Here is a 57,671-nt window from a genome sequence, read left to right on the forward strand (position 1 = left end):
TTGTCATCCAGGGCGAGACCCTGGGTATCCGTTCAGGACGATTGGAAAAGATGGGGGCGATCACACTCTAGCTCGGCCCTTCAGACGGCCTGCACATCCACGATCCATCCCCCATCGCCGGACGAGGGTGGCAGCCCTCTCCGGCGCTTCTTTCTCTCACAAGAAGCGCGGACAGTCATAAGACAAGCAAGTTTTGTCTACTTGGAGCCGGTTCTGCTCTCCCGATGGCGCGACTTGCTCTAGTGCTGAGTGACTTCGGCAGTGGCAAGCGCAGCCTGTGCCTCGTTGCGGATGCGGCCGATCATGGCGCGCAGACCATTGGACCGCTGCGGAGTGAGGTGTTCGTCGAGACCGAGCGTCTTGAGGATGGCTTCGGGGTTGATCGCCAGGATCTGGGAAGCCCTTTTGCCAGAATAGAGTACCATCATGATGGCGACGAGACCGCGCACGATATGCGCATCGGAATCGCCGACGAATTCGATGACCGGATCAGCATCGCCGTTGAGCGTGCTTTTCAACCATACCTGGCTGACGCAACCCCTGACCTTGTGGGCGGCATCGCGTGCAGATTCCGGATAGGGCTTGAGGTCGCGTCCAAGGTCAATGACATAGCGATAGCGATCTTCCCAATCATCGAGAAAATCGAAATCAGCAACAATGTCGTCAATTGTCTGTGCCATGCAAAATGTCCTGTTCATGGCATATATAGTGATTAGAGTGGCAAACGTCACCGTTTTAATCGAAGAACGGGATTACTTCTTCACGACGGTGCCGGTCTGGGTCTTGTCGTCCACATTCGTCTGTTCGCGCTGGCGGACGGCAGCTTCCAGGATTTCGCGCAGAGCCACTTCGCGCAGCTTTGCCTTGATGGCGTCAATCTGATTGCTCTGTGCAGGAATGCCGCCATGGGCCGCTGCCACCGCTGCGTCGGCCTTGCCGGGGCTCCTGCCGAGTTGCGTGTCGAGATAGTCATAGCCGACCTTGGCAACTTCGCCGGCGCGGACGCCGGCGCTTGAAAGCGCGGCCTTGCCGGTTTCGCAAGCCTGCGGCTTGCGTGTGCAGAAATCGCTGAGGTCGCTGATTGTCTCGCGCGCGGCGAAGAAGGCTTCGATGGGGCCAGGCTGGGTGGCGCCCTGCGGATCTTGCTTCGAATCCACGGGGATGAACAGGGAGATCAGCATCATCCAGAAGCAGAACTTGATCGCAAACTTGATCAGAAAAAACATTACCCGTTCCCTTGCCGCTCCAACTGCCGCCAACGCAGAGGCGGTTCATGAGGAGACATTGACACAGATCCGGCAAAAACCCGTTGAAACGCATTTCTGCATTTGAGCGATCATAGAAACGAAGGATTAAGAATTTTCGAGGGGAAAAGCGGTGTTTGGCGATTCGCACGGGACAGCGCTGCCGAAGGGGAAACCCTTCATTTACCATGCCCGTCACAATCGTTCGAAACGCGATATGAGCGGCTTGGACAAGCCCGGTTTTATCCTTTCCTTAAAGCCTCGTCTGCAAAAGTTAACGGCGACAGGAATGTTGCAAAATAACATTCTGGAAATGACCGCGAACGATCTGGCAGTTGCCGAATTTTGCGGAAAGCAGGAAAAACTGGTGCCGATCTATTCCGTCACACGATCCAGAATTGCCGAGTCCTTCGGGCGTTTGTGCAGGCGCTGGGTAAACCCATCCGTAGCGGGCGCCGCCCAGCGCGACCGCGATGCGCGCATGGCCGGCTCCATCCTTGCCATGCCGGTCATGCTCGCCGTTGCAATGGTTACGAGCCACTTCATGCTGGGTGAACTGGCGGGCATCATCAGCCTCGTCGTAGGCGTCCTTGCCCTTCCGATGATTTTCTGCGGTGCACTTTCGCTCTCTAAAGACAGCACAGCGGTCGGCATGAGCGCGCTTGGCGCTTACGGTCTCTCCATAGCGTCGATCGGCGCTGCTGCGGCGCCGGCCAATCTGTTGCTGTGGATCATGGCCGCCGCCATTCCTCTCGAAGCCTGGTTTGTCTACCGGTCTGAAAGGTCGCTTCGCATTTCGGGTCGTATAGCCGCTGTCGTGCTGGCAGGGCTGCTCATCGTGTCACTGCGTGCGGATGGCAGTGTGGCGCTGTCGCCGCTGACACTACTGGCCTCGTTCTGTTATCTGGCGACATTGGTGACAAGGACCGCAAGCGCGCTTGCCGCCCGCGCCATGGCAGCGCGCCGCGATGACCGCGTGGCCGATCTCGAAAGCGCCGTTGAGGGCGTTGTGTTCAGCCTCGGAACCAATGGATTGATCGGCTCGCTGTCATCCAAGGCGCAGGATCAGTTCGGTATTGCTCGCAATCTTCTCATCGGCACGCCCCTGCTCGACCGCGTACACGTGTCCGACCGGGTGCAATTTCTCGGCTTTCTGGCCGACATGAAGAATGGCGCACCGAGTGCCGTGGTCGAAGTGAAACTGCGGTGTGTTGCGCCGGGCGAAACATTGAAACACGCCCACAGCGTGCGCTTCGTCAGTTATCGCCTGAGCGCAGTGCCGCACAGCCAGGGCGAGGGGTTTGTTGTCGTCGCGACTGATATTTCGCAAGCGGTGGCCGATCGCAACGCACTGGCAATTGCACGGCGCGAAGTGGAAACGGCGGAAATCACCAAGGGCAGGTTCCTGGCTTCAGTCAGCCACGAATTGCGCACACCGCTCAATTCGATCATCGGCTTCTCCGATATCCTGTTGCAGGAAATCTGCGGCAAGCTTCCGGACGGGCGCCAGCGCGAATATGTCGAACTCGTGCATCGTTCGGGAAACCACCTCCTTTCTGTGGTCAACGCAATCCTCGACGTCTCGAAAATCGAGGCAGGGACCTATCCGATCGTCGCGGAGAGCTTTGCCTTCAAGGAGGCCGTGACAATGGTGCATGACATGATGGCGCATCAGGCCGCGCAGAAAGGTGTGACGCTGTGCGACCGTGTCAGCCCGCGTATCGGCAATGTCGTTGCCGATAGCCGGGCGATCCATCAGGTGTTGATCAATCTCGTCTCGAATGCCGTCAAGTTCACCGAAGCCGGAGGCGTTGTAACGATCGACGCATTGATCGAAGATGACATGCTGGCCTTCTCCGTCAGTGATACGGGTATTGGCATTGCCGAAGCCGATCTCCTGACGCTCGGCCAACCGTTCCGCCAGGTGCAAAACGATTACACGCGAAGCCACGAAGGTACGGGTTTGGGCTTGGCCACGGTCAAGGGGCTCGTTGGGCTGCATGACGGCGATCTCAGGATAAAGAGCGTTCCGGGGCAGGGCACGGTGGTGGATGTGCGCATCCCGCTGAATGGCCCGGCATCGGAGTGCGTTCAGGAAGAACCCGCGAATATTGTCGAATTCAACGCGACCAGCGAAATGAAGGGAGGTTCCCATGGGGAAGCCCGTAAATCGGCCTAAGCGCCGTGCTCCCAAAAGGGGACGGATCGCCGTGGCCATCATGGCAACAGGCGCGTTGATCGCCAGCAATCCCGCGATCGCCGGCGGCACAACAGCGTTTCTCGTGACGATGGGGTTCATATCCGCCAACGCCCTCTGGTATCAGCCGCACGTGCATGATGGTGTGTTCTTCCGCACCCGTCCGGACCTCGTATTCAAGCCCATCAAGCCTGAGAACGGTGTGCTTGGAAACTCTTCGAATAACCAGCCGGAGGCGGACGCCCCCATCCGCAAGGTGAAATCGGTTCCGATCCCGCAGAGCCCGGATCCCATCGCCGCCGCCATCAATGGTGATCCCGTCCTCGCGCCCGGTGGTGATCCGGAAGTTGCCAAGCTCCAGCAGAAACTGCTGGCGCTCGGCTTCTATTCAGGCACCGTCGACGGCATTTCAGGCAAGGGCACACGCGCCGCAATCGACGCCTACCGCAAGGCGACTGCCGACATGGGCATCGAGGCAGAACCCGCCGTGGATAGCGCGGACGAAACGACGGCCAGCATCGCTGTACCGGCGAAAAAACCCGAACAGACCCAGGAGAAGGCTGCCGTACAGAAGATTTCGACAAACTCTGCGCAAAACGCTGCAGCCAATGCGCCCCAGGGTGGTCTGTCACCGGCCGAAATCGTGCGGATCCAGGCCGGGCTGAGGGCCTTTGGCAATGACATGGTCGAGATCGACGGCAAGGTAGGCACGTCCACCAAGAATGCAGTAAGCGAGTTCCAGAAGTTGTTCCGCCTGCCGGTCACCGGCGAGCCCGACGCAAAGTTGTTGGCGAAAATGCAGGAAATCGGGTTGGTGAACTAAATTCGCGCCATGATGGCCTGCAAATGGCGTTTTTCTGCGCTCTGGTGCTCACGTACCGAAATGTACTGCGCTCCGGTGCTCGAAAACCACCATTTTCGGCTCACCACGACCCGAATTTCTGCCACCAAGGATTTGCTCCAATGCGTCTGACATCTGAATTCTGGGTTTCTGCGCTGGTGCGCCGCATTAATGGCAGCGGCGCGTTCGCGGCGCTCAGCCACAGGGGCGCTGCTGAAGCCGGAGCCATTTTCATCAAGTTCCGCAATGCGGACGGTAGCTACGATCTGTTCGGTCCCGCGCCGCAAATGGTCTATGACGAGACCAAGCCGGACGAGCGCCTGTTCACGCCGCTGAAAGCCGGTAGCGCCGAAATGGAAATCAACCATGATCTCGAAAAGCAGAAGCGCTGGGATCGCGACCTGTGGATTGTCGAGATCGAGGACTATCGCGGCGATCGATCGGAACTGTTTCCGGTGACGCAAATATGACCGGCAGCCCGGGCAAACCCGTTCTGTTGGTTTGATCTTACCGCAATTAGAACCGCACCGTCAGATCCGCCTTCACCGCATTGTCGCTGGCCCGGGATGAGAACTGACCGGTGTAGCTTAGGCCGAGGGTGGTGGCGGGACCAATGCCGACGTCAAACCCCGCCTCGACGATGGCTGTGTCTTCCGCAATAGGCAAACCTTCAATTGTAAAGGCTTGGCCGCCGGAAAAAGCAAGGCGCTGCTGCGGTGTCAGGTCACCCAAGGCGTGGCTCCAGCCGAGCATGCCGCGCGCCGTGAGCGTGGTTGCCTCTGACAGGACAACGGCATGCGAGGCGCGCAAGCCGAGCGTCGTGGTTATCAGATCGGTCGTGCCGGTCAGGCCGGTGAGATTGCTGATCTCCCCGTCTTCCTGGAAGCGGCCGGTCCTGAGGTGCACATAACTCGCGCCGGCAAAGGGTTCAAAATCGGCATGGGCGGTATTGAGTTCATAGCCGATCTCGCCGAACACCTGCGCGGTTTGGGCCGCGTAGGTAGCGCTGTGGTGCCGGGCGAAGCCCTCGAAGACAGCGCTGCGGCCGGTGTCGATTTCGTTTTGGCCAAGCGCCGTACCGAGGCTCAGGCCGAGCTTTCCCCATTCGGTTCCGCCATAAAGTCCAATCTGGTAACTATCGACCGAGGCGGTTGTGCCATGACCGTTGAGCGTCGTATCGCCATAACCGGCAAGCACGCCCATGCGCCATGTATCGGCCACGACACCGTCAAGACCCGTAACAATACCTCCGATGTTGCGGCCGTAGCCGGAGGCATTGCCGTTTGCTTCCGCATGGCTCCAACTGCCATAGGCCTCTCCCCACCAGGCGGTGGTTGAAGCCGCAGGTGCGATCGCGGTGAAGGGTGCGCCATTTCTGGCACGTATTTCGGCAATTTCCCGGGATGTGTCGGGTCCGAAAGCCTGCGCTCCAATGACCGGCTGCGGTTTCGCCGCGACGCGGCCAAAGGCCGCGCGCAGCCGGCCGGTTGTGGCCCCGCTGACAAAACCGGCGTCCTGGGCAAGCACGCCATTCAGCGTCGCCGGAACGTCGTCGACAAGCGGCGCGGCGATGGCGTCGATGTCATCGCCGATCTGTGCGACGGCGATCCGGTCATGAATCGGCCCCGAAATTTGCGACTCCAGCCCGTCCAGTGTTGCTTTCCCATTGGGTGTTCGCCCGAACGTATTGAAGGCGAGGCTGTTGCGATCAAGTGTCAGGCTTACGGCGTTGGCCTCGTAGCCAAGCGATGCGCCGATGAAGAGATAGCTGGGCTCGACGCTGTCAAACCGTCCGCTGATACCGGCGGAAGCAGTGATGAAGCGATAGCTTTGTCCAAGCGAGGCCAGAACCTGATGGGGCGAAAGTAGCGAGACGGATTCTTCCGGCGTCACAACGACGGTGCCGCCAAGAAGGTTGAGTTTGCCGCCGACATCAAGGACGTCGCTCTTGCCGCCGTCCACTTCGATGTCAAGACGGCTGCCCGGTGTGAACGTCGCATCGCCGGTAACCGTCAGCTTACCGATGGAATTGCCGGGCGCAACGATACCGCCGTTATTGGCGACAAGCGCGCCAATTGAGCCGGTGCCCTGCAAGAGCGCCTGGACATCGACCGTCCCGCCGAGCCGGCCATCGACGCGCAAAGTGCCCGCGTCGGCCGAGGTACTGCCGGCAAAGCTTGCAAAATCACCATCGATGGAGAGCTGGCCAAGGCCAAGCTTGCTCAGACGTCCCGTGCCGGAAAGTCCGGTTTTCAACGACAATGTATTGTCCGGGTCCTCGATATCGAGACCGCCGCCACCTGTCTCGATCACAAGTTCGCGGCCAAGTTCGCCCATGCCGGTCCCGGCAACGCGCAAGGTCCCGTCATCGAGACGCAGCTTGGCATGCGGACCGCCGAGCGCCGCATCTTCGGTCACGACCACCGTGCCTTTGTCGCTCACGAGCGTCTCGCCGATGAAACTGTGATCGTCGATGCAATAGTCCTTGATCGCCTGGGCAAAGCGCGGGTCGCTGCTGCCGCAATCGAGCAGGGTTTTCTTTTCTTCGTCGGTGAGATTGGCGAGGATCGGCTGGCCGAGTGCGTTGTCCAGCTGGATATCGGACAGATGAAGGGTCATTCCCGACGCATGCAGGATGGGTATCAGCCGTTGCGTCGTATCGACAGTCAATGCCGCCTTGTCGAGGTCAGCTTGCGCTTTGGCATCCAGGACTATTGTTGAGGCGGCCGCGTCTTCCATGGGCACATTTTTCACAGCCTTAACGCTGCGATAAAGCACCACCCCAGGGGTTTTCTCCCATTCGGCCCTAAGTATTGGATCGCTGGGTCGTGGTGTTCCGACAATACTGAGCCCGGCCAGTGCTATGGAGTCCTTCAAACCTTTAAGGCCGTCGAAGGCTTCTTTCTGTTTGCCGGGCGTCAGCAGGTCGGACCTCAGTGCTATCAATTTGTCTCTGGCGGCAGCAAGCTCGTCGGAAGAGAGAGCATCTGCCGGTATCAGCGCCAATATAGCGTCCGCCGCCTTGACGGCAGCCTCGAAAGCAATCGCCTCGAGCCTTGCGGTCTCGTCATCTGTTATTTCCCCCAGCCTGCCATCTATTGCTCGAATTGCGTCCGCCTTTTCGGACTGGAGCTTGTCAAGATTGGCCTTGGCCAGCGCCGGCCCGGAAGCTTGCACGCGCGAGACCAGTCGATTGAACAGGGCATCATTGTCCAGTGGATTGTCACTTTTCTGCACTGTGTATTGGGTATCGGCCGATAGGGACATATCGGCTATCTGGCCGAGATAGAGATCATTTCGCATATTGTTGCGGGAAAGGTGAAAAACACCTCCATTTCCAGCAAATGTGGAAGCATTGCTGTTCCACACCATCCGCACCTTGTATTGCTCGGGATTGGTTGTATCCGCATCGTATTTTTGCAGGACCGGTCCTACCCAGCGGAATGTATGGGCGACCAGTGCATGGTCAGAAATAGGTTTTGTTTCCCCCGCAGCATCCGTATAGGTCGCCACAGCGTCCATGATCCCGGTATATTTGTCATTCGGATCATCCTGGATGACATACCATTTGCCGAAGGGCCGGGAGACGAGGAAATGGTCGATCTTGTCGCGCTGCCATGCCGGCCATTCATCCTTCGATCGATCGTCGGGTACAGAAGGCCAGGTGTAGCGGCCATCGCCGAGATCATGCGCTTCAAAAAGCTCCCGTTCGCTCTCCGTTTGCAGCAATTGATACTGGTGTTTCAATATGTTGAGCGTCACTGGCATATTGCCTGCGGCGGGATAGGTCTCACCCGGCTGAAGCCCGCGTTCCGACACATCGCCGGCGTTGAAATCACCGGCAAGAATGGTCGGTAAATCACGCGATGCCGCCCAATCGTTGAAGATTTTGGCTTCTTCTACGCGAGACAGACGAGAATATCGATCGCGACTACTCTCATACGAACCATCGTTGTAATTGGTATGTACGGATGTAATGGCGGTTTCCGGGCGGCTTTGTGTTGCATCCGCCAGAAAATAATCATTGCCTGGCCAGTAGTTGACGGGTCGCTTGAGAAATTCACCATCGAGGCGGCTGATCATGCTTTGATTTCCCGGCACGTTTTGCTTGTCGGGGTCTTCAATCTGGTAGATGCCGATACCTTTTGTCGTCAGATAATCGGCCAGCTCCCATCCGTATGTCTCTCTGGGCCCGCCCGGATGTGTTTCCTGGAAGGCAATAATGTCGAAATTGCCATACTTGAAGAAGGGAAAGACCTGCTCAGGAGATACGCTGCTTATATAGTCGACATTATACGTCAAAATCTTCAGTGAATCGTCCGGCGATACGCTCTGCGCCTGTGCCGTGGCAACCGGCAAGAACAGCGCCGTCGTACACAAAAGCATGGCCAGACGGCGGGGAGATTTTGGATAAAAAACGGATATGGGACGGCAAGGGCGCTGAACCATGAAAATTCCTTATGAAAATTGGCCAGGCGGCCCTGAAAAATCGTGCCGAAAAAAATCTGTATCGAAATAAAACGCCGACGCGACCCGACAGCAAAATCTGCGGGTTCATCTCATCAGACTGTTTCAGGAATATGACAACCTTGCTATCGCAGAACTTCCATCATCAAGGGCAGTGAGTTGCAGCAAACCCTTAATGGTACCGATCAGCAGACGCAGACCTGGTATGTCAAGAAACCCTGCGTGTCCCGCTTTCGTAATCCTGCGCCATCTCGCGCAGTTTCTGCCGCAATTTTTGCGAATTCTCTTCTGTTTTCCAGCGCTCTACCGTCATCTGCGCCTTGTCCTTGTCGATCTGGCGATAGGATTGAACGAAGAGCCGCAAGGAATGCAGGTCCTTGTGGACGAGCCCGAAGAGCCCGGTGAGTATTAGATGCGCGGCCTCGGCGGACAGACCTAGCGATGCAAGCGCGATGGTCAATTCGGCATTGAGCCCTCGGCCGATGATGCGCCCGGCGCTATCCTGATCGAGGCCTAGCGCCTTGGCGAATTCCTGTTGAAATATTGTGGTCTGATCGAGAAGCGCCGCATCAATCAGGTGATTGGCAAGATGCTGGTCACTGGAGAAACCGGCGTCGCTCTCGCGCATAAGGGCCTTCAACGCCTCGCGCGTTTCGCGCAGGCGCGGCGAGTCTGGTGCTGCGGGAGCTGCGGCCAAGAGGACGCCATCGCCAAGGTCAAATTGCGACTGGATTTCAAGCGCGCGTTCTATGGCCGGATCGTTGAAGCCGTGCAGGACGCGCAGGAGTTCTGGATCGGCGATCCGCCGCCGTGCAATGGCGCGTGCGTGGCTGATGCCCTTGTGAGTGACGATATCGATAAGGTCAGACGGCTGCAGCAGCGGAGAGCGCAATAGCAGTGGCGCAGAGATGTCGACTTCATCCTCAGCAAGCGCCAGGATGAGGCGTTTCGGTGCATGAGGCAGCTCGGACAAGGCCGCAGCGGCATGGCGGCGCACACGCGGCGAGGCGAGGACAAGGAGAGGAACTGCGAGATCCTCGAGCTGCTGCGCGTCGCTCTTTGCCGGTCTGGCGACGCAGCAGAAGGCGGTAATCGATGCGGTCAGGAGATCGTCAGCCTTGCTGCCGCCATTGCGGTCTTCAAGCGCCCGAAACTCAGGATACTTCACGAACACACTCCACTCGACGCATGACGCAGTTAAACAATGGCTAAAACTAGCCGCGAAGCGTTAGCAACCCGTTAACCATCGGCATGCCTAAATGAAATTATGGCGCAAATCGTGCGCGCGTATGCATCTGAGTATCGAGGAGATTCAACGAACCAAAACGGATGGGCGATATGGGGTTTGTCATCACATTTCCAGGCAGCGCAACGAAACGCCGCTATGACCCTGATACCACACGGCGCACGACAGCCGAGATCATGATTTTCCCGGGCGTGCGCTACGAGCGCTACACGCCGGAAGCGCCAAAGCGCAGCAAGCCAAAACCACCGCGCAGGTTTTTCGATACGATGCCCCAGCCGGGATAGGCCGGGGCAGGGTCACGTGTTCTACTGCTGTAGCCCGGGATATGCCCAGGCGCCGGACACACGCATCAGGTCGCGGTAGATCACCAGGCGTTCATCAGGCGATACTTTGGCTGCTTCTTCGACCGAAGGCGCATCGAGCGCCACGACCGGCAACACGTTTGCGGAGATGCCGTATTGTTTGAGCGCGTCCTCAAGCACCGTCCGTGCCCTGCGCATGTGGCTGGAACTGGTGACAAGAATGACGCTGTCTGCGGTATGGCGCTTGAGCAGGTTCGCGACATTGAGTACATTGCCGACCGTATCCTTTGATTTGTCCTCGATGAGAATGCGGTCGCGGTCAACGCCGTGCTCGACCAGCCATTTCATCATCACATCACCCTCGGTGACACCGGCCTGCGGCTGGCCGCCGGTCACCATGACTCGCGCCGTTGGATTCGCCTGAGCGGCTTTGAGCGCCACGTCGAGCCGGTCGAGCAACGGCTTTTCGGCAGTACCGTCCTTGGCCAGCGCATAGCCGAGGGCGACGATCATCACCTTGCCGGGTACGGCCGGCACTTCTGTATTCGGCTTTTCGGCCATGATTTGCTCGGCGCGAACAAAGCGCTGGCGGTAGGCTTCCGCCCGCTCGCGGTCGAGCCCGGAGAGGCCCTGATGAGCCAGCGCAGCCCCGGTCTCATCATTGCCGACCCGGGCCAGAGCCTCGAGCCATGCCTGCGCCTCGAACGAAGTCTGATCCTTGGCGAGAATGTCTTCATAGGTTGCGCGTGCGCCATCGACATTCTTCTGGAGGATTTGCGACGAAGCGACAGCAAAGCGGAAATCAAGCCGCTCAGGTGCCAGTTTCGAAGCTTCGGCGAAGGATTGTTCGACCACGTCGTAGCGGCCATGGAGGGTAATGCCCTTGAAAATTTCAGCTTCCGCCTTTTTGACGTCGCCGCCGGACCAGTAATATTGCATGCCGGTATCAACCAGCGTTTTGATCCTTTCGGCATTTTGCTGATCGAAGGCAAAGGCGGAAAGTGAGGTGGTGATGGAGAGCAGCGCGACAGTTCCGGCGATAGCAAGCTTTTTCATGGGGTCTCCCGGTTTCGTAATGATCATGGTCCGGACAGGCGAAGAAAACATGGCCGGAGCGCCACGTTAAACCCGCAATCACGTTTTGCAACGCCGAAGGAAGGGGACTTTTCCATGCGGGGCAAAATGCCTATCTGAAGCAACGAATAATGATCATCTGGAGTAGAGCGGATGTTTATCGTTTCCTTGACCTATGTGGTTCCGCTGGATGAGGTGGATGCGGCCATTCCATTGCATGTCGCGTTCCTTGAAAAGCATTACGCCGCCGGCACATTTCTCGCATCAGGCGCCAAGGTGCCGCGGACAGGCGGGATTATTCTCGCCAAGGCCAGCAGCGAAGAGGCGTTGCAGGAAATACTTGCCGAAGATCCGTTTCATCAGAAGAAACTTGCCTATTACGATGTGCAGGAGTTCGTGCCCTCAAGAACACTGAAGGGCCTTGAGCCTCTGTTGTGCTGACATCGGGCCGTTCTGGCTCTAAAGCAGCGGGGTGCAGTTCGCGCTTTTCAGGAACGCGTCGACCTGGGATCGCCAGGATTCATCCGGCACGAAGCTGCGCACAACCACGAACCCTTCATCCATATCGGCTTCGATCAGCACTGAGTTTTCCGCGGCTGCTGGCTTGGTCTTGTTGAGCTCGATCATCTGCAGGGGCGTGGCAACCACGAGATCCAGCTGATCGGCAATCGCTGTCCGGTCATTGATCGAATAGATGTTTGCTCCCTGGCGGTTATATACGGAAATTGACCAGTAAGGCGTGGTGCCGACGCCTGTGATGTGAGCGGGAAGATCGGTTATGTCAAAGCGGCACGCGACGGCCTGAAACAGCGGATCAAAGGCGAGGGGAACCATGCCGGCGATGCCCTCGCGCGTCACGGTGTGGAACTGCCAGTCATCACCATAGGCTGAGATGCGCGACCAGGTATTGCGGTCGGAGTAATAGGGCACGAGCAGGACCACGGCGATGTGGATCAAACCAGCGCCAACAAGACCAATGAACAGGGTGCGGAGGACCTTAACCATCGCAGCCAGTCCTCGTGACAGACGGGAACTTCATATCGACGAGACCGGAATTGCCGCCAACAGGGGTGTCGTAGAGCGTCATGACGAGGACCATGCGGCCGCGCCCCGTGATGGCCAGCCAGTTGCCCGGTTGCGCTTTGGCAGAGACATTGACAATAAATTGCCCGTCCTGCTTGCGGAAGATCTGGCGGGAATGAATCGCCGGAAGACGGTTTTGGCCGGGATCCAGCGCAACCAGCGTACGATCGGCCGCGTACAGGGTCCAGAAGCGCGAATTGGGGCTGTTGCCCTCGACCTTGTAGGAGCAGCGCCGGTCCAGCGTTTTACCTTGACCATCGCTATAGGCGTAGAAGGCGAGGCCCTCGGTACTGCCAAGCGGAAATGCCCCCTCGCGTGCCGCGCGCGCCTTGGCGTAGGGATCGGAAAGGGGGGTGCCAGCTTCGGGATGCGCAGTCCACCGGCCGATGGTGAGCGCCCCGAAACCATCGAAACGGTTCACCGCATACCATGCGCTCATCGTGCCGCCACCGACGGCAATGACAAGCGCAATGAGGGCAAGGAAGACATTTCGAAGCATGAACGATGACTACACGGGAGAGATCACGCACGCAATCAAAGCGCGGAGACTTTTGCGGGCAGGATTGGCAGTTTCAACTGTGGAGCAGCTTTCAACGCTTGTCCGATTTCACGGATGGTTGCGGCCGTGGCGCCCGAGAGGACACGCGGCCGCTCCTCTGCCTTCAACACGTCGCTTTCCTCTTCGTTTTCCTCAGCCTTCGCCGCTGCGACTTTCTCCTGTTTGGGCAAGGTTGGATCGATACCGGGGATGGCTTTGAGTTCGATATTTTGATGAGCGTAGTTCATGAACCGCTGCCAAGTCATCGCCGGAAGAATGCCCCCCGTCAATTCCTTGGTTGGTGTGAAGTTGTCGTTGCCAAACCAGACGGCGGCTGTGTAATTGCCGGTAAAGCCGACAAACCATGCGTCGCGATAGCTTTGCGTGGTACCGGTCTTGCCTGCCGCGCGGGTCATCGGCAACGCGGCGCGCCGCCCCGTCCCCCACTCCGGCACCTGCGCCAGCATTATGTTCATATTATTCGTTGCGGTTTCGGAGAGAACCCGGTGCGGCTTGGCCCCATCTCTCTTCCAGTCCCACAGCACGTCACCGTTCTGGCTCAAAATTTGCGTGAAGGGATGCCGCAGGCCGGCCATGCCGCCCGTAGCGAAGACATTGTATCCGGTTGCCTGATCCATGACCGTCATGCCTGACGTGCCAAGCACCATGGTCTTATGCGAACTGATCGGCGATTCAACACCCATGGCTTTCGTCAGCGCAACGATTGGCGCTGTCGTCAGGTAGTCCTTCGCGAGGCGCACCGGAACGGTATTGATGGATTTGACGAGGGCCGTCGTGAGGTCGATCTTCCCAAGATACTGGCGCGAATAGTTCTGCGGCGACCAGCTGCCCCATGAAACCGCACCGCCCGAGACCAGCGTTTTGGGGGTCATGCCCTTTTCCATGGCAGCCGCGTAGACATAGGGCTTGAACGACGAGCCGGCCTGGCGCAGTGCTGCCGTGGCGCGGTTAAACTGGCTTTCGCCATAGTCGCGTCCGCCGACGATCGCCCGTACGGCGCCATTGTTCTCCAGAACGACGATGGCCGCCTGGGTCACGTTATACTCCTTGCCGAACTGGCGCAGGTGAAACTCGGCCGACTCCTCGGCGGCCTTCTGAATGCCCATGTCGAGCGTAGTGCGAACGACAAGCGTATGGGTCGGCAGCTTCTGCGCGACCTTTCGCACTTCGTCGAAGGTCCAGTCGAGGAAGTAGTCCGGGCTTTCCGATCGGCCGCGATCGACCACGGTCGCCGGATTGCGGCGGGCGCCGACAACCTGCCCCTCTGTCATCAATCCGCCCTGCACCAAGTTGCTGAGCACAACATTGGCCCGGGCGCGGGCAGCGGGCAGATTGACGTGCGGAGCATATTTGGCCGGCGCCTTGAACAGGCCAGCGAGCATGGCCGCTTCAGCGAGACTGACGTCTTTTACGCTCTTGCCGAAATAAAACTGCGAGGCGGCCGCAATGCCGAACGTGCCGCCGCCCATATAGGCCCGGTCGAGATAGGTCTGCAGGATTTCTTTCTTGCTCAAATTGGACTCGAGCCAGACGGCGAGAAAAGCCTCCTTGATCTTGCGATCAAGGCTGCGCTCGTTGGTGAGGAACAGGTTCTTCGCAAGCTGCTGGGTGATCGTCGAGCCGCCCTGAACCACTGAGTTGGCCCGCAGGTTTTCCGTCATCGCGCGCGAAAGTCCGAGGAAATCGATGCCGAAATGGTCAAAGAATCGTCTGTCCTCGGTGGCGAGGACCGCCTTGATGACATGATCCGGCAGCTCATCGATCGGCACGGCGCTGCGATGCAGGATGCCGCGCTGACCAATTTCGTTGCCATAGCGATCAAGGAAGGTCACTGCGAAATCGTCGCGTGTCCGCCAGTTCTTTTCTGTCTCGTGGAAGGCGGGGATGGCCAGTGTCAGCATGACGACGGAACCGACAGTGCCCCAGGTAAATGCCTCGCCGAGAACTTCGAAAATCGCTCGCCGCCAGCCGGTGACATGGAACCGGCGGAAGAAAATGGTAGTATCTTCCCAGAATTCAGCGAGGCGAAATCGCAACTCGTAAAGGGTCGAATCGATCCAGGCATCAAGTCCGAGCAGCGGCGAGACCTTGAATCGCTTTCGTTCCTTGCCTGGCCTGGGCTCTTCCATCTAAATTCTTGCCTGCCCTATACTCAGCCATAACTTCCCTGAAGGACTATGGTGTAGCCGATATCACTTAACAGCTTCTTGAGGTGGCTGTTGAGGCTCTTATATGGTCGTTTCTTCCGTAAAAAAGAATACCGCCTTTTTGCTTGGCGGGACAAGGGTTGGCACACTCGACACCGAGATTTGATACAGTACTGTTGCGTAAAAGTTTCCACTTGCAATTGAACAAAACCGATGGATTGGTGTGATTTTTCGCGTGGGAGCTAAAACATGTCCATTGAGCATTGGCTGGCATTCGTTGCAGCATCGGCAATTCTTCTCGCAATTCCGGGGCCGACCATCCTCTTGGTCATCTCCTATGCGCTGGGCCATGGCCGCCGCTTCGCAGCTGCAACGGTGGCGGGTGTGGCGCTCGGCGATTTTACCGCGATGACCGCTTCCATGCTTGGTCTCGGCGCGTTGCTTGCCGCTTCCGCAACAATCTTCACGGCACTGAAGTGGATCGGCGCCGCCTACCTGATCTATCTCGGCATCAAATTGTGGCGCGCACCGGTCGCCAATCGCGAAACGGGCGAGATGCCGGCGAAGAATGAAAAAGCGACGCGCATTTTCCTGCATGCCTATGTGGTAACGGCACTGAACCCCAAGAGCATCATCTTTTTTGTCGCCTTTCTTCCGCAGTTCCTGGACACGACACGTCCAGTATTCATGCAGATGGTAATTTTCGAGACGACATTCCTTGTGCTCGCAACACTGAACGCCGGGAGCTACGCCCTGATGGCATCCATGGCACGTCAGACCATCCGCAAACCGACGGTCCAGCGCATCGTCAATCGAACCGGCGGATCATTGATGATCGGCGCAGGGTTGCTGGCACTGGGCTGGAAGAAGGCATAGAGAACTTTGATACCTTCACCCTGATGGACATCAGATGCGATTTTCTGCGCTTCCAGTGCTCACGGACCAAAACGTCCGCTGCGCTCTGGTTGTCGAACCAAGTCATATGCCTCACCCGAAGGCAAAACCGTTGAAGCCGATGAAACCTATATTGGAAAGCGCGAAACGCCGCGCAAACTCGCTCGCGGTCGCATTGCAAATCCTACAAAGGGCGGCAAATCAGACGGTGCACATTGTTATTGGTCTGGTAGAGCGTGGCGGCAAAGCCCGAATGTTTCATCTGAACGACGCGACAGCCGCCACCGTCCGCGACGTGCTGGTTCGTAACGTATCCCGCGACACCACACTCTATACCGACGAATCCCGCCTCTACACCGTGACCGGAACAGAGTTCGCAGCACATGGCACTGTGAAGCATTCGGCTAAAGAGTATGCACGACACGAAGGCGACGTAGTGGTTCACTCCAATACGATTGAAGGCGTGTTCTCTGTGTTCAAGCGTGGCATGATCGGCGTCTATCACCATTGCGGCGAAGCCCATCTTCACCGCTACCTTGCCGAGTTCGATTTCCGCTATAACCGCCGTACCGTGATGAAGGTTACAGACGCCGAACGCACGAATCAGTTGCTTGCAATGATCGAAGGTAAGCGCCTTACCTATCGGCGGATTGGTGAAGGCAGTTACGCCTAAGCAGAAAGCTGCCGCGTTTCTTCGTTGGAGGAAGCGACATGGATGATTTCACCCTCGGACGTTGCATTTGCTAGAGCCTTTAGCCTACGCTCTGCATGTTCTAGCGTGGGCGCTAATATTTCCAATGAACAACGCCCATCTTCACACGTATATCCAAAAGACCAACACTTTAACCGGGGGAAATCCATGGCCACTCGTCCTTATCCATCGTTTTTGATCTACAAAGATGCCGTAGGAGAATTTCGCTGGCGCTATCAGGCGTCCAATACGAAAATCATCGCTGATAGCGGCGAAGGCTATGTAAACAAGGCAGATTGCCAACACGGAATTGACCTCGTGAAGGCCAGTGCCAACTCCGAAGTATGGGTGACCCAAGACGCTAAATAGCCGAATCAACGGGAGGTTGAATCAATGGCTTCAGAAATCACAATGGGACTAGCGGCTTTTAAATCCATGATGGATATCGTTGGTGGTATGTTTGCTTTGAAAAGCGAGACTGAAAAGAATACGGCGGTTCTCGAATTACAAAGAAGGATATTTGAAGCCCAATCGCTTTATTCTACGGCTGTTTCCCGCATATCCGAGCTTGAACAAAAAGTTGTGAGCATGGAAACATGGGCGTGTGAGAAAGAACGCTACGAACTTAAGGCTGTTGCTGCTGGACGTTTCGCCTACGTCCTGAAGGCAGACATGCAGGGATCGGAAGAACCACATCAGATATGCGCAAGTTGTTACCAGAAGGGCGTCAAATCGATTCTTCAGAGCAAGCGCACCGAGGTGGGCCGCTATAGAATGCTGTTTTGTCCTGATTGTAATACCGAACTCAATCTTACCGTGGCTGTTTAGAGACATCAGATTCTAAATCCTTTTCGCCCTTCCCAGGTTTCGGCTTGGGAGGGGTTCTCGGTTGAGGCGGCGTTTTCAGCAGCTTCTGTAAAGTCCCTTTGAATTTCTTGTCGTCGGAGTCAGACACAATCTATCCCCTGAATACACAATTATCTGTGTATAACTTCTTGCCCGAAGCAAACGAATCACATTCCATGGTGAGCGATAGTGCGATGGAGGGGGTGTGGCTTCTTCTCAAGGTCACCACACACCCGCTCACAAAGCTCACTATCTGGCGTACCCGGCAAATTTTGCGGGTGCCCTCCGGTTCCATCCATCGGGAACCGGTTGTATGGGGACGATATGGTTGCAGGGTCCAGACTTCCGACCTAGGTCCTGTGGGTTCGATTCCCACCGTCTCCATCCAAGAATCACCTTACGCGCACAAATTAAAAATCCAACCCTCTTGACGCAATTTCTTTCCGGCCTGTCACGCCATCGAATCATTAAATTTGCGAACCGCTTTAACAAGTATATAATTAGGAAAATAATCCTTGACCGCGTAACGGTCATCCTGTAGGTTCTGGTCATCGTCGGAAATGTGACTTCAGCGCTTTGCGGCCCTTTTGGGTTGACAGACTGGAGTCTGCTGCGGCTCTTCCAAAGGACAATTCATGCCAAACCTTTTTGTCAGCGCCATGCGCCGGCGCAGCGCATTTGCGCTGTGCCGCGAATATGGCATATCTGCAGGCGAAGTGGCGCCCGTATTGGGTGTCACCGAGCCGCAGTTCCTTCGCGCGCTAAGGCGTGACGGCTTGTCATTCAGCGAAATGCAGCAGGGAACCCGGCAATTGCGCATTGCCCAGCGGATCATGGAATTGCTCCGCAAGGAACTGGACACGCTTTCGGCATTCGAGAAAGACGTTTCGAGCAAGACGCGGCTCGATGCCTTGGCGCAGCTCGCCCGGACCATTGAACGGGTAAGTGATCTGCAGGAACGTTTTGCGGCGGAGCGGGCGCACGCCGTTGGCGGCCTGAATCCCGATGAGCTGCGCGCCGTCCTGAAACGCATTGATGAAAGGATCGATGAACTTGCCGAAATCCGCGCGCGAGAGTTGGTCCGCAAAGAATTTAAACAGCCGGGAGTCGGATGCAGTCGAACGGGAGTGGATAATCCGGGGGAGAACGGCACAGCAGCCACCCCTAGCTGACTGGCAGACATGGCTGATCCTTGGGGGCAGAGGCTCCGGCAAGACCCGCATGGGTGCAGAATGGACCAATGGTGTAGCGCAGGCCTACCGGCCGTTTTCGGATGTGAAATCATGCAATATCGCACTGGTAGGCGAAACTTTGGCCGACGTGCGCGAAGTCATGATCGATGGCCCATCGGGGATCATGTCGGTTTCGCGGGCAGAGCGGCCACGTTATGAAATGACCCGGCGCCGGCTTGTTTGGACGAACGGCGCGACGGCGGCGATGTTCTCGTCTGAAGATCCCGATAGCTTGCGCGGACCGCAATTTGACGCGGCCTGGTGTGACGAATTGTGCAAATGGAAACATATGCAGGAGACCTGGGACATGCTGCAATTCGGCCTGCGTCTCGGGTTCAACCCCCGGCAGGTGATAACCACGACGCCACGGCCGCTGGGATTGATCAAATGCATGCTCGCCGACCCGGCAATTCCCGTGTGGCGCATGAAGATGCGGGAGAATGCGCAAAATCTTGCGCCAGGCTTCGTCAATCATGTCAACGGACTTTACGGCGGTACGCGACTGGGACGGCAGGAACTCGATGGTGAACTGATCGAGGAAAGCCCGGATGCCCTATGGTCGCGGCTGATGATGGAGGACATCCACTGTTCGGATGTGCCGGAACTGAAGCGGATTGTCGTGGCCATTGACCCTCCGGCCAGTGCGACGAAGAAATCCGATGCCTGTGGAATCGTCGCTGCGGGTCTTGATGAGGGCAATATCGCCTGGGTGCTGGCGGATGAAAGCATTGCGCCGGCCAAGCCGCATGAATGGGCGAGGCGCGCAATCGCACTGTTTCACCGGCTGGAGGCCGATCTGATTGTCGCCGAAGTCAATCAAGGGGGCGATATGGTGGCCGCGGTGATTGCGGCGGAGGACAACAGCGTACCGGTGCGTGCGGTGCGGGCCAATCGCGGCAAGGCGCTGCGAGCGGAGCCCATCGCCACGCTCTACGAGCAGGGACGGGTGCGGCACGCCGCGCGCTTTCCGGCGCTCGAGGATGAAATGTGCGACTTCTCCCATTCGGGCCTGTCCAGCGGCCGTTCGCCCGATCGCGTCGATGCGCTGGTCTGGGCGCTAAGCGATCTCCTGCGCCGGCGTGATGGAAACCCGAGAATTCGTGTGGTGGGATGATTGTTGGTTAAATTCGAGCCCGTTTGAGTGCCTCGTTCATCTTCGCGCGCCATTGCTTGCCGGTTTTCTGGAACTTTTCGATGACATCCTGGTCCAGACGCAAGGTTACAAGTTTCTTGGGCTTTTCGACTGGAGGACGACCGCGAGCACGCCGCATCTCGTCGATTGCGTCGAAAAACTCGGGAGGCAAGACTTCTGTGGCGGGCCGCATATTGGCAAGTTCTTCGTCGGTGAGTTCGGGAGAGTCAACCGCGTCCCAATCCTCTTGAGAAAAGCCATGTCCTTCTTCAAACTTCTTTTTTGTTTTGCTGGTCATGGGAGCTTTCTCCTCTCCTTTTCATGGGCAGTGCGAAAGCTGATAATCGAAATCCCTTCACTGCCGAGCATGGCAAAGATAACGACCACAGTTCCGTCGAGGAAATAACCAATCGCCTTCATACGGCGGCGACCATGGCGATCCACCTTTGCAGGCTCGATTATCGCATGGCGCTAATAAAAAAGACCGACATCGGCAAAATCGAGGCCGTGTTTGGCAATATTGGCAAGACGCTTCGGTTCATCCCATGTGATCTCCATGGCCTATCGCTACATAGAAAATCTGGAAACGCCAGATTAAAAGTGTAACGAATAATCGTTTTTGTACACGAATTAACCCCGCTCTGCAACCTGAGAAAGAACCCCCTCGAATGGCACTCAATTGGCCGTGGCGCGGACGCGCCGCGAACGAGACCCCGCACCTGCAGCACAAGTCGGCACAGGGCTTTGTTGCCTTGCAATTCGACCGCGAAGCACGCTGGTCGCAGAGTGGCTTTGCCGGCCTGTCGCGGCAGGGCTTCATGCGCAATCCGATCGCCTACCGTTGTGTTCGCCTCCTGGCGGAAGCGGCAGGTGCAACGCCCTGGCTGCTGTATGAGGGCGGGAAGGAACACAGCCAGCACCCGTTGCTCGACCTTCTCGCCAATCCGCATCGCGGCATGGATGGAGCGAGTTTCTTCGAGGCGCTGTACGGCCATCTGCTCCTCTCCGGCAATGCCTATGTGGAACGGCTGCAGGGCGGGGGCGGGACAAGCGAGCTGCATCTGCTGCGGCCTGACCGTATACGCATCGTTGCCGACGACAATGGCTGGCCGACTGCGCTCGCCTATGGCGTCGGCGCGCAGATCCGTTCGATCATTTGTCATGCCGATCCGGGGCGACGATCGCACCGGGTGATCAGTGGCTTGGCGCGGGTGATGGACATAATGCGGTGTTTCAACTGACCAAACGCTATGGTGACTATGCGCGGACGATCACAAAGGCGCATGGAGGGACCGTGCGGGCCGCCGTCAATGGCGTCGAGCAGACAGAAGCCCTGGATTTCGTCGTCGAACTGATCACCGGAACAATCATTTTCCGACCTGAAAAAATTCCACCCGCAGGCGCGGCGGTGACGGCCGGCTTCGGCTTCGATGTGCCGGCCCGTTTCGATACCGACCGGCTGACGATCAGCATCAAATCGTTCAGGGCCGGCGAAATCCCATCCATTCCAATCATCGAGGTGAAGGCATGACGCAAATTCCCGGGGCGCTTGAATCACATCTTGCGGGTGAAGTTACAACGCACTGTTTCTGCTGGATTATCCGGCGCAAGGATGGTGTGGTTCATGGCTTTACCGATCATGACCGGCTATTGCTCGTCGGCGGTGTCTCCTGTGAACCGCAAACCGGGCTCAGTGCCAGTGAGGCGACGAGCTCGCTTGGGCTGGGCGTGGACAGCGCCGAAATCGAGGGTGCGCTTTCGTCCCTGAGCATCACCGACGGCGACGTCGAGAGCGGAGCGTTCGACGAGGCAGCTGTCGAAACCTGGCTCGTCAACTGGGCCTCGAGCGATCAGCGCACATTGCTTCGCAGCTCACGTGTCGGCACGATCACCCGCTCCGGCGGGCGTTTCGTGGCCGAGCTGAAAAGCAGCTCCGTCGATCTGGACAAGATAAGCGGGCGCCGCATCACACGCCGTTGCGATGCGCAACTCGGTGATCGCCGTTGCGGCTATGCTGGTGGTGCGCAGTCGGGAACGGTTATCTCGACTCTGTCGGATCGCGAGATTGTTGCAGCTGGGTTGAAGCCGCAAAATGGTGACTGGTTCGACAACGGCGCCTTGACTCTCGCCAGAGGTGGCAGGAACGTTGTCCTCAACCACGAACCCTATGGCGGCGGCATGCGCCTCAGTCTGCGTGATACACAAGTCCCCCATATCGAGGTTGGCGACACATTCCAGTTGTTGCCCGGCTGTGACAAGAGCTTCGAACAGTGCAAGGCCAAATTCGACAATAGCGCGAATTTTCGTGGTTTCCCCCATCTCCCCGGCAATGACGCTGCTTACAATTATGCTGATGGCAAGGGTAATTTCGACGGCGGGCCGCTGGTGCCATGATGGTTGCAGATGAAGTCCTGGCGGAGGCGAGGCACTGGATTGGCACACCGTATCGCCATGGCGGCTCGAAGTGTCAGGTGGGATGCGATTGCCTCGGTCTTGTGCGCGGTATCTGGCGCTCTCTCTATGGACGGGAACCGCAGTCGGTCAGCACCTATTCTGCCGATTGGGCGGAGGCGGGCGCGAGTGATCCGCTGCTTGAGGCGGCGCGGCGGCATATGAACGAGAAACAGCTCATCGAGATCGAATCCGGCGATCTGATCGTCTTTCGCTGGCGCGATGGCGTTGCCGCCAAACACCTGGGTGTTTTGGCGGATACGGATCATTTTATTCACGCCTATGAGGGCCATAGCGTCATGGAATCGGCGCTGGTGTCTCAATGGCGCAAACGGATTGCCGGCGTGTTCAGTTTTCCTGATCGCTAGCCCCCAACACGATTGTTAACTTAATAATTCTGGAAAGATTTCAAACGCATGGCGACTATTGTTCTTCAGGTGGCGGCCGTGGCCATCGGCAATGCGGTTGGCGCGTCAGCGCTCGGGGCCGCGATCGGTACTGCGGCTGCATCGATTGGAGGCTATCTGATCGATCAGGCGCTTTTCGGCCAACGTACCGAAAGCGGACGCATGTCCTCGATGCGACCCACTGTCGCCGAAGAGGGAGCGTCCCTACCGCGCATTTATGGAGCTGCGCGGCTAGGAGGCACGCTCATTTGGGCGACGCGCTTCGAGGAAACCAAGACCAAGCGCCGGGGCTCCAAGGGTGGGCCGAAATCGACCGAATATTCATACTTCGCCAATTTCGCCATTGCCGTGGCGGAAGGCGAAATCAGCCACGTCCGCCGGATCTGGGCCGACGGCAAGGAATTCGACCAGACACGCGCCACGATCCGCGTCCATAAGGGCAACAATCTCCAGTTCCCCGATCCGCTCATCGAAGCCAAGCAAGGACGCGGCAACGCGCCGGGCTATCGCGGTACCGCCTATGTTGTCTTCGAGCGGCTGGCGCTGGATGACTACGGGAATCGCCTTCCGCAATTTCAGTTTGAGGTCGTTCGGGCTATCGGAAGTGTCGTACGTGACCTGCGCGCCGTTGCGCTGATACCGGGTGCGACCGAATTCGGAATGTCGCCAAAACTCGTCACTGACGAGCCGTCTAAAGGGACCACACGCGCACTAAACCGCAACTGCCTCCGCGGCGCGACTGACTGGCAGGCATCGCTCGACGAACTGCAGTCCCTGTGTCCGTCACTTAAGCATGTCGCAATCGTGGTGCCCTGGTTCGGTACGGACTTGCGGGCGGGGCAATGTACAATCAGGCCCGGCGTGATGGATCGCAAAGGCTATGGTGAAAGCGATGCATGGCGAGCGGGTGGCATAGGGCGATCGGAAGCGCACCTGATTTCGCGTGACGCCGGCGGTGCCGTCTATGGCGGTACCCCCTCTGATGAGAGCGTGATTGCGGCCATCCGTGACGCCAAGGCCAGGAACCTGAGCGTTACGCTCTATCCCTTTGTTATGCTTGATGTTCCGGCAAATAACGAGTTACCTGATCCCTATGGCGCCTCCCGCCAGGCGACCTTTCCGTGGCGCGGCCGCATCACTTGTCATCCTGCGCCATACCAAAATGGGAGCGTTAACGGTACGGCAGCTGCAGCTGGGCAAATCGAGGCGTTTATCGGCAGCGCGACCAGCGGTTCGTTTCGCGTCGTAAAAGGACAAGTTTCGTTTCGCGGCGCGGAAAGCGATTGGGGCTATCGCAGGATGGTACTGCATATGGCGCAGCTGGCCATCCAAGGTGGCGGCGTCGATACGTTCCTGCTCGGATCGGAACTGTGCGGGCTGACCATCGTCAGGGAACAAAATGACGGGTTTCCCTTCGTCAATGCGCTTTGCACATTGGCCAGCGATCTGCGCAACGTACTGGGTGCGGAATGCAAGCTGACCTATGGGGCCGACTGGACAGAGTATTTCGGCCACCACCCGCAGGACGGGTCGGGCGATGTCTATTTTCATCTCGACCCGCTTTGGGCTCATCCGGCAATCACTGCCGTGGGCATCGACAATTACATGCCCCTGAGCGATTGGCGCGATGAGGATTATGGCGCTCCCAATCCGGATGGATTTTCGGCTCCCTACGATCTTCCCGCATTGCGGGGGCAGATTGCATCGGGTGAGGGATTCGACTGGTATTATGCTTCCTCCCGCGATCGATCGTCTCGAGTGCGAACACCCATAAGTGACCAATACGGCAAACCATGGGTCTACCGCTACAAGGATACCACTGGCTGGTGGCAGAACTGGCACTACAATCGCAAGGGCGGCGTCGAAAGCACTGTGCCAACCGCATGGCAACCCAGAATGAAGCCTTTTTGGCTAACTGAGATTGGTTGTCCGGCGGCCGACAAGGGGCCAAACCAGCCGAACGTCTTTCCCGATATGAAGTCGTCGGAAGGCGCTTTTCCTTACTTCTCCGATCAGGGGCGCTGCGATCTCGCACAGAACCGCTTTCTGCGCGCGCATTTTGGCCATTGGGATGCCGGCCATGCCGGTTCGATGCTTGACACGGACCGGCTCTATGTCTGGGCTTGGGACACACGGCCATTTCCGGAATTTCCGTTGAACCGGACCTTGTGGGCTGACGGCCCCAACTGGACATCGGGTCACTGGCTTAACGGCAGGCTTTCTGGCGTCGCACTGGACGAACTCCTGGGTGCAATTCTGGCCGATTTTGGCGTAACGAATGCCGATACCAGCCAGGTTGACGGATTTGTCGGGGGCTACGTCATCGAAGATCCGATCAGTGTACGCTCCGTTCTTGAACCAATCCTTGCATTGTTTGGCGTGGAAGCTTTCGAGAATGGCGACCGCCTGATATTCCGCAGTTCGGCACGCTTGACCGGACAAGCGGCTTTGATGGCAGAATTCGTTGAGCCGGAGGAGCATGGTCCGGTGACGTGGCGCATCCAGGAAATGATGGATCAGCCCGCCCGCGTTGAAATTGCGTATCGGGACCCGATGCTGGACTATCAGGCGGCAATGGCTTTTGCCGAACACCTTGACGGCCGGGGCACAGAGAACATTGCAATTCCCGGCACGATCGATAGTGGCCAGGCAAAATCACTCGCGGAAGAATGGCTGCAAGCGCGTCGTGCTTCACGGCGAACCGTTGCTTTTGAATTGCCGTGGAAACAGGTGAGCCTGAGGACAGGGGATCGGGTAAGGATTCTTGGGAGCAATTCGGCGCCGGATTTCGTTATTTCCTCAATTGAAGACGGAGCCACCCGCCGTATCGAAGCCAGTGCCTTGCCGCAGCATGTCCGTTATCCCGATCGGGCAGGGCTACCGGTTTCACTACCGGCACCATCGGTAATTCGCGGAAGGCCGTACTTTCATCTGATTGATCTGCCGATGTGGCCTGGAGTGGAAAAACCTGTCGATCAATTCCGTGTCGCAGCCTTTGCTCAACCGTGGAGCGGGGTTAGCGTCTTCGCATCACCCGAAACGTCGGGCTTCGAGTCGAGGGCAACCCTTGGCAGTCGCGCTGTGATGGGCGAACTCGTTAATGAGCTGGGGGCGGGGTTGAGCGGACGCCTCGCGAAAAATCAGGTACTCGAGGTGGATCTCTACCACGGTGAGCTGACCTCGGTAACCTTGCCGCAAATGCTCAATGGCGCCAATTCCGCCATGCTGGCGACGCCAGAGGGTGGTTGGGAATTGCTCCAATTTCTCAATGCGGAGGAGATGCAGGCCGATCGCTGGCGGCTGACAGGGCTATTGCGCGGGCAATGCGGAACAGAACGCGAGGCAATGCGTCCCAGGCCGGAGGGCATGGCGTTCGTCCTGCTCGACGAAGGTGTCAAACCCGCAGGTCTGAAGACACAGGAGGCCGGCCTTGACGTTTATTGGCGTATCGGCGCGTCAGGGGAAGATTTTTCCGACCAGTTCTTCCATACGGTCTCCATGGCCGGAGGGCTGCGCGCTTTGCAACCGCTTGAACCTGTCCACGTCAGATCGCGGACCGATTCTAATGGCGCCATCAACATTTCCTGGACCCGGCGCGGACGTATCGATGCTGACAGCTGGCTGGCAGCGGAAATTCCGATGGGCGAGGAGCGTGAAGCCTACCGCATCGAAATACGCAAGGATGGAAGGCTCATCCGATCTGCCGATGTCGAAAACACAAGCTGGATTTACACTAAGGCCCAACGTTTGAGCGATTTTGACAGTCTCGACGCTGAAATCGATTTCAGTGTTGCCATGATATCAGCGGTGGTTGGCCCCGGCCGCCATGCGCGCAAGATTATTTCCCAATCAATTTGAAAATAACCCTGTTTGAAAAAGGAATTAATGATGACCGATGAAAAAGCCTGGTTCCTGTCAAAGACGATCTGGGCGTCGATCGTAACGATCGCGCTCTCCTGCTCCAGCTTCTTCAATATATCGCTGGAGCATGTTGATCAGGCGCCACTTATCGATACGATAATCCAGTTCTTGACCGCACTGAGCGGGATTATTGCACTTTTTGGTCGGATCAGCGCTAAGACGCTCATTTCACGTAAAGAAATAGGATGTTAAAAGGCGTGAACCTGTGGCAATCCTGCTTACGGGACTCCAATTGTTCATGCATCGTTCAGACAGCAACCGATAATAATGACGCCATGATGAAAAACATCCTTATCTCCCTGCCCCTTGCGGGCCTGATCTCAGCTGCTGGCGTCTTCCACGCCGGTGCTGCTTTAGCCGCGGATTGCTCGTCGGTCGGGCAACAGGTGGCGGACTCGCAGGGCGGTACCCTTGCGCGCGCCACATCTGTTGTGCAGAACGGCAAAGAGGTTTGCGTGGTGGTGGTGCTCATTCCCGGCAAGGATGGTGAGCGTCCGCGCCGCGTCGAAGTCGCCGTACCGGCAAACTAGTCCGCATCGCAAGGATCCTGCATGAGAATACTCGTCGTCGAAGATGACCGTGACCTCAATCGCCAATTGGTTGATGCCCTGGGCGATGCCGGGTATGTGGTCGATAAGGCTTTCGACGGCGAAGAAGGGCACTTTCTCGGCGACACGGAGCCTTACGACGCTGTTGTGCTCGATATCGGCCTCCCGCAGATGGATGGCCTGACCATCCTCGAAAGATGGCGCCGGGACGGGCGGATCATGCCTGTTTTGCTGCTGACCGCGCGCGACCGCTGGAGCGACAAGGTTGCCGGAATCGATGCTGGGGCCGACGACTATGTCGCAAAACCCTTTCATATTGAAGAAGTTCTGGCACGGCTGCGGGCGCTCATTCGCCGCGCTGCGGGTCATGCATCGTCGGAAATCAGTTGCGGGCCGCTTCGCCTCGACACAAAGACGTCGAAAGCAACCGTCAACGGCACGGCATTGAAACTGACATCACACGAGTTCCGGCTGTTATCCTACCTCATGCATCACATGGACGAGGTGGTATCGCGCACTGAACTGGTGGAACATCTCTACGACCAGGATTTCGATCGCGATTCCAATACGATCGAAGTTTTTGTTGGCCGTTTGCGCAAGAAGATGGGCATCGATCTGATCGAAACCATTCGTGGTATGGGATACAGGATCAAATCGCAGGAAAACAAGGCATAGACCTTTGACAATCCGGCCTGATGTGGTCTCCAGAATAGGGCAGGGCAACGCGTGAATTCCCGGCTGACCGGCTATCTTCCAAGACTACGTTCCCTGTCCTTGCGCGTCATCATGCTTTCGACGCTCTGGACGATCATTTCCTTCTTTGCAATAGCCACCATCATTTCCGCCCTCTATGGTGATGCGCGACTGCAGAGCTTCCGGCAGCTCCTTTCCGCCCATCTCTTCAGCGTTATCGCCTCGGTCAGTGTCAATGACGGCACTCTTGCAGGACGCCCTGACCCTGGTGAAGTGCGCTATTCCAGCCCGCTCTCTGGCTGGTACTGGTCTGTTGAACCGGTGTCGGACAATCTGAAGGGGTCGCTGCGGTCGGTGTCGCTCGGCGACAAGTCCATCGATGCTCCTTCGACTTTGAATGTTCCGTTCGACACATCCTTTCAGCGTTCGTATACCGAGCCAGGACCCAAGGGAGAGCAAGTCACAGTCGTCGAAACCGAGGTTGTGCTAGACGCGGAAAATCGCGTTGCCCGGTTCAGGGTGATGGGGAATTTGAGTGAAGTCGAGCGCGAGATTGCCGGGTTCCGCAATACTCTCTACTTTTACCTCGGAATATTCGCCCTTGGCGGGACCCTGATCAACGCCGCTGTGATTCTGTTTGGCCTGCGTCCGCTCGATCGAGTTCGCCGTTCCCTTGCTGACATTCGGGAAGGCAAGGTTTCGCGGCTGAACGAGAATCTGCCGCTCGAGATTGCACCGCTTGCCCGCGAGATGAATGCCCTGATCGATAATAATCGCCGGATCATGGAACGCTCACGTACCCAGGTTGGCAATCTGGCTCATTCGCTGAAAACACCATTATCCGTCCTAGTTAACGAAAGCCGGACAATCGGGGGTACCGAGGGACGCATTATCGCCGAACAAAGCGCGGCCATGCAGGTCCAGGTACAGCACTATCTGCAGCGTGCGCGCGTCGCGGCACAGCGCGACAGCGTCGTGTTCCGCACACCTGTAACGCCGACTCTGGCCCGGCTTGCGCGGGTGACAGCAAAGCTCAATCCCACAATGGATGTTCAATTCCTGAACCAGATGGACGGCGCCATCTTCGCGGGTGAGCAGGAAGATCTTGAGGAAGTCGTTGGAAATCTTCTGGAGAATGCCGGAAAATGGGGCCGCAGTGCCATCAGGCTGACGCTGGCCAAGGCAGACGGCGGCCTGGAGATACGCGTTGAGGATGACGGCCCGGGTCTCGCTTCGAATCAGATCAAGGATGCTCTCACCCGTGGCAAGCGGCTGGACGAGAGCAAGCCCGGCACCGGACTTGGCCTGTCCATCGTTTATGATACGGTCCGCGAGTACGGTGGAACGCTTCGGCTGGACCGCAGCGCCGATCTCGGCGGACTCAATGCGAGACTGACCCTACCTGTTGCCGGAAACTGAATCGAGCTTGCAAGGGCCCGCCCAATCGGTTCATAAAGACCGGTAAACCTGCCCTGCTGTGAGAAGCATTGTAAAACGGACAGACGATGAAGCTTCATATTGCCATTTCCCTCCTTGCTATCGCAATTCTCTCTGGCTGTTCGACGACGTCCGGCTCCAAAGCCGGTGGCGCCCTGAGCAGCCTGACCGGCGGTTCAAAGCAGGCGGCGCCGTCAGGCGTGCTTGCTGCGTTGGGCAATGGGCTGATCGGAAACAATGCATCGCTGGATGCGTCGGATCGCAAACGCGCCTTGCAGGCGGAATATCAGGCACTCGAATACTCTCCCGCCGGCAAAACAGTTGAATGGAAAAACGCCAGCGGGAGCCGCTCGGGTGAAGTCGTTGCGGCGCAGCCCTACCAGGTCGGGTCGCAAAACTGCCGCCAGTATACCCATACGGTGCGCGTCGACGGCACGCCGCAATCGGCCCGGGGCACCGCCTGCCGGAATGAAGATGGCAGCTGGACTCCGCTGACGTAAGTCTGGACGCGCACGACTCCTTAATATTCCCTGTTCCATTTCATCTGTGACCACACGTGGTGGGCAGGCGTGTGTCGCAAAGACAAAATTACGCGGATCATTGCCGCGAGAACTAGACTCCACACACTCGAACCGGACATAGCTACGCAAGCCTTGGTCAAGGCCGAGATCGAGATGAACGAGGAGTTCCTGGATCTCGCCGATACATATTTTCTCCGGAGAAAGGCCTTTCAGCCCGACCAGCCGCGTGTTCCCGCCGGGAATCCAGACGGTGGGCAGTGGACCGATACGGGTGGCGGATCTTCAGGCTCGGCGCAGCCGGTATACATGCGTCGTGAAGATCCTCTTTCATCGCCCATGGCGTTGGGTGGTGGTGGTGGCGGCATAGTCGGCGGAGGAACGGGTTCTGGCATCCTGCTTGCGCCCTACCTTTTGCGAGAAGGGGGGCGCTCCACCGGGCTGTTGCCAGCAGAAGACGCTGTTGCTGAATACAACCGGCTCTCAAATCAGCGGGATCCGAGCCTCAAGCCAGTCCTGCTCTTTCGTCCGAAGGACTGGGGTGCGGACGATCAGCTCCAGCCAGGAAGAAGAGTGAAGGCAACTGTCCAACTGTTGAACAAGGATGAGGTTAAACAATACTGTCCGGAGGTAGGCATTGTACAATCGCTGGCGAACCAAGCGGTCAAACAGGCAGGTCCGCGGTCAAACTATGAGACGCCTTGGTTATTTGGCACGGCTGCACATACGAATTTGAAGAACCTCGCTACCGCCAATTATCCCAATGTCTTGCGGGCGGAACGATCTTATCTGAAATTTGCGGAAGAAGTTGCAGCAGATGAAAACTCTGAGGATTTAGCCAGGTACGGTATGAAGAATACTGTTCGAATTGATATAGTAGGACCGGAACGAGATAATCGAGTATGTGTCTATGATTTCAAGACAGGGCGAGCGGGGATCAGCGTTCCGCGAGCAATCGAGATGCGCAATGCCGTTCACAAGATTCACAATACGCTTACAGATGTTGTTATTGTTGAAATCAATTTCGATGAGAGCTGGAAATGACCACAACCACCCAAGTAAAGGAGGCGTTGATGCCTCTTGTTGCCCGCCATTCGGATCTGGTGCTCATTGGGCGGTTTCTCATTGTCAAGCCGGTTCACCATATAATGCGTGGCGTCTTTGTTGATCGCAGTAGCGACAAACGATCGTTCGAACCGCATATTGTTACGTATCCGCTCGTGCCGCTACGAAAGAACGATTCACTGGGATGGAATCCGGTGTGGCTCTACGACCAATCTGTGGGCATGTGGGATGTAACCAAACCAGACACCATTACAGCCATGAGGCACCATATTGAAGCAATAGCCTTGCCACCGCTTCGGGCAATAAAGACGTTCGATGACTACATTGCCCACGAGCGTGCTAAATCGACGACGTTTTATGGTCATTTTGATGATCGGGTATTCACCAACATATTCGTCGCCGCCGCTCTCGGCGATTTCAGCAAGGCTTTGCAGTTACGCCCGCAAGATGACCGAATAGAGCGGTATTTCGCCAAGTTTGCCCCTGACTTTTTTCCGGCTCTGGAAGCTGGAGATCGGCAGTTCATTGCAAAGGCCCTGCACCAATGGGAAGAGGCCACTGTCAAGGCACACAAGATGGAACACATCTGGGAGCCCACGCCCTTCCCACTGGAACTTTAGGCTCCCACAACCTTTGCGGCGAATTGCCCTATCAATTTAAATCCATTTGGATTTTGCGCGTCGGTGGGGGTATGTCTCTGGCATGATTTTCTGGATTTCCGCTGCATTATTGACCGTTGGCGCGACGCTGCTGGTGCTCTTGCCATTGACGCGGCGCGTCAAGGCACCCGTTTCCGACAATCAATATGACGTTGAGGTCTATCGCGATCAGCTGCGTGAGCTGGATGCGGACGAGCAGCGAGGGCTCATCGATAGCGTCAGCGGCGAGCAGGCGCGCGCGGAAATTGGCCGCCGCCTGCTCAAATCGGCCAAGGCGGCACAGGCAGATGCAACGATTGTCCGTCCGCAAAAAAGTGCGACACGCGAATGGCTGACGCTGGCAACAGTTCTAGCTATCCCCCTCATATCCTGGGGCATTTATACGAAGCTAGGTTCCCCTGACTTGCCAGCGCAGCCGCTGGCGGAACGTCTTGCCAAGCCTGCTGACCAGAGCACGCCCGCCGAACTGATCGCGCGTGCCGAAGCGCATCTGATGCTCAACCCCGACGATGGCCAGGGCTGGGAAGTGCTCGCGCCAATCTATTTGCGCCTTGGCCGTCCGGCCGACGCTGTCACTGCCTACCAGAACGCAATCCGCCTCAACGGCGACAGCGCCGCCCGCCAGCTCGGCCTGGGCGAAGCGATGGCTGCGGCCGCCAATGGCAAGATCACGCCCGAAGCCGAAGCTGTATTCCGGCATGCGCTCGAACTTGATCCGAAAGACATGCGGCCGCAATTCTATATTATCGACGGCTGGATGCAGCAGGGCCGCTTGGCCGAAGCGCGAGACCTGATCCGCAAGCTGCTGGTGGAAGCGCCCGCCGACGTGCCCTGGCGCGATCAGGCGCAGGCCGCTCTGACCCGGCTCGATCAGGAGATCGCCGGCGATGCACCCGATGTCAGCGACGTGGAAAAAACTGGCCCGGATGCCTCGCAGGTCGAAGCCGCGGCAGGCATGAGCGGGCAGGACCGCGCCGAGATGATCGAAGGCATGGTGGCAAGCCTTGCCGAAAAATTGAAACAATCGCCTGATGACATAGAGGGCTGGGAGCGGCTCGTTCGCTCCTATGTGGTTCTCAACCGGCCCAATGATGCGATTGAAGCATTGGACCGGGCAAAGAAGGTGTTGAGTGCGGACAAGGCCGCGAAGCTCGACGCGGTGGCGGAAGATCTCGGCCTCGCGGTCGAGCTGGAGAAAGATTGATGACGCGCAAGCAGAAGCGGCTATCGGTGATTGGCGGCGGACTCCTGGTCCTGGGCGTTGCAGCGGCGCTCGTCCTGTTCGCGCTTCAGCAGAAGATCGCATTCTTCCGTATGCCGTCCGACATTCAGACTTCGGACATGCAGTCGGAATCGCGGTTCCGTCTTGGCGGCCTCGTCGAAAAGGGCACTGTGATCCGCGGCGAGGGGACGAAGGTCAGCTTCTCGGTCACCGACCATGTCAAGAGCGTACCCGTCACCTACGATGGCATCCTGCCCGACCTTTTCCGGGAAGATCAGGGCGTAGTCATCGAGGGCAGGTTCCTGCCGGGGGGCGCTTTCGTGGCGGACAGTGTCCTTGCAAAACATGACGAGAACTACATGCCGAAGGAGGTTGCTGACAGTCTGAAGGCAAAGGGCGTCTGGCAGGGAGAGAGCAAGCAATGACCGTTGAACTCGGACATTTCGCACTGGTACTGGCATTGGCCCTTTCGATCGTTCAGGCCGTGCTCCCCGTCGTTGGCGCCCGCCGGAATGATGACCGGATGATGGCTGTTGCCGTACCTGCTGCATTTACCGTCTTTGCCCTGATCGCCCTGTCCTTTGCAGCTCTGACAGCCGCCTACGTGCTTTCTGATTTCTCGGTGCAGAATGTCTGGGAAAACTCGCATTCGCAGAAGCCGCTTCTGTACAAGTTCACAGGTGTCTGGGGCAACCACGAAGGCTCGATGCTGCTCTGGGTGCTGATCCTCAGCTTTTTCACGGCGCTTGTCGCATTCTTCGGGAACAATCTGCCGCCCGCGCTGAAGGCCAATGTACTTGGTGTTCAAGCTTGGATTGGCTCAGCGTTTCTGCTGTTCATCGTCGCCACCTCCAACCCCTTCGCCCGCATCAATCCGGCTCCGATCGAGGGCCAGGACCTCAATCCGATCCTCCAGGATATCGGCCTCGCCGTTCATCCGCCCATGCTTTATCTCGGCTATGTCGGTTTTTCAGTGTGCTTCTCCTTTGCTGTGGCGGCGCTGATCGATGGGCGCATTGATGCCGCCTGGGCGCGCTGGGTGCGTCCCTGGACGCTGACAGCATGGCTGTTTCTGACCGGCGGCATCGCCATGGGCTCTTACTGGGCCTATTACGAACTAGGCTGGGGCGGCTGGTGGTTCTGGGATCCAGTCGAGAATGCATCCTTCATGCCATGGCTAGCGGGTACGGCGCTGCTCCACTCTGCACTTGTCATGGAAAAGCGCTCGGCGCTGAAAATATGGACCATTCTCCTCGCCATCATGACGTTCTCCCTGTCGTTGCTCGGTACATTCCTTGTGCGTTCGGGCGTGCTGACTTCCGTCCATACATTCGCGACCGACCCCGGACGCGGCTTGTTCATTCTGGCTATTCTCGTGCTTTTCATCGGCGGTTCTCTGGCGCTGTTTGCGTGGCGGTCGCAAACGCTGGCTCCGGGCGGGCTATTCCAGCCTATTTCGCGCGAGGGAGCGCTGGTCTTCAACAATCTGTTCCTGACGACTGCTGCAGCGACTGTCTTGATCGGCACGCTCTATCCATTATTGCTTGAATCGCTGACGGGCGAGAAGATTTCCGTCGGCGCGCCGTTTTTCAATCTGACGTTCGGCCCGTTGATGATCCCGCTGCTTGCCGCCGTTCCCTTTGGTCCGCTTTTGGCCTGGAAGCGCGGTGACATTCTGGCGGTAGCGCAGCGGCTGATGACCGCGTTTTTCGTCGCGTTGATCGTGGTGGCGATCATGCTCTACCGCACGTCGGCACCCGGTGTGCTCGCCGCCTTCGGTATTGGACTCGCCGTCTGGCTGATGCTTGGGGCGCTCACCGATCTCGCGCTCAAGGCTGGCATCGGCAAGGCGCCCGTCAATGTCCTTGTACAGCGGGTTGTGGGCCTGCCGCGCTCGGTCTTCGGAACCGCCCTTGCGCATTTCGGTCTTGGTGTCACGCTGCTTGGCATCGTCGCCACGTCAACGTTTGCTACCGAAAATGTGCTGGTGATGAAGCCTGGCGATACGATAGACGCAGGCGGCTATACATTGCGATTCGACCGCATCGATCCGGTCAAAAGCTCGAACTTTACCGAGGACCAAGGCCAGTTCACGATCCTCGACAGTGCCGGACAAGAAGTGACTGACCTCATGTCGGCGAAGCGCTTCTTCCCCGTGCGCAAGATGCAGACAACCGAGGCTGGAATAAGAACATTCATGTTCAGCCAGCTCTATGTTTCGCTCGGCGACCCGGTCAAGGATGGTGTCGTCGTCAGGGTGTGGTGGAAGCCGCTCGTCACGCTGATCTGGCTTGGCGCCCTGGTGATGATGGCAGGTGGCGGCATGTCGCTGCTCGACCGGCGCCTGCGCATTGGTGCACCGGCCAGGGCCAGGACCGAAAAGGCGCGGGCCACCGCATGAGACGGTTTCTCTCAAGCCTCGTCCTTGCCCTTGCCCTGACCTTTGCGACGACTGGCGCACGGGCTGTTGCGCCCGATGAGATGCTGTCCAACCCGGCACTGGAGAAGCGGGCGCGGACCATTTCCGCGGAATTGCGCTGCATGGTGTGCCAGAACGAGTCGATTGACGATTCGAACGCCGATCTCGCCAAGGATTTGCGTCTTCTGGTGCGAGAGCGCCTGGTTGCGGGCGATACGGACGAGCAAGTGCTGGAGTTCCTCGTCGCGCGCTACGGCGAGTTCGTCCTGCTCAAGCCACGGCTGCAGACGAGCACTTTGCTGCTATGGGGGTTTCCAATCGCCGCGCTGCTCGCCGGCGGTATTGCTATCGTCATGGCTGTCCGGCGGCGGCGGATGACACCGGTCGAGACGGCGCCACTTTCAGAGAGCGAAAAGAAACAGCTGAAGAAGCTCTTCACTGCACCCCGCGACTGAAGGCCTATTCCTCGGCGTGGCCGGTCAGCACCGCTTTGACATTCTCCGCGTGCACTGCCTCATAGGGCGCATAATACTGGATGATGCCAGCGCGAATATCCTCGGAAACAAACGATTGCAGGTCCTGCTTTGCCAGTTCCGGCTCGTTGCCCAAGCGTAGCAGTTTTGTCACATAATTGCGTGTGGCGTCGATAAGTCCCGGTCCATAGCCGTCGGCCACGATCACTTCCTCGGCGCCGTGGTTGGGGAGAATCTTCGTGAGATTCCAAGCCGCCATGCGATCGATATCGCGCAGATGCCGTTTCAGGCCGGTCGGCTCAGACACGTAGGTCACAGGATCTTCCAGCGCATCGCCCGCAAACAGCAGCTTCAGGTGCGGCAGGATCATCATTGTCCCGTCGTGGCTGTGAATGTCGACATGACGCAGTATCACATCGATATCCCCGATTTTCAAATCCAACTCCCCGCCAAAAGTACGGTTCGGCATCACCAATGGCCGGATTGGCGGATCGCGGTTTTCAAGATTGTCGCGGTTGTCGAGCAGCGCCTTAGCGGTCAGATCATTGGCTATGATCTCGCAATCGGCAAAGACCTCGTTCCCGGCCACGTGATCCACATGCCAATGACTGAGCACCACGCGGATATGGCGCACGCCTTCGCCTTCGAGCGTCTTGCGGATGATACGGGCGTGCGGAAGGGAAATGCTCGTATCGTAGACAAGCGCGTCTTCGCCAGAGACGACGGCATAGGAACACACACCGAGCGAGTAGGCCCCGTCATCAAGCCAGTTAGGCGCGTCAGAATAGGCTCGCACTCCGTCGATCCTGCCATCATAAAAGGCGTAGACGCATTCGTAGGGGCGATGAATTCGCAGCGTGGAGCCGAGCGGGGGCATGAATTGTCTCCAATTTCAGGGTGGCAAAGGGGAATCGCCATTGCCCAAATCAAACCAGCTTTCTGCCGGCAGGTCCAATGCGTCTGCGCTATACAACCTGGCGCATGTTTGTAGTTGTCGTCAACGAAACTAAAGACTACATGCGTAAAATTATATTTTATCATTGCATCATATATCAGATTAAGTTATGACGAAAATCAACTATAGAGTTTTTCATGCCTCCCTAAAACTTGTACTGTTGGCAAAGGGGTGGATGGTGCATAATACATCGACAGAAGATGTGTTATTTGAATGTATACTCGCATTAATTGTATTGAATTGTACTGAATTTTTTACGCAAAGCATTGTTACAAACTATATTGAAGAGCGAGAATTTCAATGGCGAGATTAGCGGTCGCAGGACCAGATTTGAACGATTCATTTCATTTGAAACCCACACGGTTAGCGCAATCCTGGCTTGCTGCACCGCACGCCAGCCGTTCGTTTCGCCGCCGGCTGATGGCGATCATGCGGATGGCCTGCCGCATGCTTGGATCCAAGCGCAGGCGCGGAATGCTCGGCATTGGCGTCCGCGTCGCTCTCGTTGCTGTCACAGTTTGCACGATTGCTGGGTACGCTCCCGATGCGCTGGCTGCGGACGGCATTTTTGTCAACGACGGTTCCGATGGTGGCTGTACCGCCGTTAATGATGGGATAAACAGCAGTCCTCCGGTAGCAGGGACAACTGCCGAGGGTAGAACTGCAAAATGCAATCCCGGCGACAAGGCTTCGCAAAGCAACCGCGCATTGTTTTACAACCCCACCGGTTCCACGGGCGCTACGTCACTCACATTGGGAAATGAGCTCTACGTCAATGGCGGCTTTATCGGCCTGAACGACCAAACGAACCAAGCCATGCGGATCGGCAATGGCACAACGATAGCGACCGGCAAAAACTCGATCGCCATCGGTAACGGTGCCCAGGCAACGCAACATGGCTCGATGGCGCTGGGCAGGGGCTCGATCACCACCGCCGCCAATGCTGTTGCCAGCGTTGTCATCAATGGCGCCCCCTACGATGTTAGCGGCGGCAAGCCCGACAGTGTCTTGAGCGTCGGATCGAACGATATCAAACGGCAGATTACCAATGTGGCCGCAGGGCAGGTGAACAAGGACAGCACAGATGCTGTGAATGGTTCGCAGCTCTTCGCCACCCATTCCGCCGTCGGTTCATTGGGCGGCAGGGTGACGAAGAATGAAGGCGATATCAGCAATATCAATATGGGCCGGGCCGGTCTCGTGCAGCAATCAGCTCCGGAAGCAAACCTGACCGTCGGCAAGGATACCGGTGGGGCTGCTGTGGATTTTCGCGGGATGGGCGGCGGGCCGCGCAAGTTGATCGGGGTTGCAGATGGCACGGTCAATGACGCGTCCCTGGAAGCAGTGAACGGCGGGCAGCTCAGCAAGAGGGATACAAAGATCGATAATCTTTATAACTCTCTCGTCAGCTCGATTGGCGGGAGCGCTGGCGCGAGTCGGGCCATCGGCGTTTTCGAGCCGCCCGCCTTTGTCATCTAGGGAAAGCCGTTTGCCAATGTCGGAGGCGCTCTTGCGGGGGTCGACGGCCAGTTCACCCTTCAAAGCAGCACTATCAAGGGTCTCAATGACATGGCCGTCAAATATGCCTGGACCGATCTCAACGGCAATGGAGCCGTCGATACTGGCGAGGTTGATCTTAAACGTGTGGTGCTGACCGGCGATGGAGGCACCACCATTAGCAATGTGGCGAAAGGCGCGGTAACCGCCACTTCTTCCGAGGCCATTAATGGTTCACAGTTTTTCGGCGTATCGAAGAACATCGCGGCCTTTCTGGGCGGGGGATCTGGCGTCGATGCTAATGGTGCGCTGACAGCCCCGAAATATGACATCGCCACGGTCGATGCGAGCGGGAGATCCGTGTCCAACCCCTATAACAATGTCGGCGCCGCGCTTGGCGGGCTGAACGGCAGCGTCACCAGCATCAACACGCGCGTCGGGACTATTGACACGCGTGTCGGTGACATTGACGGCCGGGTAAACGCCATCACCGCGCTCGCCGGAGATGAAGCGAATGGCCGCGGCGTACGATATGTGCGCACAAATGAAACAGGCCTGACCCCGGGCGATGCCTTCGCACAGGGCGTCGGCTCCACCGCCATCGGCTATCAGGCGAGGGCTTTGCAGGCTGGCTCGGTGGCTCTGGGTCAAAACTCAATAACCGCAGCCGCCAGCAGGGTCACAGGCACCGAAATCAATGGCACAAAGTTCGAATTTGCCACTTTTGCCGAAACGGATCCCGTCACAGGCGCTCCAAACCCCGGCAGCGTCGTGAGCGTCGGATCGGCCACGATCAAACGGCAGATTACCAATGTCGCTGCCGGGCAATTGAGCGAAAGCAGTACCGACGTGGTCAACGGTTCGCAGCTTTTCGCAACCAACTCCGCCGTCGAAAATGTGGATTCACGAGTGAATCAGGCTCAAGACAAGCTCACCAAGACCACAAAGGCGCTTGGCGGCGGCGCAACTATCGATGGAGAAAAAGACACGTGGACAGGCCCGGCCTACACCCTCGCCAAAATCGGTGCGGACGGCACATCCACGAAGGAGACTTTCCGTGATGTCGGCTCTGCACTTGGCGCGCTGGACGGCAGTGTCACCACAATCAACACACGTGTTGGTGACATCGATGGCCGGGTGGTCAAGCACGAAGGCGATATCAATACGATCAACACATCGATCGCCAGCATCAATTCCGGCACTGCCGGTCTGGTGCAGCAGGCAAAGGCCGGAGACAACCTCACGATCGGCAAGGATACGGATGGTGCAGCGGTCGATCTGAAGGGCAAGGCGGCAACGCGCAAACTGCTCAGCCTCTCGGCGGGCGATGTGAGCAGCACCTCGACCGACGGCGTCAACGGCTCGCAGCTTTTCCAGACCCGCAGTTCCCTCGCCAGCGCGCTGGGCGGCGGGGCGAGTGTCGGCACCGGCGGCACATTCACCGGTCCGACCTACAATATCGCCAGCATCGGCGTTGACGGCAAAGCCACGCAGGAGACTTTCCACGATGTCGGCGGCGCCTTTGGCGGGCTGAACGACAGCGTCACCAGCATCAACACACGTGTTGGCGATATCACCACACAGATGAGTGGTTTGTTGAGTGATGCGTTGCTGTGGGATCCGGCGAACAGTGTCTTCAGTGCAAAGCATGGCGCCAGTGCCGCGAGCAGGATCGCCGATGTCGCGGCCGGGGAGAAGGATACGGATGCGGTCAATGTCAAACAGTTGAATGATGCGCAGACCGCAAGCGGCACTGCATTGAAGAACGTCGGTGAGCGCGCCGTGAAATATGCTTGGGAAGACAAGAACGGCAATGGCGTGGTCGATCCCGGCGAGGCCATCGACTACAGCAAGGTTGTGCTGGAGGGGCCTGACAATACCGGTACGAAGATAGGCAATGTGGCGGCCGGGCAGGTCAGCGAGAAATCGCTCGAAGCGATCAACGGCTCGCAGCTCTTCGTAACCAATAGCGCCATTGTGCTTGGTCTTGGCGGCGGTGCCAAATTCGATGCCAATGGTGTGTTCACAGGTCCAACCTACAACATCACGAAGATCAAGGGCGACGGAAGTACAAGTTCCACCCCATACAACAATGTAGGTGGTGCGCTTGACGGATTGAACGAGAACACAACCAATATCAACAACCGGATCAATGCGATAACCAAGGAAGTCACCACCTTGGATAGTGACTCCTTGCGCTGGGACAAGGATAAGGGCGTCTTCACAGCCACACGCGACAAATCCTCCAGCATCGACACATCCCCCGATACTGTGAAGACCAGCATCATTACGGGCATCACCCGTGGTAGTTTGAGTGCAACCTCCACCGATGCCGTCACTGGTGCCCAGCTATTCGAGACAGATGAAAAAGTCGCAAAAATCGACAAGCGCGTTGAGACCGTCGAGACAAAAATCGACACGGTAAAAACGGATATCACCAACGCGATGGACAAGACGGCGGTGAAATACGCACCGGATAGCAGCGGTAACAAGACCAATGAGGTTGCGCTGCAAGGCGCCGATCCGAACGCGCCGGTGCTCATCAGCAATGTCAAGGAGGGCGCCGCGGACCATGATGCGGTGAACGTCAAGCAGCTGAAGGAAACGATCACCCAGGAAACCGCCAAGGTCAGCAATCAGTACAGTCAGTACCTCGACGAATCGAAGACCTATGCCAATGAAATCGGCGCGAGCACGCTTAGCGAATCCAGGCAGTATACCGACCAGAAATTTGACCAGCTGAGCTCGGACATCGGTGCGGTTCGCAATGAAGCACGGCAGGCCGCGGCGATCGGGCTTGCGGCTTCGTCGCTGCGGTTTGACAATACGCCGGGCAAGATCAGCGTCGCCGTCGGTGGCGGTGTCTGGAGGGACCAGGGTGCGATGGCATTCGGTGCGGGCTACACCAGCGAGAGCGGTGCTGTGCGCGCCAATCTTTCGGGCGCTGCGAGTGGTGGCCAGGTCGGCGTCGGCGCAGGAATAAGCTTTACGCTCAATTGAGGCATATCTTGATCAGGCAAGCCTTGAAGTTCCCCACGGCCGTGGCTTGTCTGCTCCTGTCCGGCTGGTGCCCCGCCGCCGGACAGGCGATTTCGGGTCCTCTCTACAACATCAAGCCGTCTGAGGTCGCAGTTCCCGAGGGCGCAGAACTTGGCCGCTATCGCCGCATTATCCAGCCATTCGAGAACTGGGTGCTCATATGCGACGAGAATCTTAAAACGATGAAAAAGATCTGCAATATCACGCAGTCGATCGTCGATAAGAATGGACAGTTCGCCTTTAGCTGGTCATTGGCCGCCACCGAAGATGGCAAGCCGATAATGATTTTGCGAACGCGGCCGGGGCTTGGTCTGAAAGCGCCGGTGATGCTGTCCTTTCCCGGCCGGAAGGAACCCGTTCGGGTAGAGACGTACGCCTGCGATACGGGCGTGTGTATTGCGCTGCTTCCCGTCGGACCAATCATGCGGGAGCAGATCGGCAAGCGGGTCACGGCAGGGATTTCGTATTCGGCGGCGGGCGAAACCATTGCGTTCGAAGCGCCGCTGAAAGGCATGTCGGCAGCGCTCGCTGCCATCAAATGATCCAGGGTCTGACCCTCGGATCTCCGATCCAACCTTACAAATTTGTCATGTTGCGGAAATGGCGGCGTAACGTTCTTATCTGTATCACTGTTGGTATAAGCGATCGGCATTTCGATCGAACGCCCCAAGGAGATACATTCATGTCGAACAAAGTTAAGTCCTCCACCTACCGCGCGGGCATCGCTGCCGCCCTGTTGTCCTCGGCGCTTGTCGGGGGCTTACTGGCGACCGGCCCGCTCAGCGCCATTGCCCCGGCGCAAGCCGAGGCTGTGCGCGTTGACTCGGCCCAGCAGCCAGGCTTTGCCGATGTCGTCGAAAAGGTCAGCCCGGCTGTTGTCAGCGTTCGCGTCAAGAGCGCTATCAACCAGACTTCTGATGATGGCTCGGGCTTCCCGGGCATGGACCAATTGCCAGACGACCATCCGCTGAAGCGCTTCTTCTATGATTTCGGTGGCCCTGACCAGCGTCCAGGTCAGCGTGGCATGGAACCGCGCAAATCACCTCGCGACCAGCACAGGCCCGATCGGGTTCGCCCGACCGCACAGGGTTCCGGCTTCTTCATTTCTGAAGACGGCTATCTTGTGACCAACAACCACGTCGTCGAGGATGGCAGCGCCTATACTGTCGTGCTGAACGACGGTACCGAACTTGATGCAAAGCTGATCGGCAAGGACAAGCGTACCGATCTTGCCGTGCTCAAGGTCGATGACAAGCGCAAATTCACCTATGTTTCATTCGGAGATGACAATCAGATCCGTGTTGGACAATGGGTCGTTGCGGTCGGCAATCCGTTCGGTCTCGGCGGCACTGTGACCGCTGGTATCGTCTCGGCCCGCGGCCGTGATATTGGTGCTGGCCCCTATGATGATTTCCTGCAGATCGATGCGGCCGTAAATCGCGGCAACTCCGGCGGTCCGGCCTTCAACCTGAACGGTGAAGTTGTCGGCATCAATACCGCGATCTTCTCGCCATCGGGCGGCAGTGTCGGTATTGCCTTCGCCATCCCGGCGACGACCGCCAAGAATGTTGTCGATCAGCTGATCAAGACGGGGTCAGTTTCCCGCGGCTGGATTGGCGTCCAGATTCAGCCTGTAAGCAAGGAAATCGCTGAATCGCTCGGTCTCTCTGAGGAAAAAGGCGCCCTTGTTGCCGAACCACAGGCCGATGGTCCTGCTGCCAAGGCCGGTATCGTCGCTGGCGATGTGATCACTGCCGTCAATGGCGAGACAGTTGCCGATCCGCGTGATCTTGCCAAGAAGATTGCCGGGATCAGTGCCGGCAAGGATGCCGAGTTGACCGTCTGGCATAAGGGCGGCGCCAAATCGTTGAACGTTGCGATCAAGCCATACCCGCAGGATGACAGCCAGGCATCGAACGCACCGCAGCAGGACGACTCGTCAAAGCAGTCGGCACTTGATGATTATGGTCTGACCGTCATGCCGGCCGACGATGGCAAGGGTGTCGTGGTGACGGATGTCGATCGTCAGGGCGATGCAGCTGACAAGGGCATTGCCACGGGCGACGTCATCGTCTCTGTCAATAACAAGCCGGTAACGAGCGCTGCCGATATTGATGCTGCCATTGCCGAGGCCACGAAGTCCGGTCGCAAGGCAGTGCTCATGCAGGTGCAGAGCAACGACCAGTCGCGTTTTGTGGCACTGCCCATTAACCAGGGCTGATCGTTGGGATAAAGGTTGCTGCGGCGCAGCACATCCCCACCCCCGCTTGCGCCAACGCACCAAAGGGCGGCAGAACTTTCGATAGTCTGCCGCCCGTTCTTCTTTCTACAATGCTTTGACACTTAACTCGTTCATCAAAACCGGCTTAGTATGCGCCATGAAGATTCTCGTTATTGAAGATGACCGCGAAGCGGCCCGCTATCTGGAGAAAGCCTTTGCCGAGGCAGGCCATTCGGCCGATGTCGCCGGTGACGGTGAAACCGGCTATACATTGGCGGAGCAGGGCACATATGACGCGCTGGTGGTGGACCGCATGTTGCCGCGTCGGGACGGTCTTTCCGTGGTGGCCGCCCTGCGCGCCCAAGGTAATGATACACCCGCGCTGATCCTCTCCGCTCTGGGGCAAGTTGACGATCGTGTCACGGGCCTGCGTGCCGGCGGCGACGATTACCTGACCAAACCCTATGCGTTCTCCGAACTGCTTGCCCGGATCGAGGTCCTGCAAAGACGGTCGAGCCCGAAAGAGGCCGAGACGGTCTACCGCGTCGGCGATCTGGAACTCGACCGCCTGTCGCATACGGCCAAACGGGCAGGACAGGTCATCATCCTTCAGCCGCGTGAATTCAGGCTGCTCGAATATCTGATGCGTCATGCGGGGCAGGTCGTGACCCGCACAATGCTGCTCGAACATGTCTGGGATTACCATTTCGACCCACAGACCAATGTCATTGATGTGCATGTCTCGCGCCTGCGCGGCAAGATCGAGAAGGGTTTTGACACGCCGCTGCTGCACACGGTGCGTGGAGCCGGCTATATGCTCAAAGCGGCGGCTGCCGGAACCGATGCATGAGCCGTTTCCGTGCCATGATGAAAATGACAGCCGTGCGGCTGTCGGCGCTCTACCTGCTATTGTTCACGGTGTGCGCGCTCGTCCTGGTGTTCTACATGACCAGCCTTTCGGTCCGGCTATTGACGACGCAGACCGAGGCGGCCGTCAATGAGGAAATCGAGAGCATCGGTCAGGCTTACGAGCGTGGCGGCATTGCCGGTCTCGTCCGTTCAATAGACCGGCGCGGACGCCAGCCCGGAGCCTACCTGTATCTCGTGGCCGACCCCGCCGGGCGGATTGTTGCTGGCAACGTCCAGAGCATTGAAATCGGTGTGCTGCAGACCGATGGCTGGATTGAACGGCCAATCAATTATGAGCGCTATGGCGAGGGTAGTAACGATCCACAGATGCATACGGCAATAGCTCGCGTGGTGGTCATGCCCAATGGCATCCGGGTCATGGTCGGCCGCGACCTTGGTGAACCGGAACAGGTTCGCCTTGTGGTGCGGCGCGCGCTCATGGCTGCACTCGGCATTATGGGTGTTGGTGCGTTCCTGATCTGGTTTTTCGTCGGGCGGCGTGCCCTGCAACGCATAGATGAGGTTTCGGCCGCATCGCAGCGCATCATGGGCGGCGATCTGGCCGGACGTCTCCCGGTAAGCGGGTCCGGCGATGAGTTCGATCGCCTCGCCGACAACCTCAATGGAATGCTCGCGCGTATTCAGGAGTTGAACGAGGGCGTCAGGCACGTCTCCGACAATATCGCGCACGATTTGAAAACACCGCTGACCCGCATGCACAATCGCGCCGAGTCCGCGCTCGCTAGCGCCAAAACATCAAAGGCCTGGCGCGCTGCGATGGAGGGCATGATCGGCGACTCCGATCAGCTCATTCGCACCTTCAATGCAATTCTGATGATCTCCCGTCTCGAGTCCGGCTATTCCACGGAGACGATGGAACTGATGCCGCTATCGACGATCGCTGAGGACGTGTTCGAGCTTTACGAGCCCTCGGCCGAAGAAGCGGGGGTCAATTTCACTTTGGGAAGGATCGATCCTACCTCGGTCAAGGCAAATCGCGAACTGGTCGGCCAGACCATTTCCAATCTCGTCGACAATGCCATCAAATATGCGAACGCCAGTGAAAACCCGGTCGAAGTCACGCTCTCCGTCGAAAAGGAGAATGACAAGGTCAAGGTCATTGTCGCTGATAATGGACCGGGCATACCACAGGACCAGGTGGATAGGGCAACGGAAAGGTTCGTACGACTGGAGGAAAGCCGCTCGCAACCGGGTTCGGGGCTTGGCCTCAGCCTTGCCAAGGCGGTCATGAAATTGCACGGTGGCACGCTGGAATTGACTGACAATGCGCCGGGGTTGCGGGCTGTGCTCGTTTTTCCGGTGGGGGAGGAAACCTATGAACTTCAAAGCCAAGGCGGCCGGCGCTGACGGGCCATTTTTTGTGCAAACCTTGCGCGCTCTGGCGCCGTTGGACAAGAAGAATGCCGATGCCTTGCTGCGTGAGCTTCTCAATAGCGCTGCGGAGAAGCAGTGTTCCGGCATCGACGCGCTAAGGAACAACAAGACTGCCGCCAGCTTCCTTTCGGCTGTACTCGATCTCTCGCCCTACTTGCGCAATGTTTTGCTGCGTCGCCCCGCGATTGTTGAACCGCTGTTCGAACTGCCGTTGCCAAGGCGTCTTGAAGCCCTGATGCGCGAGATTTCGGCTACGACAGAGGGCGACAACCTCACCGAGGCGGGCTTGATGACTTCGCTTCGGCAATTGAAGCTCGAAGGGCACGTGCTCATCGCGCTGGGCGACCTCTCCGGCCTGTTTGTCACCAAGGACACAACATTCTGGCTGTCCCGGCTTGCCGAAGAATGTGTTGGCGCAGCGGTACGCTTCCTGCTGCGCGATGCGCACGAGGCCGGCAAGCTCAGGCTTCCAGATCCAAAGCACCCAGCGCAGGACTCGGGCTGGATCATTCTCGCCATGGGAAAATTCGGCGCCTTTGAGCTCAACTATTCGTCGGACATCGATCTCATCGTCTTCATAGATGAGCACAGTCCGGCGATAACCGATCCCTATGAATGCGTTGAGACCTTCTCCCGGCTGACTCGCCGTCTCGTGCGTATTCTCCAGGACCGTACCGCGGACGGCTATGTTTTCCGCACCGATCTGCGGCTGCGGCCCGATCCGGGTTCGACGCCGCTGGCGATTCCTGTGGGCGCCGCTCTCAACTACTATGAGGGGCGCGGGCAGAATTGGGAACGCGCCGCCATGATCAAGGCGCGGGCAGTGGCAGGTGATATCGACGCGGGAAAACGTGTCCTTGGTGAGCTTGCCCCCTATATCTGGCGCAAATACCTCGACTATGCCGCGATTGCTGATGTTCACTCGATCAAACGGCAGATCCATGCGCACAAGGGCCACGGCGAGATTGCGGTGCGGGGCCACAATGTAAAGCTTGGTCGCGGCGGTATTCGCGAGATCGAATTCTTTGTCCAAACTCAGCAATTGATCGCCGGCGGACGGTTCCCCCCATTGCGCGGCTCGCGCACCGTCGAGATGCTGGCGGCACTGCATGACCTCGGCTGGATCAGTGAGGAGGCACGCGATACCCTGAAGCAGAAATATGGCTTCCTGCGCGATGTCGAGCACCGCATCCAGATGATCGCTGACGAGCAGACGCATATGCTGCCGGAAGACGATGAAAACTTCCTGCGGGTGGCGCATCTGATGGGCTACAGCGGGGGCGAGGCCTTCGCCGATGATTTTCGCAACGCATTGAAGACTGTCGAAACCCACTACGCCGCCTTGTTCGAACAGGCGCAGGATTTGACGGGCGAGGCGGGCAATCTGGTATTCACTGGCGATGTGGATGATCCGGATACGCTCAAGACCCTGCAGAACTTCGGTTTCGAACGCCCGAGCGACATCTGCCGGGTGATCCGCACATGGCATTTCGGCCGCTATCGTGCGACGCAATCGGCCGAAGCGCGCGAACGCCTGACCGAACTGACGCCGGTGCTGCTGAAGGCGTTTGGCGCGACCGCCCGCGCGGACGAAGCGCTGATGCGTTTCGACGGCATGATCAAGGGGCTCCCGGCCGGCATCCAACTGTTCAGCCTGCTCCAGTCCAATCCGCGCCTTCTCGATCTTTTGGTGCTGATCATGGGTGCTGCGCCGCGCCTTGCTGATATCATCACCCGAAAACCGCATATTTTCGACGGCATGCTCGATCCGGCAATCTTCGCCGATGTCCCGACGCGCGCCTATCTCGCGGAGCGGCTAGAAGGATTTCTTGGCCCCTCGAAAGTTTATGAGGACATACTCGACCGGCTGCGAATCTTTGCGGCAGAGCACCGCTTTCTCATCGGCATACGGTTGTTGACTGGTGCGATCGATGGTGCGCGGGCGGGAAAGGCTTTTTCCGATCTGGCCGATCTGGTCATAGACCGCGCTCTGACGGCCGTAATCGACGAATTTGCCGCCAAGCACGGCAAGATCAGCGGTGGACGGATCGCCATTCTAGGCATGGGTAAACTTGGCAGCCGCGAGCTGACGGCCGGTTCCGACATTGACCTCATCCTGCTCTACGATCATGACGAGCATGCGGAAGAATCTAACGGCGGTAAGCCGCTCCCGCCGTCGCAGTATTATATGCGGCTGACCCAGCGGTTGATTGCGGCATTGTCAGCGCCGACGGCCGAAGGGGTTTTATACGAGGTGGATTTTCGTCTGCGTCCCTCCGGTAACAAGGGGCCCGTGGCAACGCATATCGACGCGTTCCGCAAGTATCAGCGGGCGGAAGCATGGACCTGGGAGCACATGGCGCTGACCCGTGCCCGGCCGGTCGCCGGGGATGTCGCATTCTTTGCCGAGATCGAGCAGGACGTAACCGAAATCCTGGATCTGCCCCGCCATACCGCAAAGATTGCCAAGGACGTCACCGAAATGCGGGCAATGATTGAAACCGAAAAGCCACCACGCGATGCATGGGATCTGAAACTTGTTGCAGGCGGCATCATCGATCTGGAATTCATCGCGCAGTTTGCCGTGCTGACCGGCAATGTCAACGGGGCAGTCATTGCACAATCGACGGCCGAAGTTCTGGCAAAGCTGAAACCGGATTTCGCCGATCCGGCCACGACGGACGCTCTGGTTGAAGCGGCACAGCTTTATACCGGCGTTACCCAGATCATCCGCCTCTGCCTGAGCGGCGACGTCAAGCGCGAGGATTTTCCACCTGGCCTGGGCGATCTGCTTTGCCGCGCCTGTGATCTGCCGGATCTCGACCGCGCCGAGGTCCAGCTTGGGGAGACGGCGCAATCGGTGAGAAAGACTTTCGACGAGTTACTCAAGGATGCGAAGAAACGGTAATCTCCTCTCGATCACGGCCACTGCTGCGCGGCATGGAGAACACGTAAAATCGAGACAGCTTGAACGTTCTCGGTATAGATCAATATATAGTTGGCCCTGACGATCATTTCACGTGTTCCTGGAACTCGACCAAGTTTACAGGAGCGAGGGTACTTTAATAAATTAAGTACCTTCATTTCGATTTCATTCTTTAATTGCTGTGCCGCCGCCGGACTATCATCCGAGATATAATCCATAATTGCCAACAAGTCGGCTCGCGCTGTTTCGCGCCATTCAAGAACCGGCACGATGGCGTTTTCTATCAATCATGGTTTGAATTTCGTCCATAACGTCGTCATGCTGGATTGCTGGGTGGCGTTGATCGTCCAATGCCTCCTGGACCTTTTGACGAAACCATTTGTCGTATGTTTCTTGATCGGCAATAAGACCGACTGGCAATGCTTGGTCATTCGCAATACGGGTCAGAAGAATTCGAACAGCATCTGACACGGTCAAACCGAATTGACCAAGTGTTTCGGTCGCCTGCGCTTTCAGCTTATTGTCGATTCGTACATGCAGCATCGAAGTATGAGTGGCCATAACAATCTCCTTGACCACAATAGTATGTATCTCAATTGAGATACAGTCAACGCAAAGTTGAGAATCCCTATATTCTGGTAGCCTCAACCACCCGCGTCGGGATGCGCACGGAAACGATGGTGCCGACACCTTCATGCGAGCGTATCTTGAGCGCCCCGCCATGCAGTTCGGTCAACGAGCGAGAGATGGCAAGGCCAAGACCGGAGCCCGCGTGGGATTTGGTGAACTGGTTCTCCACCTGCTCAAAGGGTTGGCCGATCTTCTTCAGCGCCGCTTTCGGAATGCCACATCCTGTGTCTTCGATGGTGAAGACAAGCGCGCCTGACACCTTGCGTGCACGGACCGAGATCCGCCCGCCGGTATCAGTGAACTTTACCGCATTCGACAGGAGATTGAGCAGGATCTGCTTGATCGCGCGGCGATCGGCATCGAGCGTAACGCTTTCGGCGATTCTGGTCTCGACCTTCACTTGTTTTTCTTGCGCCTGCAGGGAAACGACGCGAACTGTCTCGTGGATCAGCGGGCACAGATCGACTTCTTCACGGTCCAGCGAGAAATGCCCGGCTTCGATCTTCGACATGTCGAGGATATCGTTGATGACGTTGAGGAGGTAGTTGCCGCTGGTATGGATGTCGTGGACATATTCCACATAGCGGTCGGAGCCGAGTTCGCCGAAAGTGCCGGAATGCATGATTTCCGAAAAGCCGATGATGGCATTGAGCGGGGTCCGCAGCTCATGTGACATGTTGGCGAGGAATTCCGATTTCGCGCGGTTTGCTGCTTCGGCGCGTTCCTTCTCGACGGCGTATTTGCTGTTGAGTTCGGTAAGCTCAAGCGTACGTTCGATCTCGGATTTGCGAGCAAGGCTCAGATCATGAATTGTCGCCATCAACCGGCGCTCGCTGTCGACCAGGCGCTCCTCGTGCACCTTGAGCTGGGTGATGTCCGTGCCGACCGAGACGAGTCCGCCATCCTGTGTGCGGCGTTCATTGACCTGGAGCCAGCGGCCATCGGCCAGTTGCCGCTCGAAGGTCAACGCACCATTGCGCCCGTTTTCATTAGCCATGCGCTTTTCGAACGCGACAGCGCGGATGCGCGGTTCGAGTTCTTCGCGGCTGATGCCTGGAAGCAGACATTCGTTGGCGAGGCCCGAATATTCGTTGAACTTACTGTTCGACATGACGAGGCGATTATCCGCATCCCAAAGGACGAAAGTCTCGGAAATGCTCTCAATGGCCTCGCGAATACGCTGGTCCGCTTGCGCTGTGGCCTGGACGAAACGGTGCTGCTCGCTGACATCGACAGCAACCCCGACCAGATGCAGATCGCCTGACGTGGCGTCCGCCACCTGTGCACGCACTCGCATCCACACCCAGTGCCCTTCCGCATGGCGCATGCGGAAGACCCGGTCCATCTGGCTGATGTCGCCGGCGGCAACCTGTGCTGCCACGCTGTAGAGCTTATCGTCGTCAGGGTGGATGATCGACGAAATGTCGCCGAGCGAGAGGATGGCGTCATGAGCCTCGTAGCCGAGCATTTCGTACATGGATCGCGACCAGTAGACGCGTCCGCGCGCCATGTCCCAGTCCCATAGTCCACAACGGCCACGCGCCAGCGCCGTGTCGACGCGCGCTTGCGTGTGCTGGTAAAGCTCATCTGCATCCTGCGCCCGTGCGGCCTGGCTGAAATAGGCATAGAGCACGATCAGCATGATCGTCGCCGTTCCGGCGAACATTGTGACGTTGATCGATACGACCTTGCGCCATTCTGCAAAGATGGCATCGACCGGGTGCATGACGAAGACCGAGTAAGCGGCTTTGCCCGAACGGCTGAAGGCAGCGAGTGCAGGCGTCCCCTCGACCTTGACCGGCATTGCGCCGGCACGCTCGCCAAAGAGAAACAGCGGCTGGCCTTCGGTCACGAAAGTCTCAAGGCTCCTGTCGCGCCAATGATCGCCACCATCGGATGAAGCGATGATGTTCGCGTCGGCGTTGGCAACGGCAATCCACATTCCGTCGGGGATCAGGTCATTCGAGCGGATCTCGCTGATGATGTTCTGCAGATCGCCGGCGTCGAGCTTCTTGCCGCTGTTGAGGCGATTGTCGATGACGCTCGCCACATGGCTGGCTGCCATCGATAGGGTGGCGCGGGCAGTCCGCTCCGTATCGTCACGCCAGCCAAGCAGCGACATGGAACGCACAACGGCAAGAACAAGCAAAAAAACGATGATGAGCGGCGGGATGGCACGGCGCAGATACGGCTCTGCGGCTAGCAGCTTGCCATAGGCGGGATCGGCGAGAAGCTTTACATGCCCCGAAAGCCGGTTGCGCCCCCGCGCGTTGATCCGGTTTTTGGCGTAAGTCTTCCCCGTCGGCGCGCGATACGCGTCCGCATTTGCCATCGAATGGCCCCCTCATTTTGCCTTTGTAATCAGTGATTTGCTTCGGCACGCCGCACATCCGAAGCACCTGTAGTGAATCAAAAGTGATTCTGCGTGTCTAGTCCCTTTGTTAAATATTTATCAATACTTGTGGCGGGCGGAATGCGCCGTTGAGCGAGGCGTCATAACACTTTGAAATGACTCAAATTACCCTCGGAGATTGTCCGGGGGTAATGAGGAAATTGGCGGTGGATAACTTTCGAACGGAGCTCCTAGGCGAGCGTCCGTTCGACGATGTCGCGCACATCGGACGAGAGGCCGGTCACTGTCGCGATGGTTGCAAGCGCTTCTCGGGCATGTTCGCGGCGCACCGGCTCGAAGGATCGCCACGAGCGCATCGCCGTCAGAAGCCGTGCGGCAAGCTGCGGATTCTTCTTTTCGATTGTCAGGATTGTTTCGGCGAAGAACCTATAGCCGCCGCCATCGGCACGGTTGAAACCGGTCTGATTACCACTGGAAAACGCACCAATCAGCGCGCGGGTGCGGTTGGGATTGTCGAGCGAAAACAGTTTGTGTGTCATCAGCCCGCGCACCTTGCCCAAGGCTTCGTTGCCGGGCTGCATCGCCTGAACGATGAACCACTTGTCCATGACGAGGGGATCGTTGCCGAACCGCTCTTCGAACGACCGCAGTGCCTGGCAGGTCGCATCGCTGCCGCTGAAACGCTGAACGAGCACACCCAGCGCTGCCGCCCTGTCGGTCATGTTGTCCGCTTTGCTGAACTGCGCGGCTGCAAGCTTGGGGGTGTTGTCGGCAACGCTGAGATAGTCGAGCAGCACGTTGCGCAGTGCCCTGCGGCCGGCACTGGCCGCGTCGGGCTGGAAAGGGCCATTGTGATCGAGGAGATCATAGAGCTCTGCAAATCGTTCTGCGAGGGATTCACCCACTGCGCTTACGAGGGCGTCCCGACTGCCAAGGATGGCATCCGGATCGATATTTGCGCCGAGTTCGCGCGCAATATCGCTTTCGGAGGGGATGCTAAGACAGAGTGCGCGGAACGCTTCATCCAGCGCCGGGTTAAAAGCGATATCGCCAAGGAGTTTGATCGAGGAATTTTCGATGGTCGCCGGCTTGCCGCCGCGGACCCGCTTCGAATTGCTGGTCAGCTTGGCGTTCAGAAGCTGGGTCAGCGCTTGCCAGCGCGTAACCTCATCGCCATCGTTACGGGCCAGAAAGACGAGGTCAGACCTTGTCAATTCGCTGGTCAGCGTGACCGGGGCGGAAAAGCCGCGCAGCAGCGACGGCACGGGGCGTTCGGAAATGCCGGAGAAGCTGAACCGCTCCTTGCGCTTACGCAGATGGATCACGTCATCCTTGACCAGGCCGCCCTTGGCTGACCGGGGCTTGAGTTCGCGGCCCTTGGTGCCGAGCAGCGCGAACTGCACCGGAATATGCATCGGTTTCTTCGATGGCTGCCCCGGGGTGGCTTTGAGCGACTGTTCAATCTCTATCTCGAAAGTCTTGGTCGCCTGATCGTAATCATAGGTGATTGCAAGGTTGGGCGTGCCTGCCTGGTCGTACCAGAGAGCGAACTGGCTGAGGTCTTCGCCGGAAGCATCCTCGAACACCTTTATGAAATCCTCGATGGTCGCCGCATCGCCATCATGGCGCTCGAAATAGAGATCCATGCCTTTGCGGAAAAGGTCGGGTCCCAGAATGGTGCGGATCATGCGCACCACCTCGGAGCCCTTTTCGTAGACAGTCGACGTGTAGAAATTGTTGATCTCGCGGAATTGGCGCGGACGCACCGGATGGGCGAGGGGACCCGCGTCTTCGGGGAACTGGTGCGCTTTCAGCCCCTTCACCTCGGCGATGCGCTTTACCGGCCGCGAGCGCATGTCAGCGGAGAATTCATGGTCGCGGTAGACGGTCAGGCCTTCCTTCAGGCAAAGCTGGAACCAGTCGCGGCAAGTGATTCTATTTCCTGTCCAATTGTGGAAATATTCATGGGCAATGACGGCTTCGATCCCGGCATAGTCGGTGTCGGTCGCGGTATCTGGATCGGCGAGCACGTATTTGTCGTTGAAGACATTGAGACCCTTGTTCTCCATCGCACCCATGTTGAAATCGGAAACCGCGACAACGTTGAACACATCGAGATCATACTCGCGGCCGAAAACCTCCTCGTCCCACTTCATCGAACGCTTCAGCGCATCCATGGCGTAGAGCGCACGCGGCTCTTTGCCATGCTCGACATAGATGCCGAGATCCACATGGCGGCCGGAAGCGGTGGTGAATGTATCGGTGATCACGCCGAGATCGCCCGCGACGAGCGCGAAGAGATAGGCGGGTTTTGGATGCGGATCATGCCAGGTGGCGAAATGGCGGCCGTTGGTAAGCTCGCCCTTATCTTTGGGATTGCCGTTCGACAGAAGCAGCGGCGCTTCGCTGCGCTCGGCTTCGATGCGAACCGTGTAGATGGAGAGAAGGTCGGGCCTGTCGAGGAAATAGGTGATCCGGCGGAAGCCTTCGGCCTCGCACTGGGTACAGTAGACGTTGCTCGACCGGTAAAGCCCGGTCAGCTGACGGTTGGTGGTCGGATTGATTTCCGTTGTGAGCTCAAGCGTGAATTTGCCGTTTTGCGGCAGGCCGCGGATCTCGAGGCGGTCGGGTGTTGCCACGTAGGTATTGTCGCCGGGAGCAGCGCCATCGATGCGGATATCAATGAGCTTGAGTTCGTCGCCATCCAGGATGAGAGGCGCATCGGCGGCAATGCCTTGTCTGCGCTCGATCTGCAACGTGGATTTGACGATTGTGCGCTCGGGGTGGAGTGCAAAATCGAGTTGGGTTTCAGGGATAAGGAAATCGGTTGGCTTGTAATCATCCAGATGAAACACCTGGCCGGTATCGGTACGCATCGTTCTAACTGTCCTTTATGTGGTGCCGGAACCTACCTGCCTTTTTGATCGTGCACAACAAATCCCATCATTCACCCGATTGTTTGCCCGAAAAACGCAACGTGATCGATTACTATCTGGTGTGGCCGGTCAAACAAGCCTAAAGATATATCAGTTTACAATTCCTCGCGTGCACGTCATTTCTCTTTCCTCAAGGAATTCCTACCGTGGCTACCATTGTTCACCCGGGTGACGGTGAACCGCCTGTTGCTGATCGAATGCGCACTTCCAATGTAATGGTTGGAATTGGTCTCAAGGTCGCTTCGGTCTGCGTCTTTGTCTGCATGTCGAGCCTGTTGAAGGCATCGGAGGGCATTCCGGCCGGTCAGCTGGTGTTTTTCCGCTCGTTCTTCGCGATCTTTCCGGTCATAGCCTTCATCGCCTGGCAAGGGCAGATGGCAGTGGCTTTCAAGACGAAAGAGCCCTTCAGTCATTTCTGGCGTGGTTTGGTCGGTGTCAGTGCCATGGGCCTGAGCTTCTACGGCCTGACAAAATTGCCTCTGCCGGAGGCCATTGCCATCAGCTACGCGACGCCGCTGCTGACCGTCGTGTGCAGCGCCATTCTGCTCCGCGAGACGGTGCGGCTATATCGCTGGACAGCGGTTTGTTTCGGTCTGGTCGGCGTGGTGATCATTCTGTGGCCGCGTTTGTCCTTCTTCACCGGCGAAACCGAATTCGGTGGTGATCAGGCTATCGGCGCGCTTGCAACGCTGGGAGGCGCCGGCCTTGCGGCCATTGCAATGCTGCTGGTGCGCAAGCTGGTGCAAACCGAACGTACACCGACCATTGTCGTATATTTTTCCATTGCTTCCAGCCTCATTGCGCTGCTCAGCTTTCCCTTTGGCTGGATCTGGCCAACTCCCTTCCAGGCAACCTGCCTGATCATGGCGGGAATTGCCGGAGGGGTCGCGCAGATCCTTCTGACCGAGAGCTATCGCCACGCCGACATGTCGGCGATCGCTCCATTCGAATACACATCCATGCTGCTTGGATTGGTTATCGGCTACCTGCTCTTCGGGGACGTTCCGACCGCCGAGATGATCATCGGCGCGGCCATCGTCATCAGCGCCGGGATTTTCATCATCTACCGCGAGCACCGGTTGGGACTTGCCCGGGCGCGAGCGCGAAAGGCATCGACTCCGCAGGGTTGATCACTCCTCCTGCGCGGCAGCTTCGCTCAAGGGATGCAGCTGGAAGGTCTCCGGCGTCTGCGGCCGGTCATGGGGGCGGATGGCAAAATCAGGCCGTGCCGACGGGGCCTGCGATGCCCGGCGCAGACTGCGCCAGAATGCATAGGAGCCATAGGCAGCATAACTGACAGCCATGGTGACGAAAAAGCCGGAAGGCCCGTTGAGATCCATCAGCCGTCCGGCGATCTGCGGCCCGATCATGCTGCCGACACCGTAAACAATCAGCAAGCCGCTGGAGATCTTGACGAATTCACTGGGTTCGGCGAAGTCGTTGGCGTGAGCTACGTTGAGCGAATAGATCGGAAACAGCACCGTCCCAAAGGCAAACATCAGCGCGTAGATCACCCAGGGCGTGGTCGGCTGGATCATGATCATCGCCAGCGATAGGGCCACGCCGCCGATCCCCGCGACCACCATCACGTAGCGCCGGTCGACGAAATCAGAGATACGTCCAATGGGATACTGGAAAATCGCGCCGCCGATCATTGAACTCGCGATCATTGTAGCGATACCGAAGGTCGACAGGCCAATATCGCGCCCGTAGACCGCGGACAGGAAGTTCCATGCACCGGCGATGATCCCGGCAAGCAAAGAGCCTATCAGCGCCGCTGGCGATTTGCGGTAAAGCCCGGGAAGGTCGAGCGAAACCTGCGTCAGCGGCCGGGGCGACTGTGCATTGGAGAGACCTGTTGGCACCAGCGCCCCGGCATAGATCAGCGCCCCGATCATGAACAACGCCTGCGTGGCAGGATCGCCAAAGGGCAGGATATACTGGCCGACGAGAAGGCCAATCATTGAAACGATCATATAGACCGAGAACACCATGCCGCGCGTACTGTTCGTGACGCGTTCGTTCAGCCAGCTCTCGATGACCATGTAGCTGCCTGCAAGCGAGAAACCAGCGAGTGCGCGAAACAGCGTCCAGGCCCAGGGGTTGATGATCAGCCCGTGAAACAGCATCGACATGGACAGGAGGGTGAGGAGGACGGCGAAGACGCGCACATGGCCAACCCGCCGCACAAGGCGCGGGACGATGATGCAGCCGCCCGTGAAGGCCAGCGCATAGCCCGTACCGAGCCAGCCGATTGTCGTCGGTGACCAGCCTTCCATGCCTGCGCGCAAGGGCAGCAGAATACCTGCTAGGCCTCCTGCCGTCAGCATCAAAAACGTGCTGGTCAATAGTGCCGTGATCGGCAAGAGCTGGCGAAACATATGTGTATCCTGTGTTTCAGTATCTGAAACTACAGGTTTCAATTGGCCCGCAAGCCAGCGATTACGACACTGTCATTCCAGTTTTGCGCCAAGTTTTGGCTGAAAAGGGCCTATGGATTATTCCGTCAGCGCACGCAACCGCATTTTAACGCTGACGAAATCGCGCCAGGCAAAGCGTTTCTGCGCGGCATTGCGCAGGAGATATGCGGGATGCAGCGTTGGCATGACGGGGATTTCAATTCCCGAAGCAGTCGAATGGCTTTTCCAGTTGCCGCGCAGCCGCAAAATGCCTTCCGTTGCATTGGTCAGCGCTTTGGCCGCCGGGCCGCCCAGCGCAACCAGCAATTTCGGGTTGGCAAGTTCGATCTGGCGCTCGAAGAAAGGGCGGCAAATCTCGGTCTCGAGCGGTGTCGGAGTGCGGTTGCCAGGGGGGCGCCACGGGATCGTATTGGCAATGTAGGCGGAGGTGCGGTCAAGACCGATGGCCGCCAACATGCGGTCCAGCAGTTGCCCCGAGCGGCCGATGAAGGGAACGCCCTCAAGATCCTCTTCGCGTCCCGGCGCCTCGCCGACAAACATGATCGAGGCGTTCGGATTGCCATCGGCGAAAACCAGGTTTTTGGCGGTGAATTTGAGATTGCAGCCATCGAAGGCGCCAAGC

General features: G+C 57.8%; 50 protein-coding genes and 2 pseudogenes (1 of these 52 running past the window's edge). 35 read left to right on the forward strand and 17 right to left on the reverse strand.

Annotation, left to right across the window (positions count from 1 at the left end; translation table 11 throughout):
* Positions 1-239 precede the first annotated feature (239 nt).
* Together CU103_RS27380 and CU103_RS27385 are read right to left on the reverse strand one after the other, a co-directional pair.
* On the reverse strand, positions 240-680 hold the full coding sequence (locus CU103_RS27380; protein ID WP_106667205.1) for a SufE family protein: 441 nt from the start codon (positions 678-680) through the stop codon (positions 240-242).
* A 72-nt stretch (positions 681-752) separates the two neighbouring features.
* The gene (locus CU103_RS27385; protein ID WP_106667206.1) at positions 753-1,226 is read right to left on the reverse strand and encodes a DUF5330 domain-containing protein; all 474 of its coding nucleotides are present in this window, start codon (positions 1,224-1,226) and stop codon (positions 753-755) included.
* 307 nt (positions 1,227-1,533) lie between these two features.
* On the opposite strand from CU103_RS27385, the gene CU103_RS27390 reads away from it, so the two are divergent.
* The 3 genes from CU103_RS27390 to CU103_RS27405 all read left to right on the forward strand — a co-directional run bounded on the left by CU103_RS27390 (position 1,534) and on the right by CU103_RS27405 (position 4,752).
* A complete protein-coding gene (locus tag CU103_RS27390) occupies positions 1,534-3,423 on the forward strand; it encodes a sensor histidine kinase (RefSeq protein WP_162707198.1) in 1,890 nt (629 codons plus the stop codon).
* A complete protein-coding gene (locus tag CU103_RS31220; protein WP_146147876.1) occupies positions 3,398-4,264 on the forward strand; it encodes a peptidoglycan-binding domain-containing protein in 867 nt (288 codons plus the stop codon). Before CU103_RS27390 ends, CU103_RS31220 begins: the two co-directional genes overlap by 26 nt.
* Positions 4,265-4,404: 140 nt before the next feature.
* Positions 4,405-4,752 (forward strand): DUF1491 family protein, encoded by a 348-nt coding sequence (locus tag CU103_RS27405; protein ID WP_106667208.1) that lies wholly within the window; start codon positions 4,405-4,407, stop codon positions 4,750-4,752.
* Between the two features lie 46 nt (positions 4,753-4,798).
* On the opposite strand, the gene CU103_RS27410 is transcribed toward CU103_RS27405, so the two are convergent.
* Together CU103_RS27410 and CU103_RS27415 are read right to left on the reverse strand one after the other, a co-directional pair.
* Positions 4,799-8,731, reverse strand: a complete 3,933-nt coding sequence (locus tag CU103_RS27410; RefSeq protein WP_106667209.1) for an autotransporter domain-containing protein — start codon at positions 8,729-8,731, stop codon at positions 4,799-4,801.
* Between the two features lie 226 nt (positions 8,732-8,957).
* A complete protein-coding gene (locus CU103_RS27415; RefSeq protein ID WP_106667210.1) occupies positions 8,958-9,917 on the reverse strand; it encodes a DUF2336 domain-containing protein in 960 nt (319 codons plus the stop codon).
* Between the two features lie 170 nt (positions 9,918-10,087).
* Between CU103_RS27415 and CU103_RS27420 the strand changes: the two genes are divergently transcribed.
* On the forward strand, positions 10,088-10,279 hold the full coding sequence (locus CU103_RS27420) for a hypothetical protein (RefSeq protein WP_146147877.1): 192 nt from the start codon (positions 10,088-10,090) through the stop codon (positions 10,277-10,279).
* A gap of 21 nt (positions 10,280-10,300) precedes the next feature.
* On the opposite strand, the gene CU103_RS27425 is transcribed toward CU103_RS27420, so the two are convergent.
* Positions 10,301-11,353, reverse strand: coding sequence for a YdcF family protein (locus tag CU103_RS27425; protein WP_106667212.1), 1,053 nt, complete (start codon positions 11,351-11,353; stop codon positions 10,301-10,303).
* A gap of 171 nt (positions 11,354-11,524) precedes the next feature.
* On the opposite strand from CU103_RS27425, the gene CU103_RS27430 reads away from it, so the two are divergent.
* Positions 11,525-11,812, forward strand: a complete 288-nt coding sequence (locus CU103_RS27430; RefSeq protein ID WP_106667213.1) for a YciI family protein — start codon at positions 11,525-11,527, stop codon at positions 11,810-11,812.
* 18 nt (positions 11,813-11,830) lie between these two features.
* Here the strand turns inward: CU103_RS27430 and CU103_RS27435 are convergent, their stop codons facing one another.
* Genes CU103_RS27435 through CU103_RS27445 form a run of 3 tightly spaced genes read right to left on the reverse strand, consistent with a single transcriptional unit; the run spans position 11,831 to position 15,142 of the window.
* Complete coding sequence (locus CU103_RS27435; RefSeq protein ID WP_106667214.1) at positions 11,831-12,376, reverse strand: DUF1254 domain-containing protein; 546 nt, start codon at positions 12,374-12,376, stop codon at positions 11,831-11,833.
* Positions 12,369-12,953 (reverse strand): DUF1214 domain-containing protein, encoded by a 585-nt coding sequence (locus CU103_RS27440; protein ID WP_106667215.1) that lies wholly within the window; start codon positions 12,951-12,953, stop codon positions 12,369-12,371. The genes CU103_RS27435 and CU103_RS27440 overlap by 8 nt, the downstream gene beginning before the upstream one ends.
* Before the next feature lie 35 nt (positions 12,954-12,988).
* The gene (locus tag CU103_RS27445) at positions 12,989-15,142 is read right to left on the reverse strand and encodes a transglycosylase domain-containing protein (protein ID WP_106667216.1); all 2,154 of its coding nucleotides are present in this window, start codon (positions 15,140-15,142) and stop codon (positions 12,989-12,991) included.
* A 267-nt stretch (positions 15,143-15,409) separates the two neighbouring features.
* On the opposite strand from CU103_RS27445, the gene CU103_RS27450 reads away from it, so the two are divergent.
* From CU103_RS27450 to CU103_RS27470, 6 genes and pseudogenes are all read left to right on the forward strand, one after another.
* A complete protein-coding gene (locus CU103_RS27450) occupies positions 15,410-16,036 on the forward strand; it encodes a LysE family translocator (protein WP_106667217.1) in 627 nt (208 codons plus the stop codon).
* A gap of 114 nt (positions 16,037-16,150) precedes the next feature.
* Positions 16,151-16,727, forward strand: a pseudogene (locus tag CU103_RS27455) (IS1595 family transposase); the annotation flags it as partial.
* Between the two features lie 186 nt (positions 16,728-16,913).
* Positions 16,914-17,114: a YegP family protein gene (locus CU103_RS27460; RefSeq protein WP_106667218.1), complete on the forward strand. Its 201-nt coding sequence runs from the start codon at positions 16,914-16,916 to the stop codon at positions 17,112-17,114.
* A gap of 24 nt (positions 17,115-17,138) precedes the next feature.
* A complete protein-coding gene (locus CU103_RS27465; RefSeq protein ID WP_106667219.1) occupies positions 17,139-17,573 on the forward strand; it encodes a hypothetical protein in 435 nt (144 codons plus the stop codon).
* A gap of 653 nt (positions 17,574-18,226) precedes the next feature.
* Positions 18,227-18,763 (forward strand): hypothetical protein, encoded by a 537-nt coding sequence (locus CU103_RS32335; RefSeq protein WP_245449035.1) that lies wholly within the window; start codon positions 18,227-18,229, stop codon positions 18,761-18,763.
* On the forward strand, positions 18,645-19,937 hold the full coding sequence (locus CU103_RS27470) for a DNA-packaging protein (protein WP_245449045.1): 1,293 nt from the start codon (positions 18,645-18,647) through the stop codon (positions 19,935-19,937). Before CU103_RS32335 ends, CU103_RS27470 begins: the two co-directional genes overlap by 119 nt.
* Before the next feature lie 7 nt (positions 19,938-19,944).
* On the opposite strand, the gene CU103_RS27475 is transcribed toward CU103_RS27470, so the two are convergent.
* Both CU103_RS27475 and CU103_RS27480 read right to left on the reverse strand, forming a co-directional pair.
* The gene (locus CU103_RS27475) at positions 19,945-20,253 is read right to left on the reverse strand and encodes a BrnA antitoxin family protein (protein ID WP_106667221.1); all 309 of its coding nucleotides are present in this window, start codon (positions 20,251-20,253) and stop codon (positions 19,945-19,947) included.
* Positions 20,250-20,513, reverse strand: a pseudogene (locus CU103_RS27480) (BrnT family toxin). The gene CU103_RS27475 and the pseudogene CU103_RS27480 overlap by 4 nt, the downstream one beginning before the upstream one ends.
* Before the next feature lie 110 nt (positions 20,514-20,623).
* Between CU103_RS27480 and CU103_RS27485 the strand changes: the two are divergent.
* The 16 genes from CU103_RS27485 to CU103_RS27560 all read left to right on the forward strand — a co-directional run bounded on the left by CU103_RS27485 (position 20,624) and on the right by CU103_RS27560 (position 35,750).
* Entirely contained in the window at positions 20,624-21,196 is a 573-nt protein-coding gene (locus tag CU103_RS27485; RefSeq protein WP_245449036.1) for a phage portal protein, read from the forward strand.
* Positions 21,112-21,486, forward strand: coding sequence for a DUF2460 domain-containing protein (locus CU103_RS27490; RefSeq protein WP_245449037.1), 375 nt, complete (start codon positions 21,112-21,114; stop codon positions 21,484-21,486). The genes CU103_RS27485 and CU103_RS27490 overlap by 85 nt, the downstream gene beginning before the upstream one ends.
* Positions 21,483-22,349: a DUF2163 domain-containing protein gene (locus CU103_RS27495; RefSeq protein ID WP_106667222.1), complete on the forward strand. Its 867-nt coding sequence runs from the start codon at positions 21,483-21,485 to the stop codon at positions 22,347-22,349. The genes CU103_RS27490 and CU103_RS27495 overlap by 4 nt, the downstream gene beginning before the upstream one ends.
* Positions 22,346-22,774, forward strand: a complete 429-nt coding sequence (locus CU103_RS27500) for an NlpC/P60 family protein (RefSeq protein WP_106667223.1) — start codon at positions 22,346-22,348, stop codon at positions 22,772-22,774. The genes CU103_RS27495 and CU103_RS27500 overlap by 4 nt, the downstream gene beginning before the upstream one ends.
* Before the next feature lie 48 nt (positions 22,775-22,822).
* Complete coding sequence (locus CU103_RS27505; RefSeq protein ID WP_106667224.1) at positions 22,823-26,671, forward strand: baseplate multidomain protein megatron; 3,849 nt, start codon at positions 22,823-22,825, stop codon at positions 26,669-26,671.
* Between the two features lie 30 nt (positions 26,672-26,701).
* Positions 26,702-26,926, forward strand: coding sequence for a hypothetical protein (locus CU103_RS27510; RefSeq protein WP_106667310.1), 225 nt, complete (start codon positions 26,702-26,704; stop codon positions 26,924-26,926).
* Between the two features lie 86 nt (positions 26,927-27,012).
* Positions 27,013-27,264 (forward strand): hypothetical protein, encoded by a 252-nt coding sequence (locus CU103_RS27515; protein ID WP_106667311.1) that lies wholly within the window; start codon positions 27,013-27,015, stop codon positions 27,262-27,264.
* Between the two features lie 21 nt (positions 27,265-27,285).
* A complete protein-coding gene (locus CU103_RS27520; RefSeq protein ID WP_106667225.1) occupies positions 27,286-27,957 on the forward strand; it encodes a response regulator transcription factor in 672 nt (223 codons plus the stop codon).
* Between the two features lie 135 nt (positions 27,958-28,092).
* Positions 28,093-29,394: an ATP-binding protein gene (locus CU103_RS27525; RefSeq protein ID WP_162707209.1), complete on the forward strand. Its 1,302-nt coding sequence runs from the start codon at positions 28,093-28,095 to the stop codon at positions 29,392-29,394.
* 86 nt (positions 29,395-29,480) lie between these two features.
* Positions 29,481-29,912, forward strand: a complete 432-nt coding sequence (locus CU103_RS27530) for an RT0821/Lpp0805 family surface protein (protein WP_106667226.1) — start codon at positions 29,481-29,483, stop codon at positions 29,910-29,912.
* Between the two features lie 174 nt (positions 29,913-30,086).
* On the forward strand, positions 30,087-30,974 hold the full coding sequence (locus CU103_RS27535; protein ID WP_146147878.1) for a hypothetical protein: 888 nt from the start codon (positions 30,087-30,089) through the stop codon (positions 30,972-30,974).
* Positions 30,971-31,615, forward strand: a complete 645-nt coding sequence (locus CU103_RS27540) for a hypothetical protein (RefSeq protein WP_106667228.1) — start codon at positions 30,971-30,973, stop codon at positions 31,613-31,615. The genes CU103_RS27535 and CU103_RS27540 overlap by 4 nt, the downstream gene beginning before the upstream one ends.
* Before the next feature lie 82 nt (positions 31,616-31,697).
* Positions 31,698-32,858 (forward strand): c-type cytochrome biogenesis protein CcmI, encoded by a 1,161-nt coding sequence (gene ccmI / locus CU103_RS27545; protein ID WP_106667229.1) that lies wholly within the window; start codon positions 31,698-31,700, stop codon positions 32,856-32,858.
* Positions 32,858-33,301: a cytochrome c maturation protein CcmE gene (gene ccmE / locus CU103_RS27550; protein ID WP_106667230.1), complete on the forward strand. Its 444-nt coding sequence runs from the start codon at positions 32,858-32,860 to the stop codon at positions 33,299-33,301. Before ccmI ends, ccmE begins: the two co-directional genes overlap by 1 nt.
* The gene (locus CU103_RS27555; protein WP_106667231.1) at positions 33,298-35,277 is read left to right on the forward strand and encodes a heme lyase CcmF/NrfE family subunit; all 1,980 of its coding nucleotides are present in this window, start codon (positions 33,298-33,300) and stop codon (positions 35,275-35,277) included. Before ccmE ends, CU103_RS27555 begins: the two co-directional genes overlap by 4 nt.
* Positions 35,274-35,750, forward strand: a complete 477-nt coding sequence (locus CU103_RS27560) for a cytochrome c-type biogenesis protein (RefSeq protein ID WP_106667232.1) — start codon at positions 35,274-35,276, stop codon at positions 35,748-35,750. The genes CU103_RS27555 and CU103_RS27560 overlap by 4 nt, the downstream gene beginning before the upstream one ends.
* 4 nt (positions 35,751-35,754) lie before the next feature.
* Here the strand turns inward: CU103_RS27560 and CU103_RS27565 are convergent, their stop codons facing one another.
* Entirely contained in the window at positions 35,755-36,645 is an 891-nt protein-coding gene (locus tag CU103_RS27565) for an MBL fold metallo-hydrolase (protein WP_106667233.1), read from the reverse strand.
* Positions 36,646-37,023: 378 nt separating this feature from the next.
* Here CU103_RS27565 and CU103_RS27570 point away from each other — a divergent pair, with 378 nt between their 5' ends.
* The 7 genes from CU103_RS27570 (at position 37,024) to CU103_RS27600 (ending at position 48,692) form a co-directional block, all read left to right on the forward strand.
* Positions 37,024-38,202 carry a hypothetical protein gene (locus CU103_RS27570; RefSeq protein ID WP_106667234.1) on the forward strand — a complete coding sequence of 393 codons (1,179 nt, stop codon included), beginning with the start codon at positions 37,024-37,026 and terminating at the stop codon, positions 38,200-38,202.
* Between the two features lie 90 nt (positions 38,203-38,292).
* Entirely contained in the window at positions 38,293-41,220 is a 2,928-nt protein-coding gene (locus tag CU103_RS27575; protein WP_106667235.1) for a YadA-like family protein, read from the forward strand.
* An 8-nt stretch (positions 41,221-41,228) separates the two neighbouring features.
* Positions 41,229-41,801, forward strand: a complete 573-nt coding sequence (locus tag CU103_RS27580) for an invasion associated locus B family protein (protein WP_245449038.1) — start codon at positions 41,229-41,231, stop codon at positions 41,799-41,801.
* Positions 41,802-41,941: 140 nt separating this feature from the next.
* Positions 41,942-43,480: a Do family serine endopeptidase gene (locus tag CU103_RS27585; RefSeq protein WP_106667314.1), complete on the forward strand. Its 1,539-nt coding sequence runs from the start codon at positions 41,942-41,944 to the stop codon at positions 43,478-43,480.
* A gap of 157 nt (positions 43,481-43,637) precedes the next feature.
* Positions 43,638-44,330, forward strand: a complete 693-nt coding sequence (locus tag CU103_RS27590; protein WP_106667236.1) for a response regulator transcription factor — start codon at positions 43,638-43,640, stop codon at positions 44,328-44,330.
* On the forward strand, positions 44,327-45,757 hold the full coding sequence (locus CU103_RS27595; RefSeq protein ID WP_106667237.1) for a sensor histidine kinase: 1,431 nt from the start codon (positions 44,327-44,329) through the stop codon (positions 45,755-45,757). The genes CU103_RS27590 and CU103_RS27595 overlap by 4 nt, the downstream gene beginning before the upstream one ends.
* Complete coding sequence (locus CU103_RS27600; protein ID WP_106667238.1) at positions 45,726-48,692, forward strand: bifunctional [glutamine synthetase] adenylyltransferase/[glutamine synthetase]-adenylyl-L-tyrosine phosphorylase; 2,967 nt, start codon at positions 45,726-45,728, stop codon at positions 48,690-48,692. The genes CU103_RS27595 and CU103_RS27600 overlap by 32 nt, the downstream gene beginning before the upstream one ends.
* Positions 48,693-48,703: 11 nt before the next feature.
* On the opposite strand, the gene CU103_RS27605 is transcribed toward CU103_RS27600, so the two are convergent.
* The 4 genes from CU103_RS27605 to pepN all read right to left on the reverse strand — a co-directional run bounded on the left by CU103_RS27605 (position 48,704) and on the right by pepN (position 54,569).
* Positions 48,704-48,979 carry a type II toxin-antitoxin system RelE/ParE family toxin gene (locus tag CU103_RS27605; RefSeq protein WP_106667239.1) on the reverse strand — a complete coding sequence of 92 codons (276 nt, stop codon included), beginning with the start codon at positions 48,977-48,979 and terminating at the stop codon, positions 48,704-48,706.
* Entirely contained in the window at positions 48,966-49,271 is a 306-nt protein-coding gene (locus CU103_RS27610) for a type II toxin-antitoxin system RelB/DinJ family antitoxin (RefSeq protein WP_106667240.1), read from the reverse strand. Before CU103_RS27610 ends, CU103_RS27605 begins: the two co-directional genes overlap by 14 nt.
* Before the next feature lie 67 nt (positions 49,272-49,338).
* A complete protein-coding gene (locus CU103_RS27615; RefSeq protein WP_106667241.1) occupies positions 49,339-51,672 on the reverse strand; it encodes a PAS domain-containing sensor histidine kinase in 2,334 nt (777 codons plus the stop codon).
* 251 nt (positions 51,673-51,923) lie between these two features.
* Positions 51,924-54,569, reverse strand: a complete 2,646-nt coding sequence (gene pepN / locus CU103_RS27620; protein WP_106667242.1) for an aminopeptidase N — start codon at positions 54,567-54,569, stop codon at positions 51,924-51,926.
* A gap of 257 nt (positions 54,570-54,826) precedes the next feature.
* On the opposite strand from pepN, the gene CU103_RS27625 reads away from it, so the two are divergent.
* Positions 54,827-55,759 carry a DMT family transporter gene (locus CU103_RS27625; protein WP_106667243.1) on the forward strand — a complete coding sequence of 311 codons (933 nt, stop codon included), beginning with the start codon at positions 54,827-54,829 and terminating at the stop codon, positions 55,757-55,759.
* On the opposite strand, the gene CU103_RS27630 is transcribed toward CU103_RS27625, so the two are convergent.
* Positions 55,760-57,010, reverse strand: coding sequence for an MFS transporter (locus CU103_RS27630; protein WP_106667244.1), 1,251 nt, complete (start codon positions 57,008-57,010; stop codon positions 55,760-55,762).
* Positions 57,011-57,127: 117 nt separating this feature from the next.
* Positions 57,128-57,671, reverse strand: the 3' portion of a protein-coding gene (locus CU103_RS27635; protein WP_106667245.1) for a uracil-DNA glycosylase. The gene runs 284 nt beyond the window's last position; the window shows 544 of its 828 coding nt (coding positions 285-828); its start codon lies beyond the right edge, outside the window; the stop codon is at positions 57,128-57,130.

This window comes from Phyllobacterium sophorae (assembly GCF_003010965.1).
Classification (GTDB): Bacteria; Pseudomonadota; Alphaproteobacteria; order Rhizobiales; family Rhizobiaceae; genus Phyllobacterium; species Phyllobacterium sophorae.

Bases quoted from the DNA above. Each gene is read 5' to 3' on its own strand.
- CU103_RS27555 (WP_106667231.1), top strand. From the start codon at position 33,298: ATGACCGTTGAACTCGGACATTTCGCACTGGTACTGGCATTGGCCCTT.
- CU103_RS27495 (WP_106667222.1), top strand. From the start codon at position 21,483: ATGACGCAAATTCCCGGGGCGCTTGAATCACATCTTGCGGGTGAAGTT.
- CU103_RS27615 (WP_106667241.1), bottom strand. From the start codon at position 51,672: ATGGCAAATGCGGACGCGTATCGCGCGCCGACGGGGAAGACTTACGCC.
- CU103_RS27435 (WP_106667214.1), bottom strand. From the start codon at position 12,376: ATGGTTAAGGTCCTCCGCACCCTGTTCATTGGTCTTGTTGGCGCTGGT.
- CU103_RS27585 (WP_106667314.1), top strand. From the start codon at position 41,942: ATGTCGAACAAAGTTAAGTCCTCCACCTACCGCGCGGGCATCGCTGCC.
- CU103_RS27610 (WP_106667240.1), bottom strand. From the start codon at position 49,271: ATGGCCACTCATACTTCGATGCTGCATGTACGAATCGACAATAAGCTG.
- ccmI (WP_106667229.1), top strand. From the start codon at position 31,698: ATGATTTTCTGGATTTCCGCTGCATTATTGACCGTTGGCGCGACGCTG.
- CU103_RS27390 (WP_162707198.1), top strand. From the start codon at position 1,534: ATGTTGCAAAATAACATTCTGGAAATGACCGCGAACGATCTGGCAGTT.
- CU103_RS27485 (WP_245449036.1), top strand. From the start codon at position 20,624: ATGGCACTCAATTGGCCGTGGCGCGGACGCGCCGCGAACGAGACCCCG.
- CU103_RS27510 (WP_106667310.1), top strand. From the start codon at position 26,702: ATGACCGATGAAAAAGCCTGGTTCCTGTCAAAGACGATCTGGGCGTCG.
- CU103_RS27560 (WP_106667232.1), top strand. From the start codon at position 35,274: ATGAGACGGTTTCTCTCAAGCCTCGTCCTTGCCCTTGCCCTGACCTTT.
- CU103_RS27410 (WP_106667209.1), bottom strand. From the start codon at position 8,731: ATGGTTCAGCGCCCTTGCCGTCCCATATCCGTTTTTTATCCAAAATCT.
- CU103_RS27440 (WP_106667215.1), bottom strand. From the start codon at position 12,953: ATGCTTCGAAATGTCTTCCTTGCCCTCATTGCGCTTGTCATTGCCGTC.
- CU103_RS27515 (WP_106667311.1), top strand. From the start codon at position 27,013: ATGAAAAACATCCTTATCTCCCTGCCCCTTGCGGGCCTGATCTCAGCT.
- CU103_RS27460 (WP_106667218.1), top strand. From the start codon at position 16,914: ATGGCCACTCGTCCTTATCCATCGTTTTTGATCTACAAAGATGCCGTA.
- CU103_RS27600 (WP_106667238.1), top strand. From the start codon at position 45,726: ATGAACTTCAAAGCCAAGGCGGCCGGCGCTGACGGGCCATTTTTTGTG.
- CU103_RS27530 (WP_106667226.1), top strand. From the start codon at position 29,481: ATGAAGCTTCATATTGCCATTTCCCTCCTTGCTATCGCAATTCTCTCT.
- CU103_RS27625 (WP_106667243.1), top strand. From the start codon at position 54,827: ATGCGCACTTCCAATGTAATGGTTGGAATTGGTCTCAAGGTCGCTTCG.
- CU103_RS27505 (WP_106667224.1), top strand. From the start codon at position 22,823: ATGGCGACTATTGTTCTTCAGGTGGCGGCCGTGGCCATCGGCAATGCG.
- CU103_RS27575 (WP_106667235.1), top strand. From the start codon at position 38,293: ATGGCCGTCAAATATGCCTGGACCGATCTCAACGGCAATGGAGCCGTC.
- CU103_RS27595 (WP_106667237.1), top strand. From the start codon at position 44,327: ATGAGCCGTTTCCGTGCCATGATGAAAATGACAGCCGTGCGGCTGTCG.
- CU103_RS27520 (WP_106667225.1), top strand. From the start codon at position 27,286: ATGAGAATACTCGTCGTCGAAGATGACCGTGACCTCAATCGCCAATTG.
- CU103_RS27405 (WP_106667208.1), top strand. From the start codon at position 4,405: ATGCGTCTGACATCTGAATTCTGGGTTTCTGCGCTGGTGCGCCGCATT.
- CU103_RS27590 (WP_106667236.1), top strand. From the start codon at position 43,638: ATGAAGATTCTCGTTATTGAAGATGACCGCGAAGCGGCCCGCTATCTG.
- CU103_RS27565 (WP_106667233.1), bottom strand. From the start codon at position 36,645: ATGCCCCCGCTCGGCTCCACGCTGCGAATTCATCGCCCCTACGAATGC.
- CU103_RS27570 (WP_106667234.1), top strand. From the start codon at position 37,024: ATGGCGAGATTAGCGGTCGCAGGACCAGATTTGAACGATTCATTTCAT.
- ccmE (WP_106667230.1), top strand. From the start codon at position 32,858: ATGACGCGCAAGCAGAAGCGGCTATCGGTGATTGGCGGCGGACTCCTG.
- CU103_RS27535 (WP_146147878.1), top strand. From the start codon at position 30,087: ATGAACGAGGAGTTCCTGGATCTCGCCGATACATATTTTCTCCGGAGA.
- CU103_RS27420 (WP_146147877.1), top strand. From the start codon at position 10,088: ATGGGGTTTGTCATCACATTTCCAGGCAGCGCAACGAAACGCCGCTAT.
- CU103_RS27425 (WP_106667212.1), bottom strand. From the start codon at position 11,353: ATGAAAAAGCTTGCTATCGCCGGAACTGTCGCGCTGCTCTCCATCACC.
- CU103_RS27385 (WP_106667206.1), bottom strand. From the start codon at position 1,226: ATGTTTTTTCTGATCAAGTTTGCGATCAAGTTCTGCTTCTGGATGATG.
- pepN (WP_106667242.1), bottom strand. From the start codon at position 54,569: ATGCGTACCGATACCGGCCAGGTGTTTCATCTGGATGATTACAAGCCA.
- CU103_RS27475 (WP_106667221.1), bottom strand. From the start codon at position 20,253: ATGACCAGCAAAACAAAAAAGAAGTTTGAAGAAGGACATGGCTTTTCT.
- CU103_RS27380 (WP_106667205.1), bottom strand. From the start codon at position 680: ATGGCACAGACAATTGACGACATTGTTGCTGATTTCGATTTTCTCGAT.
- CU103_RS27500 (WP_106667223.1), top strand. From the start codon at position 22,346: ATGATGGTTGCAGATGAAGTCCTGGCGGAGGCGAGGCACTGGATTGGC.
- CU103_RS27630 (WP_106667244.1), bottom strand. From the start codon at position 57,010: ATGTTTCGCCAGCTCTTGCCGATCACGGCACTATTGACCAGCACGTTT.
- CU103_RS32335 (WP_245449035.1), top strand. From the start codon at position 18,227: ATGCCAAACCTTTTTGTCAGCGCCATGCGCCGGCGCAGCGCATTTGCG.
- CU103_RS27465 (WP_106667219.1), top strand. From the start codon at position 17,139: ATGGCTTCAGAAATCACAATGGGACTAGCGGCTTTTAAATCCATGATG.
- CU103_RS27540 (WP_106667228.1), top strand. From the start codon at position 30,971: ATGACCACAACCACCCAAGTAAAGGAGGCGTTGATGCCTCTTGTTGCC.
- CU103_RS31220 (WP_146147876.1), top strand. From the start codon at position 3,398: ATGGGGAAGCCCGTAAATCGGCCTAAGCGCCGTGCTCCCAAAAGGGGA.
- CU103_RS27445 (WP_106667216.1), bottom strand. From the start codon at position 15,142: ATGGAAGAGCCCAGGCCAGGCAAGGAACGAAAGCGATTCAAGGTCTCG.
- CU103_RS27450 (WP_106667217.1), top strand. From the start codon at position 15,410: ATGTCCATTGAGCATTGGCTGGCATTCGTTGCAGCATCGGCAATTCTT.
- CU103_RS27430 (WP_106667213.1), top strand. From the start codon at position 11,525: ATGTTTATCGTTTCCTTGACCTATGTGGTTCCGCTGGATGAGGTGGAT.